Origin of the sequence: Candidatus Stygibacter australis, from assembly GCA_030765845.1 — a bacterium.
In the GTDB taxonomy this organism is placed as follows: Bacteria; Cloacimonadota; Cloacimonadia; order Cloacimonadales; family TCS61; genus Stygibacter; species Stygibacter australis.
Genome location: JAVCDJ010000042.1, coordinates 1 through 57671 on the forward strand (window position 1 = coordinate 1; position 57671 = coordinate 57671).

Consider the following 57671-nt stretch of genomic DNA (forward strand, 5'->3'; position numbering starts at 1 on the left):
CATGATATTGCAGAATATCCATCATTAATATATAATTGCAGCTTCTTTAATTCTGGAGATAAAATAATTTACTATGGGAATGATTCTGATACAGACATTCAGATAACAGATAACGATTTTAATATATCTACAATAATAGCGCGGTGCAGCTTTAATGATTGTACTTTTAGTTATATTAATGGCAGAAATGATTTCATATTTAATACTTTCAATCATATCAGAGGAATAGGGCTTTATAATAATCAGAATTTTTATGGTAATTATCTTGAAAATTGCACCTCATCATTTAATTCAATCCGGTGTGATACTTTAACAGCAGGAGTGTTCAGAAAAAACCATCTGGAACACATACATTTATCGGGTATTGATGAATATAAAGACATATCTGACAATAAATTCAACTTTTTTACTGATCTGGATTTTGATGTAAAGCCAGACAGCCGGTTTTATAATAACACCTCAGAAAACAGCGGCATGACAATAATGTGCAATTACGATACAGCGGGAACTCAGAATATTTATAATAATTTTATGTATGAATCGAGTATTTTTTATGAAGGTAATGGGAATTGTAATTTCTTTAATAATATAGCCTGTGGAACAGACTGTACTTTTGGTGGATGGCTTGACGAACCTGAAACTGAGTGTAACTGCTTCAATAATTATGTTGATAAATGGATAATTGCAGTTTCTTCTTATTTTGATGAAGTAGATATACAACATTATAATAATATCTACAATGATAGGGAAAATTATGTAGAAGAGCATTTTGAAAGAGAACCAAGTTACAAATTTAATAATAATTTCCTGACTTATAATATACCTTATTTAGTCACTGATTGCGGGGGTAATCTGGAGGATATGGATATTGCTCTGGCGGGAGTGATCATTGATACCTTGAACCACAGTTTTGTGCTATCAGACAGCAGTTTATGTATTGATGCGGGGTATGAAGGCACCACATTTTGCAATTGGGATTATAATTATAATTATAGTCCTTTTGATGGTGACGATGATGGAGTGGCAGTAGTTGATATTGGTCCGGTGGAGTATGGTTCATATTTCACGATCGGGTATGTGAAATGCACAGTGTCTGATCCGGAAGGCGTTCCTTTGGATATTATCCGGGGAGAAGTAGCAGGAGAATGCGTGGAATATACAGGACTGGATGGCAGCTTCGTGATGGCATTGCCGGAAGGGACATATACTTTGAATCTGACCAGTCCTTTTTATGAGAATGAAAGTTTATTTGTGGCAGTTAATGCCGCAGACACCAGTTTTGTAAACATGTCACTGGAAGCCACTTATCCGTTTGTAGAAGATAGTGTTGATGAATTACCGGAAGCTGAATTAATATCAAATGTGGTGGCATATCCAAATCCTTTTAATCCTGAGATTACTATTTCTTTTTCTACCACCGTCCTTCGCCAAGGCTACGGTACGGCAGGCGGAGGCACAGAGAACTTAGAGGTAAGTATATACAATATAAAAGGGCAGAGACTCCGTAAATTTAAAATTGAAAATGTAAAATGTAAAATAAACAAAGTTGTCTGGGATGGCACTGATGAAAGAGGGAATCAGGTTTCAACGGGAGTGTATTTATATCAGATAAGAGTTGGTGGATATAAACATGCCGGTAAAGTAATAATGCTGAAATAGAGGATGATATGATTGGGAAATGTAAAATTATAAAAATCGAAGGTGCTTTTGATGGCGACCATTTTGAGTTTTCCAATTGCAATTTTACAAACCTTAAGTCTTTTTCTATTTGTTCACTTGATTCCATAGAAGTGAATTTTGCTAATTGCAGCTTTGAAGATAATTACCGCAGTTTATATATTACCTATAGAAAAGAGATCAATGGTGCAGTAGTAGAGACATCCAATAATGTGAATGCCACTATAACGGAATGCACATTTTATGATAACTATAATGGTATTTTGATTGAAAGCGGTTCTGGTCCAGAAAACCTGAATTATTTGCAAGTGAACAGCAGTGATTTTGGTAAATTAGATGGTCAAACAGCTTCCGGGGGAAACAGCATTGGTATAATGGCAATAGGAGAAGAATCTGAAACTACCGTCAAAGGGTGCAATTTTTATGATAATGATTATGGTATATTTGCCAATAAGACCCTTTGCCAGGTAGGCGATGATCATGATGGGAATAATTTCCAGTACAACGAGAAACCGTTATATATGAGTACTATGGATGATACTGTTTCGATAATTACCTATAATACAATATCTAATAATGAAACTAATGGAATTTACTGCTATCTGGGTGATTTCGGTATAAATAACAACACGATAAGTGTAAATGAAGGACATGGAGTAGTAGCAATATCATCAGTGATCAGAAGATACAATTTTAATGACAATGATATAAACAATAATGGCAGCATAGAGATCTACGCTTCAGCAGAAAATATGAGACAACTGGAAAATGGAGGAAACATAATAGAAGATGACAGTTACGTGATCCCTCCTTCAGTTATTCCCTTAAGTATCTGGAAGTATTACTCGGATTTTGACAGATATATACTTGCTGCTGAATATGCAGACAGTCTGATGAACGTATTTGGAAATACAATACCAGACAGTACAGATTCGCTGAGATTCTATCCATCAGATACACTCTATGTATTTACCGAATCAAGAAATTCATCTTATAATGCAGGCATAGCTGCCTATAATAATGGAGAGTATAACACTGCTGTAGCCGAATTAAGTGAATATATCAGTGAGAATCCCTATATAAACAGGTCACATTCTGCTTTACCTTACTTATATTTTGCAGAAAGAAGAACTTCAGGGAACATGGCAGGTTACAGGCAATTCTCAGATACTTCTCTGCCATATACAACAGCCGACACACTGATGTACTGGCAAATGAAATTGCTTTATGCTGATTCATATCTGGCAGATCATGACTATTCAGAAGCAATAGAATCTTATCAGGAGATACTTGAAAACGAACCATCCTATGACGATTCGCTTCAGGCTGCCATCATGCAGGGGTATGCATATTTGAAGTTCACGCAGGAAGGCGAAAGAAATAGTAATATTGAATGCTTAATTCAGACATCAACCCTGGAGGACTATTGTGATTACCTGCTGCATTGTACTGATGAAGAAACAGGCAATGAAGAAGTGATTCCTGTAATATCTAGAGTGTTCAATTACCCCAATCCCTTCAATCCTGATACGAAGATATGTTTTCAGTTGAGAGAACCATCAGAGAGAGTCACAGTAACAGTATATAATATCAAAGGACAAAAGGTGTGGGAATATACTGAGTATGATCTGGAAAGGGGGAAACAAGAAGTGGTATGGACAGGAGTAAACCGAAGTGGCAGGCAGGTAGCATCAGGTGTTTATCTTTACCGAATCAAAGCTGACGGATGTAAACGGGCGAGTAAGATGTTATTATTGAAATAGCATTGAGTCAGAAGTGAGACGTGAGAAGATATTTCTTGCGTCTCACTTAAATATCGAGGTATATATGAAAAATATTCTTGTTCTTCTATTATTAGTATCGAGTATTGTTATTTTGCAGGCAACAGAGATATATGGCGTGATAGACGAAGATACAACAATAGGACCGGAAGGTAATCCCTGGTATGTGACTCACAATCTTACTGTAAATGAAGATGCTGCCTTGATTATACTTCCTGGAACGGAGATTTATATAACAGCAGTTAACTCTGATGATTTCTGGAATTTTGCAGAGACAGGCGGAGGAGAGGCGGATGCAAAGGTTATTACCATATATGGTTCAATAACAGCAGTAGGAACTGAGTCAGACAGTATATTATTCACCCGTTACCCGAATACACGAAATTATAGATGGGGCGGTATACGCATGAATAGTCAAAATCCCGAAGTATCACATTACCGGCATTGTATAGTAGAATATACGGCTTTTTACAGTGATGGTGCAAGTTACCCATCTGCCGGTATATCCTCTAATATTGGAATTGATATAACGGATTGCAGATTCAAAGACAATTATCGAAGTATAAGAATATATAGTCACGATATTGCAGAATATCCATCATTAATATATAATTGCAGCTTCTTTAATTCTGGAGATAAAATAATTTACTATGGGAATGATTCTGATACAGACATTCAGATAACAGATAACGATTATAATATTTCTTCAATTGTTGCGAGGTGCAGTTTTCATGATTGCACTTTTAGTTCAATAAGTGGCAGAAATGATTTTGTCTTTAATACATTCAATCATATCAGAAATATCGGTCTTTATAATAATCAGAATTTTTATGGAAATTATCTTGAGAACTGTACATCATCATTTAATTCAATACGTTGTGATACTTTAACGGCAGGAGTGTTCAGAAAAAACCATCTGGAACACATACATTTATCGGGTATTGATGAATATAAAGACATATCTGCCAATAAATTCAACTTTTTTACTGATCTGGATTTTGATGTAAAACCAGACAGCCGGTTTTATAATAATACATCAGAAAACAGCGGTATGACTATTTACTGCAATTACGATTCAGCGGGAACTCAGAATATTTATAATAATTTTATGTATGAATCTTCTATTAGTGGTGATATAACAATAGGTGATTATAATTATTTCAATAACATATTATTTGGAGATGATGTAGGGATAATATTTCATTTGGACAGTGGCGTATTTAATGGATATAATAATTACACAGATAAATGGTCATTATGTGCAATGTTAGAAGAAGGTGAAGATACAAATTATTATAATAATATCTTTAATGATGTTGCTGGTTTCATAGAAAATAATTCATATAGATATAATAGATATTTTTATAATAATTTCCTAACCTATAATATGCCTGATTTTATCACTGATTGCGGGGGTAATCTGGAGGATATGGATATTGCCCTGGCGGGAGTGCTCATTGATACCTTAAACCACACATTTGCTCTATCAGACAGCAGTTTATGTATTGATGCGGGGTATGAAGATACCACATTTTGCAATTGGGATTACAGTTATAATTATAGTCCATTTGATGGTGACGGTGATGGGATAGCGGTAGTAGATATAGGTCCGGTGGAGTATGGCTCATATTTCACGATCGGGTATGTGAAATGCACTGTGTCTGATTTACAAGGCGTCCCTTTGGATATTATCCGGGGAGAAGTAGCAGGAGAATGCGTTGAATATACAGGACTTGATGGCAGTTTTGTGATGGCATTACCGGGAGGGACATATAATCTTATATTGGACAGTCCCTTTTATCAGCAGGACAGTATATTTGTGGCAGTGAATGTGGCAGATACCAGCTATGTGAACATGTCCCTGGAAGCTACTTATCCTTTTGTTGGTTCTTATGAAGATGAATTGTCGGAAGTAGATGTTATATCAAATGTGCTGGCATATCCTAATCCCTTCAATCCTGAGACCAAGATTAGCTTTGAATTAAGCAGTCCTGCAGAAAATGTAACTGTGTCTATCTATAACATCAAAGGTCAGAAGGTCTGGGAGCAGGAATTGTTAGATATTGATAAAGGCAAGCAGGAAGTAATCTGGACTGGTCAGAATAGAAGTGGCAGACAAGTAGCTTCAGGAGTATACTTATATCGAGTTAAAGCAGGTAAGGAAAAGAAATCTGCTAAGATGCTATACCTGAAATAGAATTAAGAGATAAGTGAGACGTGAGATATTTTCTTGCGTCTCACTAAATTATGGAGTAAATATGAGATATTTATTTATTGTTGCATTATTAATTATAAGAATATCATGCATAGAAGCCACAGAAATTTATGGTATTTTAGATGAAGATACAATAATAGGACCAGATGGAAATCCATGGTATGTGACACATAATCTCATAGTGAATGAAGATGCAACTTTGACCATTTTACCCGGAACTGAAATATCTGTTACAGCCGCATACACTGATGATTACTATAATTTTGTAGCGGACAATAGTGGAGAAGCTGAAGCTAAAGTAATAACAATTTATGGTAAAATATTAGCTATCGGAACAGAAGCTGATAGTATATTTTTTACGAGAAATCCGGATTATCCTGATTATCGCTGGGGTGGAATTAGAATATTAAGTGAAAATCCAGAAAACAGTAAATTCAAGCACTGTGAAATTAAATACACAGCCTATGTTAATGATAATATTGGAGTATCATCTTATGGAATAAATTCACAACCTGGTATATCAATTCAATATTGTTATTTGCAAGATAATTATAGAGGAATAAGAATATTTGAATATGAAAACGAATTATATTATCCAACCAATATTTACAATTGTAGTTTTCTAGATACCAATGACAGGATTTTATTCCATGGCTATGATGAAGATTTAGCAATAAGACTATGCATAGAGAATGCTTCAAATATTACTCAGATATTTTCATGTGATTTTAATAGTGCCGGAATTGATTTACTTAGTGGAACTAATGATATAATTAATTGCACTTTTAGTAACATCACCCAACAATTTGGTTTTAGGATTTCCAACAATCATGATTTTTACGGCAATGAAGTAATCAATTTAACATCCTCATCATTAAATGATGTGGGCAGTTCCTGGACAGACAAGGGCGTATTCAGGAAAAACTATATTCATAGAGTAAATTGCGGATACGCAATGGAACTGGAGTTAACGGATTGTGAGGAAGTATCCGATAACCACTTCAGTGATCTTAATATCGATATGTATATGATGCCAGACAGCCGGTTTTATAATAATACATCAGAAAACAGCGGCATGACAATAATGTGCAATTTCGATTCAGCGGGAACTCAGAATATTTATAATAATTTTATGTATGAATCTTCTATTAGTGGTGATATAACAATAGGTGATTATAATTATTTTAATAACATATTATTTGGAGATGATGTAGGGATAATATTTCATTTGGACGGTGGCGTATTTAATGGATATAATAATTACACTGACAAGTGGTCATTATGTGCAATTTTATACGAAGGTGATGATACAAATTATTATAATAATATCTTTAATGATGTTGCTGGATTCATAGAAAATAACTTTTATAGATATAATAGAAATTTTTATAACAATTTCCTGACTTATAATATACCTGATTTTATCACTGATTGCGGGGGTAATCTGGAGGATATGGATATTGCTCTGGCGGGAGTGATCATTGATACCTTAAACCACACATTTGCTCTATCAGACAGCAGTTTATGTATTGATGCAGGGTATGAAGGCACCACATTTTGCAATTGGGATTATAATTATAATTATAGTCCTTTTGATGGAGATGGTGATGGAGTGGCAGTAGTGGATATTGGTCCGGTGGAGTATGGTTCATATTTCACGATCGGGTATGTGAAATGCACTGTGTCTGATCTGGATAGCGTCCCTTTGGATATTATCCGGGGAGAAGTAGCAGGAGAATGCGTGGAATATACTGGGTTAGACGGCAGCTTTGTGATGGGATTGCCGGAAGGGACATATACTTTGAATCTGACCAGTCCTTTTTATGAGAATGACAGTTTATTTGTGGCAGTGAATGTGGCAGATACCAGCTTTGTAAATATGTCACTGGAAGCTACTTATCCGTTTGTGGAAGCTGATGAAGATGAATTACTGGTAGTGGAGCTAATTTCTGATGTGGTGGCATATCCCAATCCCTTTAATCCGGAAGTTACAATTTCTTTTTCAACCACAGAGGGCACAGGGAACACAGAGATTTCAATATTTAATATCAAGGGGCAGCGTCTTCGCACATTCAAAATTCAAAATTCTTCATTCAAAATTAATCAGGTTGTCTGGGATGGTACTGATGAATATGGCAATAGAGCATCTACGGGAGTTTACCTGTTCAGGATAAAGGCAGGTAACAATGAGCAGGCAGGCAAGATACTGATGCTGAAGTGAAAAAAATATTGAGTTAAGATACGAATGTAGATTGACTTAAGATTTTTTTAAGGGCGGAGGTTGCAAAAAAGGTCGCTCTAAAGTCAATCTGATGAATACATCATCTTAACGTATAGCTTAGCTGGGTATATCATATTAAGAACGTAAAGACAGAAATAAGATTAAAATATGATTCATATTAGCCGATTTCTACGATTTTGTCCCTAAACTTGTAAAATCAGGGGAAATTCCCTTTATAACTGCAAAATTATTAATACAAATTATCATAACTCCTTTTATAATAGCGAGATCTGCAACATCTCAATTTCTTTCAACCTCTCAGATGGATTTGAGGAGGAACAACAAAGCACATAGTGACATTTTTATGTGAGATAGTGCTTTGTTGTTCTGGGTTATGGTTGTTCTATATGGGGGTTGGAAACAGGTGTTTTATGGAATAAAAATTGAAATAGTTCATTTTATTAAATCGAATAAAGGATAAAAGGAAGGCAGCTTTTGATTAAAAAGCTGCCTTATTTGTTATCAGAGGTAATTGAAAAATGAGATTCAATCACCTGGTATTATAAGAATAATTATTCTTGAATCACTTCCACATTAGCGCGGGGGATACTGATTTTCTTGCCATTATCGAGTTCAGCTTCGAGGATGCGGACCAGGGTTTCAGATTCCACTTTAGTTAGTTCTTCGGGCAGGGCAGTGATCTTACCGATCTCGCTGAAATTAGGCTGGCTGATGATGCGAATACTAGAGCTGATCTCTTAAGTAGATGACCCTGGTTCTTCCACCACAATGCCATCGATAAATGCTTTCACCTGAATGGGAATGCGTGGTTCACGCAGCAGCGTTTGAGCCACCAGGTTTTGCTCTTTAACCTAATCACTCTACGATAGGCTCTGGAGTTAATAAAAACATCTTATTTTCAAGATTATAAGCAATATTATAAAATGTAATGCTATTAAAAGGTGACCCCTTAATATGAATTTTCAAATCAGTAAAATGCTTATCATAACCAGGATACGTTTCAATATTTATTGAACTAATTGTAAAATTGGTATCTTCTTTCACTAATTTTTGTCGTAAATTATTCCATCTATCAGATAATCCGTCCCAACCCTTTCTGGCATTCCCACATTCTGGACAAATATATTGCTTATGAGCAGGAATACTATTTGATAAAAGGCATGTATAACAGAATACGCTCCCACAGATTTCACATTTAAAATACAAATTATTAATAAGATTTTTTGTCTCTTCGGGCAAAGGTTTACGGTTTAAAATTTGGGAATTTGGTATAGAGCCATAGAAACTATTGGCAATATCAGATTTTCTTTGACAAATTGAACATTCCACAGATGTGGAAAATTGTCCCTTTTTCTTTTCATTTAACAAATATTGCCATCTCTTTTTTTTATACTTTTGTAGTACATGTGGAACTATATATTGGCAAACATCAATAATTTGATCATCTTTACTTGTCATATCTGTTGTCTTACTGCAAAAAACATTTTTGTAATATTTTTCACATAGCTTCTCGATATCATTAGCGAAAAAAAACTCAGATGCTCTTAGCGCTCGTGATGAACTTGATAAAATTAATGCAATTCCCAATAAAATCATAACTATACCACCTATCAGGGATATAATACCATATGGAAGTATGGCATTGCCAAATACATCTGCACAACCATAGATAAATAAAATCGGACCAATAATGGTTATTGCAATTGCCAAACCTAGATTGCTGAGTGCTTTTGATTTTTTTATTTGTGTGATTATACTTCTAGCATCAGTCAAATCATGATGATCAAAAAAATCAATAGTTTCAGCAATTTCCTTTTTTAGTAACTTGTCTTCCATCTAACTCACCTCCTTGAGTTTTAATCACTATTTTTTAATTATGGCCAAGACAGTACAATCTGGAACTCGCCGACACATTGCGAATGTCTAAACATTCGCATTAGGCAACCCCACGTCTATTGCCATCCTGACAATACAGAAATAATCCCGGAAAGAAGCAGTATTTATAAAGCGAAAAAATATTTTTGCTTTAGAAAATTCTGAGTGACAAAGATCATCGATTGCAAGGGTTTACCACCCATCCATAAATTCTCAGCAAAGTAATTTTCTATTTATAATCTTTCATTTGGTAATATGTGCATTGAAACTATATTCATAATAACCACCTAATTAGTATGCCAAAAATACTATTCGAATATTTTATTTCCTCTCTTAATCTTCTTGTCAAGTAAATTGTGCTTTGCTGGAGAATCTCATTTTAATACTACACTGTCCAAGCTGATTCCTACAATAATTGACTTCTTCCACTTTCACATCTTCAAGAAAGATTACTCTGGGAAATGGAAGAAATGTGTTAAAGAAGTGGAAGTGGTGAATTAGCAGAAAGGGAGTCAGGGGAAATGTTTGTTAATAGCATATAATATAATGAGTGTAAAAGCAAAGGCAGCTTTTGAATACAAGCTGCCTTTTGGTTTATCTGCAGTAATTGAAAGTGAAAATTCAATTACCTGATCAAAAACAATTAATTATTCCTGTATCACTTCCACGTTGGCGCGCGGAATACTGATCTTCTTGCCATTATCGAGTTCTGCTTCCAGGATGCGGACAAGGGTTTCAGATTCCACTTTTGTGAGTTCTTCGGGCAGGGCAGTTATCTTACCGATTTCGCCAAAATTTGGTTGGCGGATGATACGGATACGAGAGCCAATCTCTAAGGTAGAAGATTTTGGTTCTTCCAGAACGAGATCTTTTTCGGAGAATACCAGAGGAATGATTATCTCTGGTCTCATCACTCCGGCTCTGATCTGGGTCATACCATGGCAGGAGGCTTCATGCCCATCAAATTTCTTAAGAAGAGAGAAGGTGTTTTCAGCCATTTTAATATTGCCAAAACCTTCAGTACAGATAATGGAAAGACCAATCTTCTCATTTCCCGTGATAGCAACACCAATATTATAACCGAGGAGTTTCTTAAGATCATTATCATCAATACCACCCGTGATGAGAGCACTAACGCCAACTTCCTGAGCCTTGATGATAGTATCATAATCCACCATGGCACCACAGACGCAAATTTTGCCTTTGCAGCTTTCATCCAAGTCTTTTTTATCAATAGTATCCTGAGGATTTTTTACCAGTACTTTGATCTGTCCATAGGTTTCACCACCAATACCAAAAATACCCTGCACGTAAGCAGAGCGGTTTTCGATGATCACACCTTCTTCTGGCACAACTTCCACTATAATGCCATCGATGAAGGCTTTCACCTGAACGGGAATACGTGGTTCACGCAGCAGCATCTGTCCAGTAAGATTAGAAATATTTTCAATTTCACCCGTAAGCGGTGATTTGATAGTAGTTTTAAACATACCCATAAAGCCGTTTGTCTGAGCAATAATATCACCTTTAGTGATATTATCACCTGCAGTAACTTTCAAGTAGTTTTTTACCTGGTCAGCAGGTACACCGAGTTGGTTTGCCAGGTTGAAAGGCATCACTTTACCGGGCAGCAGCGTTTGAGCCACCAGGTCTTGAGCTTTCACCTTATCACCTTTTTTGACCAGAACCTGTCCTTTAAGAGGAAGTATGCGTTCTTTACGCAGGGTTATGCTTTCTGTAACAGTTAAACCAGCGGAATAAGCTTGAGCCATTTTTTACCTCCTAATTTAAGATAGATTCGGGATAAGCATTCAGTTCCCGCATCCATTTTTTTAATAATCTAACGCGTTCTTCAGTATTTTCTGGAAGATCAAATGGTCTTCTTCCTCTGGTATCCAGCACAATACCCACAACGCCACCATGTAATTCAGTAGTAATTTCCTGATTTTTACCTTCGCCAAGATCAAGACCTTGAGATGGTTTGAGAACAGCTTTTGCCTTTTCTCCCACGCCACATTTCAATAATCTCAATTCACCAAATGGGATATCTTCCTTGAATGTGGAGCCGTCTGGAAGAGTGATCTCAGCAGAAAGTGCTGTTTTTCCATATTTGCCCCTACCCACAGGTGCCACGCAGGTACCCAGGTAAACGATACAATCCTTTTCAAAAACTTCTGTAGCTGCTTTTTCAGATATTTCAGCCAATACACCAAGATGAGGCATCATAAAGATACTATCCACAGCGAGACGAGTGATCCCTTCCGGCAGGAAAGCATCGATCATCATCATCACACCCTGATGCCTGCGGGGAGCATGAGAAAGCACTCCACCAGAGCCAACGAGCAGATCAAGGGACATCATGTTTACAATAGTTTCACCAGAAGTACTTTGTGAGAATGCTTCATCAATACCACGCTGACGTTGAGCGCCCTTAAGAGAGACGGCGAATTCCTTGTGCTGGATGAAGGCATATTTAAGTGCTTCTTTGGCAATAGCCTGTTCCAGAACAAGTTCTTCCAGTTTTTGAGGAATAGTTGTAGGACGGATCATTTTATTTTTGATCATATTCCGAACTTCGGATTCATCAATATCAAAAGGAACCCAGCGCATAATATTTTTGATACCGGCAGTAGCCAGCACATTTGAGATACTATAGCTCAGACCCAGATTGGCAGAAACGGTTCTATTAAAGATGTTCTCATCAGTGAATACGGAAAATACATCAGTAGTAGCGCCACCAATATCGACCCCTACAACCTCGATTTTATAGTTACGGGCAATAGTTTGCATAATATTTCCCACAGCAGCGGGAGTAGGCATGATCGGGATATTCTCCAGTTTCCCATTGACGGGACCAATCGTCCATTCCATCAATTTGTTATAGCCGGGAGCCTGTTTCATAACGTGCTCCATAAAAAGGTCATGGATCTTATCTCTTGCGGGACTCAGATTTTCGCGTTCCATAGTGGGGCGTAAATTGTCAGTAATGATCAGGTCCACCTTTTGTTCCAGAATTTCACGTATAATGCCCCTGGCATCAGTATTACCGGCATAGATAACCGGGAGTTTATAACTGGAACCCAAACGCGGTTTAGGATCAGCAGCTCCCACCAACTCCGCCATTTCAGCAGGATGCTTTAGGGTACCCGTATCAATTCCGCCTGCCATGAGAATCATATCGGGCCGTAATTGCCTTATACACTCAATTTTCTCATAATTAGCTCGCCCGTCGTCAATAGCGATCGTATCCATAACAATGGCACCGGCACCCAAAGCAGCACGCTCAGCACTTTCTGCGGACATTTTCTTGACTGCTCCTGTAACCAACATCTGCAGTCCCCCACCGGCTGATGAAGTAGACACATAAGCATCAGCTCCATTATCACCTTCCCTGGGTACAATCAAAGTTTCTCCATTCGTAAGCAGTATATTGGGATTATCATACTTCAATCTGGCAAGTTCCTGCAATTCAGTTACTGCATTGATCACACCTCTAGTAACATCGTTGAGAGGTGCCTCCACAGTAGTGGGAGCTTCACCACGTACAGTTTGCCGGTATTCTCCGTCAATATACTCAATCAGTATTGCTTTTGTGGTCGTACTACCGCAATCAGTAGCAATAATACGCCTTAACTCTTGAGCCATATATTCCTCCGTTTATTTCTTAAATATTTTATTGAAAAATTCTTTTTGTTTCTCTTTTCTTACTTTTCTCTTAATCTGTTTAATTTTTCTTTCTTCCCGCCAGATTTCCGTATCAACCTCATCAATGCGCTCCAGCAGAATTTTAATATATTCATCATTTTCCATCATGGCAGCAAATTCCTGATATTGGCGGGGATTGAAAAAAAGTTCTGCAAAAGGCATGATCATATACATGATCTGGCTGCCAATGAAATTAAGGGGGCGCAATGATTCAATGGTCATCAAAGCAGCGGGGGACAGCCTGCGTTCAGCGATAAAGTGAGCAGCTTTATCAATGAGTACTAAAGCCCTTTCGCGGCTGATATCAAGTATGAGTCCGCTTGATTTTTGTTCCAATATCTACCACCTTAATACATTATTTTCAATCAAGTAAAGATTTGTGATGGTCTTGCTATTGTCAAGACAAAGACTTGTCTAACTCCATGCTTTTTTAATATATGGGCTATGCTGTTACAGGTGGCTCCAGTAGTAAATACATCATCCAGCAAAAGTATGGTTTTATTTTTAAGAGACTGGTAATTTGAGATTGTGAAGGCATTTTTTACATTTTTAAGCCGTTCAGATCTCCCTAAGCTGGTTTGTGTTCTGGTATAACGATTTCTGGTAATGATATCTTCATGATACTCCAGACCTGAAAATTTTGCCAGCCAGCGTCCGATTTCAGCACTTTGATTAAAGCCTCTTTCGCGAAATTTCACTTTATGAAGAGGTACCGGGATTAGGATATCAGGCTTTGGCCACTGCCAGTGATTTTCCAGATAGAGACTGGCATAGGCAGCCAGAACGGGAGCAACTTTGCGGAAACGGTAGTATTTTAATCCATGGATCAATCTTCTGGTGCGGTCATCAAAGAGAAAAACTGAACGGGCAGCATTAAAGAGAAATTTTGTTTTAGTGCAGTGAGGACAGCCAGATGGTAGAATTGGGTTACCGCATTTGGGGCAGATATCATCAGAGAGGACCACCAGATGTTCAAGGCAGGCAGGGCATAAATAGCGATTGATCTCCCACAATTTTTGTTTTCTTTCGTCTTCAAAATCTCCTGCTGGCTGATACTCGATCCTGTCTCCGCAACAAAAGCAGATTTCAGGGAAAATAAGATCAAACAAAGCTTTCAGGAACATGGTTAGTTATATCTCTAATTCTGATCTATAGTCTGGGTTTCTTCCTTTTCATTTTCAGCAATCTGATCAAGCTCTTTTCTGAGTTTCTTTTGATAATAAAATCCCACTCCCAAATAGAAAAGTAGAATGGCAACTGCCAGCCATTTGATTATTTCCATAGGAATCCAGAAATTATAAATGAGGAAAGAGATTATTATCAATATTACCAACGGCATACGTGCTTTCAATTTTTCCTTGCGGATTTCATAAATGACCTGTTTTTGTTTTTCGTTCATTATTTAAATACCCTTTTGTAGATAAATTCTACATTTTTCAGATAACGGCCATAGCTGAAGATATCTTTGATCTCCTTATCGCTCAAATATTCCTTTATCTGTTCATCAACCATTACCAGATCAATAAATTGTTCTCCGGTTTTCCAGCTTTGCATGGCATTTTTCTGTACTATAGCATAAGATTCTTCGCGTGAAATACCAGTTTTTGCCAGTTCCAGGAGTAAAACCTGAGAAAATACCAGTCCATTAGTGAGCTTAAGATTCTTCATCATATTTTCAGGATAAACAAGCAGGTTTTCGATAAGCGTGATCATTTTATTGAGCATATAATTAACCATTATAGTGGCATCAGGTAAAATAATGCGCTCCACGGAAGAATGGCTGATATCACGTTCATGCCAGAGTGTATTATTTTCCATAGCTGTGTGGGCATAGGAACGTAATAACCGCGACATACCAGTCATTTGCTCTGTTGTGATAGGATTTCTTTTATGGGGCATTGCTGAAGAACCTTTTTGTCCACTGCTGAAATTTTCTTCCACTTCTCTCACTTCAGTACGCTGCAAATGCCTGATCTCTACCGATATTTTTTCAATTGTGGAACCTATGGCTGCCAGAGCGTAAAGAAATTCAGCAATTCTATCCCGCTGGATCACCTGAGTGGATACATTTACCGGTGTCAGATCAAGATATTCGCAGGTAAGCAGCTCTATTTCAGGTGAAAGATGGGCATAATTTCCCACAGCACCGGAAATCTGTCCCACTGAAATACTTTCAATGGCAGTTTCCAGTCTGCGCAGGTTACGCTGCATTTCATCATACCAGAGAGCAAATTTAAGACCGAAAGAGGTGGGCTCAGCATGAATACCATGTGATCTGCCAATGCAAAGCGTGTTTTGATATTCTTCTGCTCTCAATTTCAATTCTTCTGAAAGTTTCATTAAGTCCCGCTCAATGATGCCGCCAGCTTGAAGCAGTTGCAGAGATGTGGCAGTATCCAGCACATCAGAAGAGGTCATGCCATAATGTATCCAGCGTGAAGAAGGTCCCACATATTCTGCCACGCATGTGAGGAAAGCGATCACATCATGCTTGGTAACCTTTTCTATCTCATCAATTCGTTCCTCGTTAAAATCTGCATTTTCCAGGATATTTTCCAGATCTTCATCGGGGATAATACCGGTCTCATTCATAGCACGGCAGGCAGCCAGTTCCACATCCAGCATACACTGATAACGATTTTTCAATTCCCATATCCTGCTCATTTCCGGTCTTGAATAGCGCTCTATCATAATATACTCCTATTCATTATTGATAAATTTATCAATTTCTATCATAATTGATATTTTATTTTGATAATATATCTCTATTGCTTCAGGATGCAAAGAGAATTCCCGCTTAATTTTCAATTTAATCTGACTGTCTTTTAATATTATATCTTCCAGTTGCATATTTCTGTTGAATTTCAGAGTCCGATCTGCAGTTTCATATTTTCGGGTTCTGATGATTTCCACCAGGTTCTCTCTTATCCCCTGCTCTTCAAAAAAACCGTCCTGGAAAACAGTTAAACCAGTGATCATTGTTTTTATCTGAGCTAATTGCATAGGGTCTTCTATGGAAGGGATATTTATATTGATGCTGTCTGCAATTGTCAAACTAGCAAAAGGCTGGGGTGAAAATCCAAAAAGCCCAGTGTCATATAAAGTCATCTTAAGCATAGTGGAATCTTTGATTATTGTTACATCTTTGATCAGATTAAATTCCGCTATATATAGCTTAATGATACCATCAATTCTGAAATCCTGCCAAAGTTCAATTTCTGAGAAAAGCTTCTGTTTCTGTGCATTAGTATCTACATTGAATATGGAACAACTGCAAAACAGGAGTATTAATATACCCAGAAGTATTATTGACTTGTAACGCATTTCCTGTCCGGTTTATGAAATAGAATGCCAGCCAGACCTGCCAGGATCATAAATGTACTTAAAATTTGTCCCATAGTTGTGAATCCCCAAATATAACCAAGCTGTTCATCAGGAATCCTGATAAATTCAATGAGAAAACGGAAAATCCCATATCCCAGCAGCCAACTCCAGAAAACCAGTCCATTTCTACGGGATTTTACTAATATAGTCTGCGTAATAATAATGAGAATTACCCCTTCAAAAAGCATCTCATATAGCTGGGTGGGATGCCGAGGCTGATCACCACCTCCAGGAAAGATAATTCCCCAGGGCAGGTCAGTAACCTTGCCATACAATTCACCATTAATAAAATTTCCCAGCCTGCCTAGAGCAAGCCCTATAGTGCCAATGGGAGCAGTAGCATCTGCCACCTGCCAGAAACTTACAGCATGCTTTTTGCAAAATCTCCAGCCTACAAAGATAACTCCTAAAGCTCCACCATGGAAGCTCATACCACCTTCCCAGACAGCCAGGAGCTTGAGTGGATTTTCCAGATAGAATCCCAGATTATAAAATAAAATATAACCCAGCCTGCCACCAATGATCACACCCAGGCAGAGATTAAAAATGAATGTTTCGTAATCTTCTGACTTAAGATTTATATTTCGATATTTTAAATTCTTTTTCAGCAGTATATATCCTAAGACAAAACTGAGTAGATAAAAGAAACCGTACCAGCGGATTTGTACCATCCCTAAATCTAAGATCACAGGATTAATATTGTGTATCATGCAATTTATTTCCCTAATTCTTTCAATCGGTCATATACTTTATTAGCAGCATCCTCAGCAGTTAATCCTTCCAGTTTTTCCACTTCTTTTTCCAGTTTGGGTGAAAATATCTTCACTACCTGAGTGGGAGAACCATTCAAGCCAATTTCCTTTTCATCTAATGCCAGATCATCGGCATTCCAGATAGTTAGTTCTGCTTTCTTCGCCTGCCGTTTTCCCCGTAAGGATGGCAATCTGGGAATATTCAGGTCTTTTACAACCGAAAACACTGCTGGCAGAGGTGACTTGACCACATCGAAACCCTCTTCCATTAATCTGTGAAGAGTAACGCTTTCTTCTGAAATCTCTTTAATCTCTTTCACAAAGCATACCTGAGGCAGATCAAGAAAAGCAGCAACTCCAGGTCCTACCTGTCCCGTGTCACCATCAATCGCCTGCTGGCCAAAAAAGATAAGATCGAAGTCACCAATCTTTTTTATTGCCTCAGAAAGTGTGTGTGAAGTTGCCCAGCTATCAGCACCGGCAAATTTACGGTCACTCAGAAGAATGATTTCATCCACACCTAATGCCACAGCATCTCTTAATGCCTTTTCCACCTGGGGAGGACCCATACTGAGAGCAGTAACTTTTCCGCCAAATTTCTCCTTGATTCTCACTGCTGCTTCAATAGCATACAGATCAAATGGATTGATAATACTCTCCACTCCCTCTCGGATCAAAGTATTAGTTACTGGATCAATCCTGATCTCTGTAGTATCTGGTACCTGCTTTATACATACTATACAGTTCATAATTTAACTCCTGTGATAAAATTCTCTGACCTTGCTGATAACATAATCCTGCTGCTCTCTGCTCAGCTCAGAATAAATAGGTAGAGAAATCACCTGCTCAGTGACGGCTTCACTCACTGGAAAATCACCTTTCTTATGGTTAAGATAAGCAAAGCACTCCTGCAGATGCAATGATTTGGGATAATAAATATTGCAGCCCACATCATTCTTACGCAAAAATTCCATAAGCTCATCCCGACGTTCAGCTTTTAGTGTATACTGATTGAAAATAGATTCAGCATCTGGATGAATATATGGCAGCTCAATGCCTTTGATATCAGCCATATTCTCATAATAATATTGCGCATTTTCCTGGCGTTCTTTTGTCCATTTTTCCAGATAGGGCAATTTCACCAGTAATACTGCTGCCTGCAAAGTATCTAACCTGCTATTCAATCCCACCCATTTATGAATATATTTAGGATGTTCACCATGGGTACGCAGCATAGTAATTATTTCTGCCAGTTCATCATCATCAGTAATGCACATACCGGCATCTCCCATTGCTCCCAGGTTTTTACTGGGGAAAAATGACAGGGTCGCTATATCACCAAAATAACCAGCCGGTTTACCCTGAAATTTTGCTCCAATAGCCTGAGCAGTATCTTCAATTATCTTCAAATCATATTTATCTGCTATCTTTTTAATCTTATCCATTTCACAGGTTTGACCAAATAGATGAACCGGAATAATTGCCCGGGTTTTATCTGTGATCGCTGCTTCTATCTTTTCGGGATCAATATTAAAAGTTCTGGGATCAATATCTACAAATACCGGTTTACCATCAACCCGATGAATTGAACCGGCAGTGGCAAAAAAGGTAAATGGAGTAGTTATTACTTCATCTTCAGGTTGAATATCAATCGCCTTAAGTGCCAGCACCAGAGCATCTGTGCCAGAAGCACAGCCAATCGCTCTATTAACCTGACAATATTGGGCAATAGCAGCTTCAATCTCAGCAACTTCTGGTCCCAGGATATATCTGTGACTGGCAAAAACCTTTTCAACAGCTATTTTTATCTCATCCAGTATATCATCATACTGTGCATTAAGATCTAAAAGAGGAACTTTCATTTTACACCTGTTTATTTTTCAAAATAATCTATAATTCTGGTTAATATATTTTTGAGATCATGTTTTGTCTGATAATCAATCAGATTCTTAATCTTTGTAAGGTCAGGAACTCTGCGTCTCATATCCTCAAAACCTTCTTCATAAGCATCTTCATAATTAATGTATTCTATCTTGGATTTACTGTGCGTCATTTCTTTGATAATGTGCGCCAGTTCCTCAATTGATATACTCTCATCATTGCCAATATTATAAATTTCTCCCTCAGCTTCCTTGGTATCCATCAAGGTTATCATTCCTTCCGTAACATCATCCACATCGCAGAAACAGCGACTTTGTTTTCCATCGCCAAATATTGTGATCGGGTGGTTAAGAAGTGCGCTTTTCACGAACTTGGGTATTACCATCCCATATTGACCGGTCTGTCTGGGTCCCACTGTATTAAAGCAGCGAACTATCACGATCGGCAGTCTTTTTTCACGAAAATATGCCAGTGCCAGAAATTCATCTATTGCCTTAGATGAAGAATAACTCCATCTGGATATATGAGTAGAACCTAAAAAGCGGTCAGCATTTTCTTTGAAAGGAATCTGATCACTCTTTCCATAAATCTCTGAGGTGGAAGCAATCAATAATTTCCGTTTGTATTCATTGGCGAATTCCAGCACATTGTCCGTACCCGTGATATTCACCTTCAATGACTGAAGCGGATTATCGATGATATACTTCACTCCCACGGCTGCTGCCATATGGTATATTTGATCATTTTCTTCGATCAATTTCTTTAAAACCTTTCGGTTCAAGATAGAATCAATCGTGTATGAAAACCGCTGATTCTTCAAAAATGGTTTAATATTAGAAAACTTACCAGTTGATAAATTATCAATCACTGATACTTCATGTCCTCGCTTTAATAGCTTTTCCACCAAATGTGAACCGATAAAACCAGACCCGCCGGTTATTAATATCTTCATATTTTCTCCTGATCAGATTAATTTGTATATATATTGATAACGGCAAGTACTACTGTTGCCAGTTGTGCCATTATGCTCAAAGCTTCTTTAGATATCTCCCACAATTCTTTTTCATCTTTTTCCGGAACAAAAATCTTATCTCCCTGCTCTATAGCCTGCTCTTTATCCTTCTTCAGCCAGGCACCTGATTCTGCCAATATCAAACGGGTTTGACTTTTCTTCGCCCGATTTGTATAACCTCCAGCCAAAGCAATATAATATTCATAATTCTTTCCGGATTCCCATTTATATGCTCCCGGATAGAGCACAGCACCACTTACTTCCACTGTTGTTATTGACTCCGGTATATAGATATAATCATTATCCTGAAGATAAATTCCCTCCCCACTGCCTTCTGATTGCCACTGCTGAGTAAAATCTACTACGATTTTTCCTGACAGTTCTCGATTCTTAAATTTTAAATATTCTATTTCCATTCTACTTAGTTCCAGTAAACTCCTATCCATCAACCGTTTATATTCCGGATCATAGATTATGGTCGTGTCACGCTCGGAAATCCGCTGTAAATAAGCATATTTAAGACTACCCAGGCGGTTCGCTCCACCGGCTTTCTTCAATATCTCATACAATGCAGTTTTGCCAGGTTCTATGGCATATTCTCCGGGATGAATGGCCTTACCTGCTACTTCTACACTGAATTTGCTTTCATAATCCTGCATACTGCGAATATAGAGCCTGTCTCCACTTTGCAGCAGCATATTTTCTCTGCTGCTTTCATCAGCAAATATCACTGCTGGAGAAAAAGTAAACTCAGTAATATCTCCTGTTTGATAATCCAGTCGCACCAGACTGGCACTATCTAACCTTGCAGATTCATTCAAACCCAGTGCCAACGCGATCAGATCTGAAATTCTGTCTCCTGAAGCCAGTTCAAAATCTCCTTCAGCATTTACCGCTCCAGTAATACTCAGATTTTTCGTAGCTGCGGGAATATAGATCAGGTCTTCATCTTTTAATTGAGGATTATTTATCAGGTCTCCCAAAGTAAAATATTTCTCCAGATCAATATTGATCACTTCATCTTTCCTGCGCAGTTCAATGTGACGCAAAGAATATTCTTTCTTCACTTCAAGTTCACTTTCCTGCTCTGGCAGCTTCTGCTTTGCCAAAAGTGAATTCATCTCAATATTACTTTCTTCTGATAATTGAATTGCTTCTGATAATCGGCTACCCGCTTCCAGAGTATATACTCCCGGGTTTCCCACAGCACCCACAATGGATACCTTGATCATCATTTTTGCTGAAAAATCAGTGGGAAGCTGGGCACTTAAACTAAATATTATAATTAGTATTAATATAATACTGCCTTTATTTTTCATATTTACCTGTCTTTATCCTTTATGACAAAATTTTCTGCTTTACCACGGACACGTGGTTGAGATCATGCAATCTCAAATGCATAACTGCTATTTAATATCTTTTTTTAACATTCTGTTTAACATCGATCTGATGTCAAAATTACAGGGATAGAAACTATTAACCCCATATCTTGTCAAACACTTTAAAACTAATCTTTTACAGAATATCATCTTAACAGATTATCAGACTATTTGACTTCCGAAAACTCAGCTAAAGAAACTAACTATTTCTGAAGCAACATCCAGCACGTTTTTGTTACTTTTACTCAAATCAAAAGTTATCTTAAGATCATGTATCGTCTCAAACTTGACTGGATAGTTCACCTTGCTTATCAACCTGGTAAGCAACTCTCTTCCGGGCAGATTATTTGCCGGAAATTCCAGCTCAATCATATTGCTTTTTATCTTGCATTTCTTTAAGCGGGTTTGCGAAACCTTCCAGCGAAGCAGATAAAAATCCAATGCTCTTTGCACTACCTCGGGTACCTCACCAAACCTGTCCCTCAATTCACCTGGTAATTCTTCAAATTCTTCTTTGGAGTTGAAAGCATTTATTCTCCGGTAAATATCCAGACGCACCTGCTCATCTTCGATATATTCCTTGGGCAGATAAAAATCTTCTGTAACAGAAATATCTTGCTTTTCCTCTAATTCTTCTTCTTCCCATTCGATCTTCCCTTTTCCCTGTGAAATACTCTCAACCGCGTTTTCCAGTAATCGATTATAATAATTAAAGCCTATAGAATTGATCGCTCCGCTTTGCTTAGTACCCAGCATTGCCCCTGCACCTCTGATCTCCAGATCCTTCATTGCTATCTGATAACCACTACCCAGAGATTCATATTCTGTAAGGGTTTCCAGTCTTTTCCGCGCAATATCTGTCATCCTGCTGGGAATGATCAAATAGGCATAAGCCCGGCGATTGCTCCTGCCCACTCTACCACGTATCTGATAAAGCTGTGCCAGTCCGAAAGTATCCGCCCGATTCACGATTATGGTATTTACGTTGGGAATATCAAGCCCTGATTCAATGATCGTCGATGCCAATAGAACATCAAATTTATGCTCCGAAAAATCAAGCATTATAGCTTCTAGCTGCTTTTCCGGCATCTGCCCATGGCCTATCCCAAAACTTACATGAGGCAAAAGATTTCGCAGTTTCTCTGCCATGCTGTCAATTGTCTGCACTCGATTATGGACAAAAAATATCTGACCACCACGATCTATCTCACGGTTTAAGGCATCTTTGATAACTTCCTCATCAAAGGGAACCACCACTGTCCTAATGGGAAGCCGTGCTTTGGGAGATGTGCGAATTAATGACATCTCTTTCAGCTTACTGAGTGACATGCTCAAAGTTCGCGGGATTGGTGTGGCACTCATATAAAGCGTATCCACATCTGATTTTAATTGACGCAGCTTTTCCTTATGCCGTACTCCAAATCTGTGCTCTTCATCGATTATCAAAAGACCCAGTTTTTTGAATCTGATATCCTTCGAAAGTAACCTGTGCGTCCCGATCACGATATCTATTTTACCCTCATAAATATCAACCAGATCCTTGCCTATCATAGCTTTACTGCGAAATCTGCTTAACATGGTTATTCGCATGGGATACTGTGCCAGTCTTTCCTTGAAAGTATTATAATGCTGTTCCACCAGCAGGGTTGTAGGTGCCAGAATTGCCACCTGATATCCGCTCATCACTGCTTTAAATGAAGCACGTATTGCCACTTCCGTCTTACCGTATCCCACATCTCCACACAGAAGACGCTCCATAGGTTTATCTTTTTCCATATCTCGCTTGATCTCATTCGTGGACTGCAATTGATCCGGCGTGATCTCATAGATAAATGAATCCTCCATTTCCTGCTGCCAGACGCTGTCTTTATCAAAACTGATGCCCTTTCTGACCTGCCTTTCTGCATAAAGCTGGATAAGATCTTCTGCCAGTAGCTCAATATGCTTCTTTGCCCGTTTCTTTGCCAGCTCCCACATCTTGCCACCCAGTTTATGGATAGTGGGTGTGGAGCCTTCTTCTCCTACGAACTTGGATACCCGGTTCAATTGAAATGTAGGCACATATACAACATCATTTTCAGCATAGCCGATCGTCAGGCAATCAATGGTCGATCCCCCAGAGGGCATCTTGCGTAATCCTTTATATATCCCTACCCCATAATCAATATGAACTATATAATCCCCTGGCTTTAAGGCTTCATAATCCACCAGAGCCTGCTCTCGATTGAATCTTGCACTTCTGGTGCGCTGTCGGTAACGCGCAAATATCTCATGATCGGTATATATCGCCAGCCTGGCATCAGGCAGGATAAATCCCTTCTGAAATACCCCTATCTGAAAATGAAGCTTGCCTTCCAGATTATCAAGAAGATCACTCATCCGCTTGCTCTGGCTTTTATTATCACTTTGAATTATTATCCGGTAACCTTCATCAAGTTTCTCAATTAATTCCTGCTCCAGACTTTCCAGATTTCCCTGCTGACTTATTTGGCTGGATACAGGCACTTCCACCTGGATATTTATCCGCTTGAATTCCTGATAACTGTTACTTAAAAAATAGTGTGAAAACCTTTGGAATAATCGCTGAATATAGCTTCTGCTGTAAAACAGATCCTCAGGCTCAGGCAATTCATCCTGATGTTTTTTTTCCCTGGCCTTCAAATATAACTGCTGAGTTTCATCCTGGATCTCACGATATGTTGCACTGAAAAACTGATATTCGTCCCAGAAAAATATGGTTGATTCCTCAGAAAAATAATCAGCAAATCCACTCGTTTTCTTTAGTAAAAGACTTATGTCCTGCTCAATCCCCTCATAAAACCCTTGCTCGTGGATCCGTTCCCAAAGCCTGTCACTGGCACTGATATCATGAAGTGAAAATTCCCGTGAAGGGATCAGAGTTATTTCTTCTATCTCCTTACCAATTGAGCGCTGGCTGCTAATACTGAAATATCGCATGGATTCTATCTCATTACCAAAATATTCTATCCTGACCGGATTGGGTAAATTAGGACTGAATATATCAATGATACCTCCCCGGCGTGCTAATTGCCCCACTTTGGTCACCTGAAATTCATTTTTATATCCCATTCCCACCAGCTCGGATATTAAATGATCAGGATTTTTGGTCTCCAATATCTTCAACTTTATCACATAACGAGAAAATACTTCTGCCGGCACGATCTTACGCAATAATGACCGGATTGATACCGTATAAATTGCCGGAGCAGCAGTAAATGCTCTGCTTAAGGTGCGAATACGCTCAGCCCGGATTGTATAATGCGGAGAGCGTTGCTCGTAAGCAAGCGTTTCGTAATCAGGCAGCATATACACATTTTCTTTTCCTGCTAATAGTTGCAGATCATCCATAAAATCTTCTGCAAGTTTGTCATCTGCGCACACTAATATGATATTTTTGCCTGTCTCAAAATACGCTCTGCTAAGTAGCAGTGCTTTCACTGTCCGGTTCAAATGATGAAACAGATTGCCTCGCACATCTTCCTGCAGGATACTCCCAAAATTCCTAAAAAAGGCTGATTTATCCAGATCATGCTTGATCAGATCATAATATTGCATTAACTTCTCCTGATTTTTAACTAAGCACCAATAGCCGGTAAATCTCCCTGACAGGGACTCACCGGTAACCTGTTACAAAAACTTCTTCCCTAGTCATTTGTGTCAACCTTACTCACTAAATTCCAAGTTTCTACCTTTTACCCCTTGCATTGATCTGGTATTAAGGAAAAACAACAAAGCACGTAGTGACATTAAAATGTGAGTACGTGCTTTGTTGTTCTGGCTACTGACCAGGATATATGTGAAAGTTATATATCACAATGATTTAGAGAGAATGTTGCATTTTTGGTGGGTGACAGAAAATTGTTTCCTTTACATTTTTAACTATATTTGAGTTCTTAGTGGTTGAGAATATATTGTAGAGGAAATTAGCGTGGCAGAAAAACAGGATATCAGAATAAAGGAATTTAAGAATCGCAAGGCAGCACATAATTATTACTTTGTGCAGGAAATCGAAGCTGGAATAGTACTAATGGGAACAGAGATCAAGTCTTTGCGGGAAGGCAAACTAAGTTTTAAGGATTGCTATGCTGCAATTGATGATGGAGAGGTGTGGCTGTATAATCTGCACATCAGTCCCTATTCACATGGAGGATACGCTAATCATGACCCGGAACGCAAACGTAAGCTGCTGCTTAACCGTAGAGAGATAAATAAACTGCGAACAAAAATAGATGAACTGGGGATGACCTTGATACCTAAGAACCTGTATATAAACGGCATGGGAAAAGTAAAACTCACCTTGTGTCTGGCGAAAGGAAAAAGACTCTACGATAAGCGTGAAGTGATGCAGGAAAAGACCATTAAACGTGAAAATGAACGCACCATGAAGAATCTTAAACTCTGACGTATTCCCTATTCAATATTTATCTCATATAGATCATCAAGATATAGGATAGTATTTGAGTTTCCATAATAATAATTTGTACTGTCCTGCATAACTACCCGGAAAGTATAATAAAATATGTCCTCAGGCTCTTCAGCTATTTCCAGAGAATATTGCAGACGCTTATATATTGAATCACCTGGACTAATATTTTCAGCTTCAGAAATCGGAATTTGAATACCCTGATAACTTTTTGTGTAATATGCAGCTATAACGTCCTGTTCATTGTTATTATAAATCCTTAAGCAGGCATAATTGGGATCACAATATACATTGGTAGTTTCACCACCATTGATCGTGACCTCTGTGCTCGGGACAGTTGTTTGCTGTTCTTCATTATAAATAGCAAAAGTTTCACCATCGATTTCCAGAAGATAGGTTTTTGAGGGAGTGTTTATAAAATCAGAACCGGCATCAAGAGAAACTGATTTAGAATTTGGTTGAGTGACATCTGAGCTGCCTTCAATAGTGTAATCATTACCTTTGACATTAAAATATATCTCATGACCGGTGCGGTTAATCACCTTTAATTTTCCATCACTGGAACAGGCAAACAGCAGACTCGAAACAGCCAGCAACACTATTAATTTATACATAATAACCTCCAGAAAAAATATCCCTGTCCAAAGACAGGGATATAATATCAACCTGAGATAGCTTAGTATCCCAGATATGTTTTATTTCCAAATTTAGCTACACCCTGCAGTTCATCTTCGATGCGCAGTAATCTATTATACTTGGCAATTCTTTCTGAACGGCAAAGCGAACCAGTTTTTATCTGTCCGGCATTAACGGCAACAGCCAGGTCAGCAATGAAATCATCACTGGTTTCACCGCTTCTGTGTGAAATTACCACATTATACTTATTCTCACGGGCAAGTTCAATAGCATCAAGAGTTTCCGTTAAAGTACCAATCTGATTAAGCTTGATCAGGATTGCATTTGCTGCCTCAGCATGAATACCTTTACTAAGTCTTTCGGTATTAGTTACAAACAGATCATCACCCACTATCTGGATTTTGTCACCAAGCCTTTTATTCAATTCTTTCCAGCCTTCCCAGTCGTCCTGAGCTAAGCCATCCTCTATAGAAATGATCTCTGGGAATTCTTTCACAAGCTTCACATAGTAATTGACCATTTGCTTTGATGTTTTCTTTGGCTTTCCTCTTTCTCCAGATAACTCATAAAGCCCAGTTTTATCATCATAAAATTCAGATGCAGCAGGATCCATTGTGAAAAATACATCTTTTCCTGGTTTGTAACCAGCTTTTTCTACAGCTTCTCTCATAAGCAACAGTGGTTCTCTATTAGATTTCAAATTAGGAGCAAACCCGCCTTCATCACCTACACCAGTGGAAAGAGGTGGTTTTTTTGATCTAAGAATTTCTTTTAAAGCCACGAATATCTCAGAATTCATTTGGATAGCCTCAGCAAAACTCTTTGCTCCATAGGGTGCTATCATATATTCCTGCATATCCACATTGTTATCTGCATGAGATCCACCATTGATCACATTTGACATGGGACAAGGCAGCATTTTGGCATTTGTGCCGCCAATATACTGATAAAGTGGTATTTCAAGTTCTTCTGCTGCAGCACGTGCACATGCCAGTGACGCGCCTAAAATAGCATTAGCTCCCAGATTGCTTTTGTTTGGTGTACCATCAAGCTCGATCATCATATGATCTATCAAAGCCTGTTCTGTTACATCAAAACCAATCAATTCTGGAGCTATCTTATTATTCACATTATCTACCGCTTTTAATACACCAAATCCGTTGTATCTTTTCATATCATCATCTCTTAATTCGAGAGCTTCATAAATACCCTTGGAAGCTCCACTGGGTACTGCTGCTCTGCCAACGATACCCGTATCAAGAAATACCTCTACTTCGATAGTTGGTTTGCCTCTGGAATCGAGAATTTCTCTTCCAAATACGCCAATAATTTCTGACATCAATTTCTCCTTAAAATAATTTGGGGATTTTTTCCCCTGATAGTTTATGTTACTGTTTTATTGAAAAGTTGTTTTATAGTTTCCAGTGAACCTAGAATAGCTGATGATTCATAAGGAACCACAACCGTCTTATCGTTCTTCTGGACTATGTTATTAAAAGCACTAATATACTTCATAGCCAACATATACTGAGCCGGGTCTGTCTTTGTGGTTTGGACAATGTTCATGATCTTTTGGATAGCTTCGGCTTCTGCCTGGGCAACCAAAATTTTTGATTGTGCTTCACCTTGAGCGCGGGCGATTTTGGCTTCTTTATCACCTTCAGCTATCAGAACCTGTGATCTTTTTTCACCTTCGGCTTCCAGAATACGTGCTCTTCTATTTCTTTCTGCCCGCATCTGTTTTTCCATGGCATTCCGAATGTCATCGGGCGGATTAATATCCTGCAATTCCACGCGATTAACCTTTACACCCCATTTATCAGTTGCTTCATCTAAGATAATGCGAAGTTTGGTATTAATAGTATCACGAGAGGTGAGTGTTTTATCCAGTTCCAGTTCACCAATCACGTTACGTAAAGTAGTTTGAGTGAGTTTTTCGATAGCATCTGGCAGGTTGTGCACTTCGTATAATGCTTTGTATGGATCAGTGATCTGGAAATAGAGAACGGCATTAATTTCTATAGTCACATTATCAGCAGTGATCACATTTTGACGTGGGAAATCATAGACAGTTTCGCGCAGATCAATTCTGCTTTCATATTTTGTTACCACAAAATTTCTGCCTTTAAGGTCAGTGCGCACATAGCGCCAGTTAATGTTTCTTGATTTATCGATAATGGGCCAGATAATATGCAATCCAGGGCCTAAAGAGCGGCTGTATTTACCTAATCTTTCCAGAACCATCACTTCAGCCTGCTTCACAACTACTATTCCCTTTGCAAGAAAGAAAATTACGAATACAGCAATAATTATTAGTAAAACTGTCATGCTTCCTCCTCAAAAATTTTAACTATTAGTTTATTACCATCAATATTTTTAACCACTATTTTTTGGTTAACTTCGATCATTGTTTCATCCTGGCTGATTGCCGACCATGTTTCGCCACCGATTTTCACATACCCTTTTCCTGCTTCTGGTATCTGTTCAGTCACAAATCCTTTCTTTCCCATCAGAGCATCTACATTTGTAGGAATTGTTTCTTTTGTCAGCTTCACACTTAGCTTTCTGAGATTTAGAAATAGAATAATTGAGATCACAATAAAAACAACCAGCTGCGCCCACAAGGGAATATGCGTGAGAGTGATTAATCCTGTGATTATTGCTCCCAGTCCAAAACTCAGGAATAAGAACCCGGGAGTGAATATTTCTATGATCATGCATATCACTCCAATGGCTATCCAGATCATCCAAGGGTCTGTAAAATTCATAATTCCTCCTTAAAATAATAAATATACTATTCTTTGGTCACTTTCTGTTTAATAATATTACCATTCTCGTCTTTGTAGATCTTTTTCACCTTCTTAGGTCTCCGATAGTAATACTTGCTTTTATAAGAATTTCCACCATAACTGTAGCCACCTGATGACGAACGGGATGTTTTTATTCCCAGCATCCGCATCAGTTTAAATATCATCAGGAAAAAATAATTCCCTATTATCAAAAGTAATATTGAGATAATCAAAAATATTAAAAAATAAATAAGGAAATTCTTTACCATATTCATTCTTCTACTTCTGAGAGTAACCTGCTGCGATGCATCCTGATAAATTGTAGCAACATAAACAAGTTTATTGTTAACCAGATTCTTGAAGATTTTCTGCTGGTTTCTTAAGCTATCTATCTCTAACTGAATATTTGTGAGATTTTCATTGTATTTACTGATCCTGTCTTCTGTAAGCAGCACTGCATTATCTATCTTGTTTTCCAGGGTGCGTTTAACTCTTTCCTTGTTCTCTATGTGATCTTCAATATTGATTTTAAATTTCTCCGGGTCAGCAGTTTCCAGAAATTCTTGATTAAGCTTCTCCAAACCCCGCAATTTTGTCATCACCTGATCAGAAAGAGAATCCGGAAAATCAAATACTGACACATAGTAGTTTCTTGTATCATTGGCATATAAAGGGTTTATATCATAATCTGCATATATCTTCTGGAGAGAGTTATTAAAATTTTTTAGATTCGATGTGGTATAGTTTAACTGGATTTTTGTATCATTCCCAGCATTTTTGAAAGCTTTTTCAGCCCTTTCATCATCAATTTTACTAATAGAAATCCTGGTCTCGAAGATATTTTGAATACCAGATAATTTGGCTGCAAAATATACCGTAACTGCTATTATAACAATAACTACTATATATTTAGAGCTCTTTCTTAGTCTGAACATTATTATTTTCCCGCCTTTTTTAGCAATTCACCGGCATGATCCAAAGCAAGATTTGAATCTGAACCGGAAAGCATCCGTGCTATCTCTGGCACTTTATTTTTATTGTCCAGTTTTTTCACTGTAATATGGGAAATATTCTGCTCAGACTGCTTTTCAATCAGGAAATGCGCGTCAGAAAATGCCGCTATCTGTGCCAGATGTGTAATACAGATAACCTGATGATGATGGGCAATTGTATTTATATATTCACCGGTATATTCTGCTGTTTTACCACCAATCCCTGTATCTATTTCATCAAAAATAATTGATTTGGAGAATAAATACTCAGCAAGCAGCTTTTTTACTGCTAATAGAAATCTTGATAACTCACCGCCAGAGGCAGCTATTTTCAGTGGTTGCAGGTCAATTCCCAGGTTTGCTGTAAAATATATCTCCACCAGATCCTTGCCTGTTGAATTCAGACTATGAAAATAATCTTCCTTTTCCTTAGTCAAATCTTTAAATCTCAATTCAACTTTACCATCTGGAATTGCCAGAAGAGCGATATTTTCCTGCAGAAGTCTGGCAAATTGCCTTGCTGTCTTTTTCCGTTTCTCTGATAATTTTTCAGCACTTTTCTTTAATGATTCCAGGCTGATAGACAGTTCCTTCTTAAGATTGCTGATCTTATCCTGGTCCGAGCTATAGTTCTCGATGAATTCTTTGATCTCATTTCTGTAACCTAATATATCTTCCAGAGAACGATTATATTTCATTTTAAGTGAATTTAAAAAATCAAGTCTCTGGGTAACATCTTCCAATCTTTGAGGTTCAAGGTCAATACTGCTTTTCAATTCCAGAAGCTCGTCATTTACTGCTTCCAGATTTGCCAGACAGTCACGTAGAATTGAGCTGGAATTCTTGATATTCACACTATCTTTTTCATAAGAAATTAATCTGGAGAGGAAATAATTTATCTTGTCAAACAGTGATTTTTCATCTTCAAAACAATCCTGGGTATAGCTTTCCTGCAATTCCAGTAATTCCTCTGAATGAACCAGCAGATTTAATTCTTCCCCTAACTTTACATCCTCGTCTGCCAGGATATCTGCATTTTCTATCTCTTCCTGTTGATATGAATAAAGATCAAATTTATCTCTGTTTTCTTTTTCCTGATTGATCAGTTTTTGATATTGTTTCAGGTTAGATGCATGTATCTGGAATTTGTTCTGAAAGTCAGATATTTCATTTTCATGCCTGCCGAAAGCGTCTAATATTTCCAATTGATAATCATTATTGAATAACTTCTGTTGATCTCGCTGGCTGTGAAAATCAATCAGAGCATCTTTGAATTTTCTAACTACTGCATTGGTTGATCTTATCCCATTTAAATATGTTTTTGCTTTTAAAGCGGGACTGATAATTTTAGTGAAAAATATTTCTCCTTCTTCACAATCCAGTTCATATTCATTGATAAGACTCATTAATAAATGATTATTTTTTTTAACAGTTAAGCAAATCACAATTTCTGCAGGTCTATCTTCCTGAAACACCATCCCTGCTCTGAGATTTCCACCTAAAACTGTGTTAATTGCTTCTACTATTACAGATTTTCCTGCTCCCGTCTCTCCAGAAAATATATTCAATCCTGATGTTAACTCAATTTCAAGCTCTTTCACAAGAATATAATTGGATATTCTGATTGATTTCAGCATTATCTTTTTCCCATATGCATTTTTGTTCTTAGTGTCTTGAAAAATGTCCGATTGGAGAACTTGATAAAATCGACTTTCTGCTGAGCTGAGGTAATTGTTATCCTGTCTCCAGCATATAACTGAGCTCGATTTTGACCATCCAGCTGCAGCAAGCTCGTTTCAGACTCTTCATTAATCACAAATGAAATATTGCTGCTGGCGGGAAATACTATCGGTCGCACAGTAAGTACATGAGGAGTAATAGGAACCACCACAATTGCATTCATAACCGGAGATATTATAGGACCTCCAGCAGAAAGGGAATATGCTGTGGAACCAGTAGGAGAAGCTGCAATTATCCCGTCACATCGGGTGGAAAACACATATCGTCTGTCATCATAAACTTTGAGATTAATTAGCTTTGGCTTGTCTCCTTTGGAAATCACAGCATCATTAAGCGCCAGATCATTGATTATCTTTTTATCTTTGCCTTTGATCGTAATTTTCAGCATCATTCTGGAGAGAATTTTATATTTTCCTTTTTTGAGCTCTTTAATAGATTTTTCCAGCTCCTCTATAGAAATTTCAGATAGAAATCCCAGATGACCAAGATTGATCCCCATAATTGGAACCCGATATAATAAAGCATATTTCACAGCTCTTAATATGGTTCCATCTCCACCAAACACCAGAATGCAATCGATTTCATTTTTTTGAGCAAGCAATGGAAAATACTTCTCATATTCCTTTTGCTCTTCCAGAATATAAAAATTAAGGGTATTATTCTCTTTGATTTCCTGAAGCTTCTGGCAGGTATTATCAAATTTATCATCATACAAATTAAAATAGAGCAGAAAATTATTCATAATTAACTCCGGTAAATGAATCCATTATTCTCAAATAAGAATTATACCTCTCCTGATCATATTCGCCCTCTTCGACAGCATTTTTTACTGCACAATCAATTTCATGGGTATGCGTACAATTCTGAAATTTACATTTCTCTCCGATCTCTGCCATCCCTGGAAAGACGTATTTTATCTCATCTTTGGATTCCTCATGCAAAGTTAATGTTTTAATGCCAGGTGTGTCAATCAGATTCCCTCCAAATTTCCATTTGAATATCTTGCTGCGGGTAGTGGTGTGAGTGCCTTTGCCTGTTATTTCGCTGGTGGTAGATACTTTCAGATTTAATCCTGGCTGCAAAATATTGATCAATGAAGATTTTCCCACTCCTGAATGCCCCACGAACACACTGTCTTTATCTTTCAAGACTGATCTCAATTCTTCCTTCCCAACACCTTCCAGGGCTGAGCAAAATATCAGTTCAATCCCCTGTTTCAGGTAAAATTCTGCCTCCGCTTTGATTTCTGCCAGATCCTCTGCCAGATCAATCTTATTTATACATATTACTGGTGTGATTGATTCCAGGCGCGCAGCACATATCAACCTGTCAACAATCCCAAAATTTAACTCAGGATTATGACATGAGGTCATGATGATCACATTATCAATATTAGCAGCTATTAAGATCTCTTTCTGGAAATTATCTTCTGTATACCTTATCAGAGTATTTTTGCGTTCACAAATTTCTTCTATCCTGTTTTCTCCGGAAATATCAACCTTCACCCAGTCCCCTACTGCAACAATATTCCTTGAATTTAGTCTCAAATGTTTCAGTCTCCCGCTGATTGGACAGATAAGTCGGTTATTTTTCCATTCCACCAAACATTTATAATTTGAAAATATTTCAATAACTCTTCCAGTTTCCAGGTTAAGATCAGATTTCTGGCTTTTAATTCCCTTCTTAAAAAGCTTCTTTTCTGCTTTCCTCTCATGGATCACTTCTTCATCAATAAAATCATCCAAATCAGATATTTCTGTATTAGTGATGCTGATATCCTGTCTTTTGAATTTCTTTCTATCTCTTTTCTTCATATATACTTTTCTCAAGAGTATCAGAAAGCTTTTCCAGATCGACTCTGGTATTGAAGCAGGGTCCCTCTGGACGAATATTGAGAATTCCATAAACCGGCAAAGGAAATACATCCTGAATACCGCTTACAAGGTCACGATCACAAGCCACAGCTACGATAAATTTCGGCTTGAATTTGAGAACTATTCTCCTGGCTAAAGTTCCTCCATTTGCTATTGCAATAGAAACTTTATATTTTTCAGCAATATAGATCAAATCCCCAATATCACATTTCCCGCATCTTCTGCAATTAAATATATCATTGCTTAAACGGATTTTGCATTCATTATTCTGCAGACAATGAGGTAGCAGGATCAGTATTTCATTAGGACGAAATCGCTGCTTGATCGCTTTTATGAAACTATTATTAACATGAATATAAGATTCTCTTATTTTCTCACGGCTGAATCCAGTCAAACTCCCTAAAAATAGCGTGATTGGATACATTATTATGTTATAAAGATTTACAGCAAATTTTGCTATCAAAAAATTCTTCTCAAAAATACTTGTGAGCATCACGCTGCCTGTTCCTATCATCAGAACTATAAAAAATAGTCTCAATAAGGTCAGAGATATTGGTCTTAGTATCTCATAAATATCTTCCAGACGTGGAGCAATGAACCACCAGAGCATAGTTGTGAGTCCCATTAATAGAAAAAGTGAACTTAGAGATAATATCAAAAATAGATATTTCTTTCTACTATTCACTTCCATTAGTTTCTCCAAATCTTTCCCCATTCTCTATTCTGGCACCCAAATTGAAATCATAAGCGTACATTATTTTTTTTCCGGCCGGCTGTAGATATTTAATTAATAAATCCTCATCTCCAGTTGCCACTAATATTCCACTGCTTTTTATCACTTCAATTATTGTTCCGGGAGTAATATTACTTTTCTTACCAGTTAGTCTGGTAGAAATTATTTTTAACTGTTTATTTCTGAATTCTGTTGATGCCCCTGGTTTCTCTGCTAAAGCTCTAACCTGATTATAGATATATCTTGCCTTTTCAGCCCAGTTTATGTGAAAATCTTCCTTATTCAGTTTCCAGCAAATAGTTGCTTTACTCTCATCCTGAATCCTCTTTTTCACTTCTCCATTTTCAAACTGGTGAATTAGTTTTATCAGGTCTTCAGCACCTGCAATTGCTAACTTTTCAAGCAATTTTGTGTAATTATCCTCTTCCTTGATAGTATATATGGACTGATATAACATAGGACCAGCATCCATTTTTGCCACAAGCCTAAATATTGTCACTCCGGTTTCCTGATCACCAGTCCATAAACTGGCATTTACTGGACTTGCTCCCCGCCAGAGTGGTAATAATGATGGATGAATATTAATTGCTCCCAGTTTTGGGAGTTTTCTAAGAGTTCTGCCAATATATCCACCATAAGCAGCAGTAATTATCAGATCAGGATTCAATTCTTTGATAAATTCCAATGTTTCCTGATCATTGATATTCTCTGGCTGAATCACCGGGATACTCAGTTCCAATGCTCTCTGTTTGATCACTGGAGCTGTTAACCTTCTTTTTCTTCCCTGTGGTTTGTCTGGCTGAGTAACGCATAATAATGGTTTATAACCTTTCTCTGTTAATTGCTGTAATGCAGGAACAGCAAACTGAGGGGTGCCCATGAAAATTATCTTATTGATCTTCATGCTGTTTTTGTTTTATATTTACTCCCTCTTCATTAGTTGTGCTTTTTAATTCTTTGATTTTCCTGGCAAATCTTACTCGCTGCAGGGGAGGTATCTTATCAATAAAAAGAATTCCATCCAGATGATCATTTTCATGCTGCAGGCTGCGAGCAAAAAAACCTTCTGCTTCATATCGTACTGGTTCAAAATTCTCATTCAATCCTTCTATCACTACTCTCTCAGCTCTGGTTACCTTACCCCATATCTCCGGCAGACTCAAGCATCCCTCTTCTTCTTCTTCTTCACCACTGAACTCCACGAAATGTGGATTGATTAGAACCAGAGGATTTTTTTGATGACCTTCTCGATACCAGTAAGGATCTACTACAAATATACGCAGTGATCTTCCCACTTGAGGTGCTGCAAGACCCACTCCATCATCTTCATACATCGTCAGCGTCAGATCTTTGATGAACTTCCTGATTTCATCTGTTAATTCTGCTACTTCATCTGCCTTCCGACGCAATACCTTATCACCAATTATCCTGATTGGTAATACTTCAGAATCAACTAACTGCATTTTTTTCCTTATCACCTGCTATCACACCGGCAATGGCACTTTTTTGTATTTCAATTTTTGTATTGGTAGCATCATCAATTTTGAGAACTACAATATTTTTCTCTTTTTTGATATTAACTACTTTGCCATATATACCACCTGTTGTGATCACTTTATCCTGGATCTTCAGCTCATTTAGCATATGCTCCGTCTCTTTTTGACGTTTTCTTTGTGGTCTGATTATTAAAAACCATAAGATCACAAACATGAAAATAAAGGGTATGAACTGCATAAACGGGTTCCCCTGAGCAGCTTCTCCTGTTCCGGATGTTGCTGCTGAAGTTGCCATCAGTAAATTTAAAATCATTTTTTCTCCTTTTTTATAATATAAATATTATTATTAGTCTTGCTATTAAATTTGAATAAACACCTGCCATTAGATCATCAGCCATCACTCCAGCACCCCCTGGCAGCTTCTGAAGCATATTTACAGGTTCAATCTTAAATATATCAAATATCCTGAATAAAACAAATATTATTAATCCTGTTATAATGCCTTTTGGCAAAAACGCCACTCCCAGCATATAACCCAGGAATTCATCCATTACTATTTTTCCATTGTCATGTCCCAGATATCGCTCTGCCCTTGTGATAATTGGCACTGATATTATGGATATTAATAATAATACTCCCAGAAAAATAAAATTAGATTCAGTACCTTTAAAAATACTATCCGGTAAAAACAGATATACGATAAATGCAAGTAAAGTTCCCATTGTTCCAGGCATTTTGGGAAAATAACCGCAACCCAGACAAGTGGAATATGCTACAGAAAACTTTATCTTCATTACAAATAGATCTCTATATAAATAGTCTTCTTCAAATTCTCTATCATCTTATTATACAGTTCCAATTGTTTTTTCCCAAAAACCTGGTCTTTTAATTGATCATAGAGTTCTTCATAAGTATATGGTCTGGCTTCCACTTTTGCCAGTTTTCCAAAGATATATAGATTATCTCCTTCCTCTATCACATCTGTGATTTCTCCATAATCAAGGCTCTGTAAATATGAACTGAATAATTCAGGATAATTTTCTGGAGGATATTCTCCAATAATTCCTCCATTAGCTGCTGAAGAATCGTCCTGGGAATACTCTCGTGCTAATGTAGTGAAATCCTCTCCATTTATTATCCTCTCATGAATATCATCTGCTAGTGTTCGTATCCTTGTCTTATCTTCTGGTGAAGCCTCCAGAGTCTTCAGGATATGACTTATCTTTATTTGATCATCCTTCTTTTCCTGCATCAGGATCAAATGATAACCAAACTGGGTTTCTACCAGATCACTGATTTCACCTACCTCAAGTTTAAAGGCAGCATCTTCAAATGGTTTCACCATCAAGCCACGTTCTATCCAACCTAAATCTCCTCCACTGGGTGCGCTGGAACAATCACTATATTCCTTGGCGAGTTCTGCAAAATCCGCTCCCTTATTCAATTTATTCTTGATATCATATATTTCACGCTTTAATTCCTCTTTAGTTTCTTTACTTGGCTCCATTTTTAGTAATATCATTCCTAATCTATCAGTTTCTTTCCTGATGGGAATATCTGCCAGATTCTCTTGATAAAATTCTTCTATCTCGGCATCAGTTACATGTATTTGGCTCGTAATTTCCTTTGATATCACATTTTCCCTTAATTTCTGCTCTCTGATCAGATCCTCATAATAATCTTTTAGTTCCGTAATTGTTAATCCTGTCTCCGCTTTTAACTGTTGTCGAAATTCCAGCTCATTTTCAAACTGTAACTTCAATGACTCCAATTCCTGCTCTGCCATTTTTTTAATTGTATATTCATCGATTTCTATATCACTTTCTTTGGCTTTTATCAATATTAATTCAGATTCTATCATCTCATCCAAAATTGATTCAAGAGTAAAATTCTCTTCCGACATCCCCGAAGCTATCATCTGCTGATATCTCTTATCCAGTTCTGATTGCAGGATCACTTCTCTGCCTACTTTTGCCACTATTCTTTCTACTGTCTCTCCCTGGATCATAAAACATAGTGATAATAATATCAATAAAAATATGCTGATCTTTCTCATAATTCGCTGTCTCCATTACCTAAATAGTTAATTTCTATATCAAAATTCATCCTGATCTCTTTCATTAGCTCCTCATATTTTTTGTCTTTTTTCTCTTGCAATAGTCGCTCACGTAAACTATCCTGAAGCTCTGCATAGTTCTTTTCAATCGTTGCCTCCTGCTTCTCATACCACCTCAGTAAATAGAATTTATTCTCTATATTCACTGATTTCCACCGGTATTGCTCCAAATCATCCAATGTATTCCAGATAATCTCATTTACGTCTCCTTTGGAAGTAAATCCCATATATCCACCACCAGTGCCTTCTCTGGTTTCTGAATACTTCTCAGCTACGTCTTTGAACTTCTTTCCTTCTTTTAATTCTGCCACAGCGGATTGAAATATTGAATCTGATGATATCACTATCCGCTGATATTTATATTCTTTTACTTTTTTAAGATATTCTCGCTTATGAAGCTGATAATAACTAAATAATTCTTCCTCTGTTATCTTGATCGCATTCATTTGACTGGCTATCACCGTATTTGCCTTGATCTTTTTTACCGCACTTTCTATCCTACCTCTGATAACCAGTTGCTCTGATAATTTTTCATTATCACATTTTTGTGCTAATGCGGTCAAATTAACCCATTTTTGGATATGTTCCTCTTTAGCATCCCAGTTCATATTTTCCCAGGTTGCATCATCAAAAGAAGCTCTAAAATCCTCATAACTTAATGTTTCATTATTTACTTTTGCCAGGTATTCTTCTTCTTCTTTCGCTTCCCTGGTACATCCCATCAAAAGCAATACCACGGCTAATAATACCAGTATTTTCATTTATGGCTCCAATGGTAAACTGAAATATATCTCCAGATAAGGTCCTTTGCTCACATCCTCTGCTGAACTATAAAATTTCACGTAAGAAAAATCTCGATTCTCACGCAATGATCTAATCACTAATCCAATACCTTCATTATCATCATGATCTGTAGTTATTGCCTGAATTTCTGATGTTACATCAATCTTAAATATCTTGTCTTCTCCAATAGTATCCAGACTATCCTGTGTGGTTACTACTCCTGATATCAGATTATAATCATCTTTATACATCGGAATTTCATTATCAACCGCTGGTACTTCAGAGATTAATAATGCAGGTTGAGTATAGATATAGCTGTTGCTTCCGAAATAATCTTCTTTGGCATGAAGCACAAGATATGCTTTGTTTATCGTCATATTGTTGTATTGATAACTATCTATAATAGTATTACTTAGCGTATCAGCAAAATCTGAACTATCCAGTGATATCTCCATATACATTTTCACGGGACTGATATTACGCAGCATTAATTCGTCCTCATTAACTTCATAATATTCCAGAGCTGTATTATCATCAAGTTGGCTGTAAAGCGTTGCATCATTGATTGTGATGCTTTCCCAATCTACATATTCTGAATCCTCAATAGCAAGCTTATAACTGAATCTCAAACGAGGCTGTATATTACTGTCACTGGTTTTAGAAAAATATTCAATAAAATCTCTTCTTTCTGTATCTGGATTTTGACGCTTAAAATATAACCCGTAATTAGAAGCTAAACTATCTACTTCATATACGTCTTCATTCAAAGTATAAAAAAGCTCCATCGGTAATAAAATATCCAGAGTGTCATAAGCACTATATTCTCCAGAAAATTCATATACACCATATTCCTCTGTAAAGGGATCTACCCAGTCAGAAGTGTCTGTGCAGGTTTTATATGTTATTTCATCTTCATCCCAAAGCTGATTGATCCTGCCATATTCATAAGTATTAGTTTCACTATTAGTCTGTTTGCTGATAACCAGGCTTAATTTTATCTCGTTATCAGTTATTTCTGCCAGTGTATCTGGTAAATCGCCCACATGCAATAAAAGCATTGTATCGTATTGTTCTCTATTTCCAATAGTCAATACTGAAGAATTAACATAATTATTTACACTGTCTTCAAAACTGTAAACATTACTGATATTTTCTGTGCCGATTTCGATGTACTGTGGTTCTCCCACTGGATTATATCCTACTGGATTATCTTTTTTGACTGTACACCCTGTAAGTAATACTGCTGTCATAATTATCATGATTCCCCAGATTCTCTTCATATTTACTCCTATTAATATATTATAATATCTACAGTAGTAGTAGTAGATATTGTGGATTAGTGGAAAAATACCTTTTTGATCCGGCTAATCCGCTTCATATCCACTATTTCACCACATTATTTATTTGTGGATATTAAGTGGTTATCTCTATCATTTTATCCACCGTTATCCACATTTTTTTATCTGAATACCATTTTTTAGACTTATCAACATTTATCAACATATATTATTGTGGATATGTGAATAACTTTAAAAAACTAATTTCTCATCTCGTCCATCAATTGCTCTACCTGCTGTTTAACTTCCACATTATCAGTCATTTGCGTCTTAATTGACTTGATGGCATGGATCACAGTAGTATGGTCTTTTAAGCGATAATAATTTGCTATTTCTTTCAATGATAATGATGGAATAAACAGATTTGATAAATACATCGCTATCTGACGCGGAAAAGCCACTTCACGCTTGCGGGTTTTCATGAATAATACATCATTCCTGAGATTGTAAATATTGCATACACGCTTTCGCACCAGGTCTAATGTTACCCGTGAGCTGCCATTTGTAAACATATCTCCTAATATGTTTTTGATCAGATCAATGCTGATCTCTTCAGTCTTGATCCCCTTATACCCTATCCAGGCTTGTATTTTCACCAGTGATCCTTCCAGTGCCCGTACATTGGAAGATATATTCTCAGCTATATATTGTAATACACTTTCATTTAGGTTGATATTATCACGCTCTGCTTTCTTCTTTAAGATTGCTACTCGAGTCTCAAAATCTGGTTGCTTAAGATCCGTGAGTAAACCCCATTCAAATCGGGAAATAAGTCGTTGCTCTAATTCAGGTATATCTCGTGGTAAGCGATCACTGGTTAAAATTATCTGCTTGCCATTCTCATATAAAGCATTAAAAGTATGAAAAAATTCTTCCTGAGTTCCTTCCCGCTTGGACAAAAACTGGATGTCATCGATCAGAAGTACATCAAAATAGCGATACTTGTTGCGGAACTTATCCATTTTATTGCTTCTGATACCCTCTATCATATTATTTGTAAATTGCTCTGTTGTGATATAAAAAACCTTCTTATCCTCATGAAGATCCATCACCATGTGTCCGATTGCCTGCATTAAATGTGTTTTCCCCATCCCGGAATTACCATAGATAAATAATGGATTATATGTAGTTCCCGGAGATTCTGCTACAGCCTCTGCTGCTGAACAGGCAAATCGATTATTCGCTCCTATCACAAAATCCTTGAATTTATAATTTTTATTTAATTGAGGATAATTATCATCATTAGACGTCTGTTTTGACACCACCTGCACAAGCTCTGGATTTTCCATCTCCGCATAACTGGCATTATTGATGAATTTCACTCCATATTTCTGATCAAATAATGTATTGCAGATCTCCGTTATTATTGTACTATAATTCTTATTCAAATATTGTGCTATAAATTGCGTCGGAACATGCACAGTGATTTTACTGTCATCAAAATTTAATAATTTTGTTTCTTGAAACCACGTCCGGTAAGTTTGCTCATTTACATGTTCCTGTAATACCCCTAAAACTTGACTCCAAACATTTTCTCTTCTTTGCATTTTTGACTTCGTCCTCTTATTTATCCACATATAATTTTATATAAATATATTCATAACCGCATATATTCCAAGCAGATATATTATTATAGATACTTATCCACCCTCTTCCTGATTTTGTGTGGATAACTTTTCCATTCTCCCTACTCAAACGTCAATTTGAGTATTTTTTTTTTCGTGTCAAGTGAAGAAAAATTTATTACTTTTGAATAGTTTCATCCATAACAAGGTTAGCAATTATCATTAATATAATGAGTTATAACTCTTGATCACCGTTGACTGCCACCCTTGATAAATGCTTTAACTATTCTTGTATATTACTTTATAACTTATTTTTCTGTGAAATTCATCTTCTTTCACTTAGCAATATTTTAAGTTTTATAATGCTCTGCTTAAATTTAATATTTTTACACGATTAACCTATGTACAATCATCATATTTCTGATTGTTAAGGAAAGGTTAATTTTTTTTTTAAATTCCTCAATTTTTCCTCTCTTCAATGATCTAATACTTTATCACTTATTTACTGAAAATTTATATTTATTTGTATTTATATATTTTTTCAAACTATATAATAATCATATCTAACCAGTCAACTAAATTGCATGCTTAAAACTATTAATAATATTAAGTTGAGATTGATATAAAACATTCTCAACTCATCAGTTTTTATCCTGTTTCCATTCCAGTCTCAAAAGAAAAAGTTCCTTATCATCTCTTTTTACATTATGCTCAAAGATCAGGTTTTCCTTTTGATATGTAACTATAGTCAGATCATCTCCAAAATTTGCTTCCAAGGCAAATTGCTGCTCAATCCTGTGAAGCCGGTGATCATTATAAAATTCCAGAGAATAGCTATTCAGGCACCACTGCGGATAGCAGGAATTATTTACGTGGTAATTTACATCAATATCAGTCAGGTTTACCCGTGTTTCTGCTATTGAATCTGCTTCGCAGGCAGCTTTCATCTTTTCTTTTATCTTCTCAGGAAAAAGTATCGGCATATCAATATTATAATTGTTTTGATAATATTTTGATGTCCGCACCGGTCGTCTTGTTAATAGATCTATCACCAGCCAGGAGGTGGATACCTTTCCCAGTATTTCCTCTCCTATGTATATCTCAAATTCCCGATAACAAAATAGCTTATCCGCTTGTGAGGGCCACGTTTTGATCGATATAGTATCTCCCCAGGATGCCCATTTGTCCATTTCTATATATTGCTTATATAATACCCAGGTCAGATTATTCTCTTTCATTTTCTCATAGCCCAGTTCCATATCCTCAGAATTCAGCCAGGCTGTCTCCTGCAAAAATCTGGTTAATACTGGAAGACTTAGTTTGCCCTTCAGATCACAATCATAAGAATGGATCTTATACTCATCTATCCGCCCAAATTTCATAAACACCTCATCTTTTTCTATTAAGGTCTAATTTTCATAAATAACCAAATAAGTCAATAATCTAAAATTGTATCTGCCTAAAAATATATCTTGACTTATATTTAGAACAGGAAAAGTATTTTTTTATCTAATTTCTGGAGGAATAAATGAAATACATAGGGCTTATATATATTACTTTCATATTAACATTATCTTTATCGGCTGATTGGTCAATTGATCAGAGAGTATTTAACGAAGATGGTTCAATTGATTATTTTGGGCATTCTGTCTCAATTTCCGAAGATTTTGCTATAGTTGGCTCATACTCAAATGAAGCTTATTTATACCAAAAAACTGATGATCAATGGATCCAGGAACAGATCATCACCCCTTCAGACAGTACAATGTTCTTTGGCTCATCTGTTTTCATAAATGGAGATTACATGATCATTGCTGATGATCAGGGTTATAGTAATTCCTCCGGTTCAGCATATATTTATCACTATGACGGAGAAAACTGGCTGGAAATGGATATAATAACTGCCTTAGGTTCACCAATATGTGACCAGTATGGCAATTCCGCAGGTATTTCGCAGGATGGTGAATACGCTGTTGTGGGTGCTCCTAATGATGACGAAAATGCTGAATCTGCCGGCGCTGCCTATCTTTATCAACGCTCAGAATCTGAATGGATACTACTATCTAAAATAATAGCTGATGATGGAGAATTAGGCGAGTCCTTTGGCTGGTCAACTTATATTACCTATAATTTCCTCTTTATTTCTGCTTCGCATGATGATGATAATGGTGATGATTCCGGTTCCATCTATATTTATGAAAATAATGGTACCCAATGGTTATTTCACTCCAAACTGATCGCCTCCCATGATACCTCATCAGATAAGTTTGGCTATTCAATTTCTGTAAGCGATAATTTATTAATTGCTGGAACTTACTGTTATGATCAGGGCGAAGCCTTCATCTTTAATTATGATGGCTCAGCCTGGAATGAAGAAGCTATATTAACTGCCAGTGATGGCTTCTATTATGATCACTTTGGTTGCTCAGTTTCAATTTCTGGTGATTATGCCGTTATTGGTGCCTGTGATCGTCCAGATGTTGCCTGTTCAGCTTCTGCCTACTTCTTCAACAGACAGAATGCAGAATGGGTTGAGCAAAATAAGATCATCAATGAAAACTGGGGTGGTTTCGGCTGTGCAGTTTCACTCTCTGGAACTAATGCCATAGTTGGCTCAGAATATGATTATACTACAGAAGATTACATAGGTGCTGCTTATCTAATTTCTTATAATGCCACTTCATCAAACCCGGAATCTATCACTGATCCGATCTGCAATATGATCAATAATTTCCCCAATCCCTTCAATCCCTCCACCACGATATCTTTCTCACTACAAAATGATGCCAATATAGATATCACCATCTTCAACCTTAAAGGACAAATAATCAAAACCTTAGCCCACGAAAACTTTTCAAAAGGCAGCCACTCCCTCTTCTGGAACGGCAAAGATAACTCAGAAACCCCGGTCAGCTCAGGCATCTATTTCTACAAACTAAATATCAATGGCAATACTTCCCTAACAAAAAAAGGCCTCCTGCTGAAATAGTAGTATATATTTGATTGGATGACCAGCAATTTGGTGGTAGTTATTGGTTACTAAGGGTGAACTAGTAGCGTAGTCAGGATTGAATTATGGTGATATTCAGAAATTCACTATGTCCTCTAAGTCCGCTATGTTCATAAAAAAACAGTTTTCCCAGGTCATTCAAAACCCCTGCCCCGATGTTTTCCTGAAGTACCGGAATAAACCTATTATTTCAGCAAGAGTATCTTACTTGTAGCCGTCTGCTTACCTGCCTTGATCCGGCAGAAATATACACCTGTCGCACAAGAGATATTTTGTGAATCTTTCCCATCCCAGACAACAGAATTTATTTTACTTTTTACATTTTCAATTTTCCATTCGCGAATGCGTTGCCCTTTTGTATTGTATATGCTAATCTCTGTGTTCTCTGTGCCCTCTGTGGTAAAAAAAGAAATTGTCGTCTGCGGATTGAAAGGGTTTGGGTAACAACTGATGGAAATAGATGCGGGAGCAAGTTCAATAACATCTGAACCATCATCATAGGGTTCAATATAAGTTCGCAGCATCATGTTGCCATCAGTGATTTCTTCCCAGATATGCTCTTGTCCGGTTGTCATCCAGCTATTTCCAGCAGTATCGGTATCTTTGCCTATCGCAGCCAGGCATGCCATCTCAAAAATTGAAATGAAGAAACATTCACTCGTGGAGTCTGGAATAGAAATATAGGGAATCTCAATCATATTCCAACCTACATGCAGGTTATCCGGTGTTACATTGAATTGACCTAACATTTCGCCTGGAAGCCCGGTACTGCCCTCCAGAATTCTGAATACTAATTGACCAGAATTAAGAGTTTCAATATATATATTTAGATGCGTTAAAATTCTTATATAATTACATGGTGGTGTGAATTTTACTGCCATATACTGGGCAATTCCCACGTTTAATCCTGCTTCGCATGATCCGTCATCATAAGCCAGTTCCATCATTTCATCATCAAATATATAAGCTCTCGCCTCATTGCTGAAAGCTCCATCTAAGCTATCATATATAGCCGTGACCACATAATAATTCCAGGACGCAGCAACAGGATCTTCATCAAGAAAATATGGGGTATCTATCACCTCACAAAACCCAATATTCTGATAATTCATCCCACTTTCAGTTGATCTCCAGACAGTATACCCGTTAATTTCACGTTCACGACTGCCTGCAGTGAATCGGGGTAAAAGGCGGTCTCCACCATCTACATAGGCATGAATATTCCAGTTGTAATTCAAACCTAAACCAGCCATTGATTGCCATGCACCAGGAGATAAGGCAACCCAGTCACCCTTTTCAACGATAGCAGGTCCGGCATCCACACCACAACAAAACTGACCAGCAGTTTGAGTAACTTCATAACCAAGCCAGTATTCTGTTTCACTTTCAATAGTTACTGGAGTATCAAGATCAATAATAACCCAGTCCATACCAGTAGCAGTAAATGTCTGTGAAAGAATTTCTATAGCAGCATTTGGACCTGACCATACATGAAGGATCATGCTTGAAGGTAAATCATTAATATATAATTCAACCTGAGTGATCTCTCCACCAACATAAGGCATCATATCGACTGGATCAAAGCTTGCAGCAGTGTACATAGTTCCACCAATAGAGAGACCAATAGCGTCATCATTAACACCATTATCCCATTGAATCCAACCTTCACTTCCTCCTTCACTGAGGGCATCCCAGCTTAATTCCACCTGATTCTCATCATTTGTCACTGCGATCAGGTTTCTTGGTGCTGGTCCAGAATACATTTCCTGCTGGACAATAAAATCATCTATTCTAAATCCACCGGGAACAACTTCATCAGAAGCATTTGAATGCAGTCCAAAGCGTAACTTCACGTTTCGTCCGGCATAATCAGATATATTGCTGTATTGAGTACTCCAATGCTCAGTAAAGGGCAGCCAGGTTTCTGTATTTCCTGTGAAAACATGGGGTCCCGGATATGAGATCATGAACCAGGTAGACCAGTTCCCTGAAGTTAACTGGAAACTTTTTTCCACAACTAAATAGTCACATTCTGGAAACGTACTGTCATCATCAATCATCACCTTTACATCTACATCCCAGAAGAAATTTCCACCAGCAGGCAAATAGAATTCCGGAGTAGCGATATAATTATCCATCCCCGGCAGGTAAGTATCGGTTTCATCATCAAAACAGCCCATGGCATGAGTGGGACTGGGAGCTTCGCTGTCTTCATAAATATGCCAGAGATTTCCTGTACTGGTTACGCCATATCCGGCAACCATTTCACTATCTCCGGAAGCTCCATCTCCATTGGATTCAAAAATCCCCGTAGAAGTATCAATTGCTATGTCATCAAGCCTGAATCCGAACATACTGGCATCATCTCCCGTATTATAGGCTGGATCTGAGGCAAAGGCAAAACGTATTTTCACACTTTCTCCCGCATAAGCTGCTAAGCTAAACACTGCTTCTGTCCAGTTTACCCACTCCGTAGTGCTGCCCCAGCCGGGAATGCCTTGACCTTCACCAAATTCATAACCATATGAATAAAAACTTTCTGCATTATATTCCGGTGTACCAGACAGAACTGACCAGCTTTCTCCTCCATCGGTTGAGATTCGGATATTCGCGCCATCCCAGGCATCATAAGGAGGGTCTCCCCCAACATCTTCACAGCATAAGCTGAACCAGAAATGCAATTCCGGATTTTCATCTGCCAGCACTAATTCTGGGGTATCTAAAACCAGATAGCGACTATCAGTATAACCACCCAGCTCTTCGTCACCCATCCACCAGGAATTGCCCTCATAAGCTCCGGTCGTACTTAAATGCCAGTATTCTATCCAGTCCGATATTCCGGTCTCATCAAAAGTCTCCCAGTCTTCTGCTCCGTTCTCAAAATCTTCACTAATAATCGTAATAAAATCCCGCGATACATTATACTTACTATGCAGCTGATTTCTTTTTGCCAATTCCAATTCAGTTCCCATCCCGGCAAAAAGAATAACTGAAAGAATTATTACCAGTATTACAACATAAATTTTCATAATAACCTCTCTAAATAGCACAAATACTAACTTTTTTTATCCAAAGCAAGATATCATTATTCTTTGATCTTTTGTCAAATTAATTTTTGCTTGATCCTTCTCAATGTAGGTCAATCGTCCCTGATTGACTGATTTAAAACGAACTTAATCAAGGACGATTAAGCTACAAACAGCACAATTCTCCCCCAGCTAGCAGAAGTTTTGAACGGTACTCCGGGCAAGACTTCTGGCGATCAGTTACTGCCCCCAGCTTGATCCTTCTCAACGTAGGTCAATCATCCCCGACTGACTGATTTAAAACGAACTTAATCAAGGACGATTAAGCTACATAAGAAATTGAAGAAGTCCAGAAAATTTGGAAAGCGTCACAATGATCAGGCAGAATTGCAATATACTACAACATTACATTTTTTCGTGCCATTTCGCGGCATTAGTGGTTGATAAATTTCTTTCTTTTTTTTTGAACCACGAAAACCACGAACTGACACGAAAATAGGAAAAAGCAGGTTAATTATTTTCTAAACTCGATTTCCTCAGGTTATAAAGATGTTGACGGTAATCAGTAATTTTTGGTTTTTTTCAAGTAGATCGTTCAGTGATCAGTAAGCATCTTAAAAATATTTTTAACAGCAAAAAATTAAACAAAGAATCAGTATGTGCAAAAATTGCACATACTGCAACTGACAATAAGGTATATACTTCTGAGTTTTATAATCTTGATGCCATTATTGCTGTTGGTTACCGGGTAAACTCACATGAAGTTACAAAATTTCGCAAATGGGCTACCCAGATTTTACGTAGTTACATTATAAAAGGGTTTGCTCTTGATGATGAATTACTAAAAAACGGCAGAAATTTCGGTAAATATTATAAACCAAAATATTTTACATCGTAGATGTTATCTATTTGTAGCAATAATGATGACACTATTATCCACCTTTTGCAATAGACTTACAATAAATTATGGAATCAATAAGAAGTATCGAAAATAATACACCAAAAAAGCACTAAGGACTCATCAAAAGTCCTTAGTGCTGAATAGATTAACTATTACTTTTTGCCGGTTTTATTCGCTTTCAGGAGGTATTATGTAATAATCACCATCGATTTCTACAATAACCCATCCATCATCAGTGACAGCTATAAATATATAATTTGTATCTTCCAGACTTTCAAGTGAAAGTACTCCGACACATTGAGCTACCAGATCTTTTATTTCCTGTTCAGTTTTATTACTTGACGGGTTATTATCCACAGATATTATTGGTGCAGCGATGGCAGATAACGTGATAATAAGGGCTATGAATACAGTTATGAGTTTTTTCATCTTGATCTCCTTAAACTAAATTTTCTTCTCTCTATATATATAGTCCAGAGAAAAGGCAAAGTGTGACAACACCACGCCAAAAAAATTATATTTTTGTCATTTTTTTTAAAAAAGGTGGATTTTATGGATTTTAGTGATTCTTTTGTTCAGCAGCAATATCAGGCTGCATATAACTTTGCTTTATATAAGCTGGGCAACAGTGGTCATGCAGAAGATGTAGCGGCACAAACAGTTAACTTATTTGTTTTAAAGAGTGGTACTATTAGTCCTGATAAATTTAGTTCCTGGATCCGTTCGACTTGCCTTAATTATTGTCGAAAATATTATGATAATAAAAAAAGAGACAATTTTTTACAAAAGGGGCTTCGTGACAACCTGGTAGATTTTTTTGGAGTGGAGCATGATAGTGATTTAACTTCGAGTTTCCGGAAATCGATGGAAGATCTGGATGAGTTGGAAACGCGTTCATTAGTACTTTATTTTAATTGCGGCCAGAACATCAAGAAGATGTCGGAGGTGACTGGTGAAAGCCATGCCAGTCTCAGGAAACGAATATCCCGCATTAAGATGAAATTAAAAGCCGAGACCTATAAGAATCTAGGTTATATAGCAACTAAGAAAATAGTAGTACCTAAATTACATGAAGCTATCATCCAGTTTGTGCGCCGGCTTAAAAAAAATATTGATGAAAATACCATAGATAAGATGTTTTATTACTTTTCGGAATCCAACACGCAGAATTATCAACCGAATTTTGATATTGATAAGATCAAAGACTATGAAGTTATCCTGTGTGATGGCAAATATAAGATCTATCTTTTTTATCTTGATTCACAGCAGCAGATGAATAATATCACATTTTCTTTTTTCCTGAATGAAAAAAATCAGTTGAAAATCTCCGGGCTGCCTAAACAGCAGAGGAAAATAGCAAAATTGGCAAAAAACTCAGAGGCTGCCAGGGAATTATCATCACTTATGAAAAGTTTTCCAGAAGATCGTCAGGGATTGATAAAGATACCTCCTGAGATAATGATGAAATTAACGGAAAAAGTTGGATAGATTATTCTCCAGTCTCTTTTAATCTAACAAGTTACTTTAATAATATAATAATACTGTTTATCAATTACATGCTTAAACTTTGCCTGGTTATATCCAGATTCTGTATGGCTTGATAAAAATGAGATATTGTGATTGTCATATCGGCTGAATACTGGTAAATAAAACAGATATAAATCATAACGTTATACCATATATAAATCTGTAACTACCAATGAAAATTCACAAATATTAATTAGTAAAAAAACCAGTTGACAATTATAAAAATAATATAAATATTGACTTAGGTAAGATATTTAATCAGTTGAAAGATAAAAATTAGCAATTAAATGAAGGAGTGAACATGATTGAGATAATTACTATAAGTTCTTATGCGGAATTTGAAGGAAATATCAGTTCAGAGAATTTAATAGATTTTTTATATCAGCATCTGGATAATTTTGGAGATAGTAAAGAGGCTATTTCAGAATGTCTTGATTATGCGATGAGTGATGAGGAAGCCAGAGGCGGATATGTGCTTCTGGTAATAGATGCTGAGAGGATAGTTGGAGCAGTGATCATGATCAGAACGGGAATGAAGTATTATATACCGGAATATTTTCTGGTTTATATTGCCGTCCATCATGATTTTCGAAATCAAGGTCTTGGAGGGAAACTCGTATCCAGAGTATTTGAGCTGACAGAAGGGGATATTGCTCTTCACGTGGAATATGAGAATCCAGCTAAGCGGTTATATGAGCGAGTGGGATTTAAATCCAAGTATGCAGAGATGCGTTATCATAAGGAAGAATGATGGCAGAGCTACACATAAATACTAAAAAAATCCTTGATAATATCAGTAAACTTGATGATTATTTGAAAGAGAATGATATCAAGTGGACACTGGTTTCTAAGATAATGAGTGGTAACAGAGAAGTATTGGATGTGATCCTTAATAGTCCTGTGATCAAGAATTGTCATTCCATAGGCGATTCACGGCTTTCCAGTTTGAAAACAATCAAGTCCATACGACCAGATATTATAACAATGTATATCAAGCTTCCATCTATACTCAGTGCACATACAGTAGTTAAATATGCAGATATTTCTCTGAATTCCTCATATCACACCATAGAGGCATTGAACCGGGAAGCAGTAGCCCAAAATAAAATTCATCGGGTGATAGTAATGGTGGAAATGGGTGAATTGCGGGAAGGAGTGATCCGGGATAAACTCTTGAAATTCTATGAAAGCGTATTTGATCTTTGCAATATAGAGATAATAGGCTTGGGGACTAATCTGGGATGCATGTATGGCGTGGAGCCCACTTATGATAAGCTGATCCAGTTATCGCTTTATAAGCAACTGCTGGAGATCAAATTTGACAGAAAGCTGGAGTTGATCTCTGGTGGTAGTTCGATCACATTACCTTTGATCCGTAAAAAGCGGATTCCCGCTAATTTAAATCATTTAAGAATAGGAGAAGCAGCTTTCATGGGCAAATCTCCCTTAGATAACCGTAAATTCCGCAATCTTTCTACGAATGCCTTTGAGTTTAAAGCCAATATAATTGAAATGGCGCTAAAGGAAGGTGTTCCTGATGGAATAATTGGTGATGGTAATGTGGGACATGCAGAAGGTATTGAGGAAACAGATAATATAGTGGAACAATATCGCATGATCCTTGATTTTGGTTTAGTAGATGTGGATACTACTCACTTGACGATCAAAGATACAAAGCTATCATTTTCTGGAACTACTTCCGATATGACGGTACTTAATTTCAATAAATCAGAGAAATCCATGAGGAATACTTACAAAGATGGGAAGAAAGTGGCTTTTAAACCGGATTATATGGCAGTTGCCAGATTGATGAATTCAGGGTTTATCACAAAGGTAGTAAAATAGAGCTTTCTGAAAACCCCAAATAATAAGGGTGCAGATTACTCTGCACCCTTTATTTATTTCAATCAGTTAAAGATCAGACATTAAAATACATAGCCATTTCCACAGGATTAGGTCTTGAGGTGACTTGATAGATTTCTTTTTTCTTTTCCACGATCCAGCTTTTAATAAGTTCTTTATTGAACACATCCCCAGCTAAAAGATAATCATGATCTTCTTCCAGAGCGATAAGGGCTTCAGAAAGGCTGGCAGGAACACTGCATAATTTTTTCTGCTGTTCTTCATTCCAGTTGAACACGTTATCATCAAAGGGTCCAAAACAATTTTCTGGAGTAGGCATTATCTTATTGATGATCCCGTCTAATCCCGCCATGATCAGGGCGCTGGTAGCCAGATAAGGATTGCAGGAAGCATCTCCGGTTCTGAATTCTATTCGCTTAGTATCTTCTGTTGTGGTATATTTGGGGATACGGATCGCTGCGGAACGATTTGCCAGTCCAAAGAATAACTTTGTGGGTGCTTCAAAACCCGGGAGAAGCCTTTTATAAGAATTTGTGCTGGCATTTGTGAAAGCAGTGAGTGATCTGCCGTGTTTGAGAATTCCACCAATAAAATAGAGAGCTGTATCGGAAAGATCAGCATAATTACCCTCTTTATAAAAGAGATTTTTTCCATCTTTGCGCAGCTGGATATGGAAGTGCAATCCATTACCTGCTTCATGATATAAAGGCTTTGCCATCAACGTGGCAACAAGACCATTTCTAAGAGCAACTTCGCGGATAATATCCTTGATAAAGAGCATTTTATTGGTAACTGTATTAAATTCGATCATCTCTGTTTCAATTTCCTGCTGAGATGCCAGACCCACTTCATGATGATGATAGCGGACAGGGCAACCAATAGCTTCAATCAAATTGACCATTTCCTGACGGATATCAGCATATTTATCAAAGGGAGTATCCATGTGATAACCTTTACGGAGATCGCTGGCAGTGCCGTCATTATCTTCATAATCAGAAGGCAGATGGCGTTTGGTTTCTGCTGAAGTGAATTCAAATCCGGCAGCATAATCTTCATTATAGTAATACGCTTCATCAAAGAGATAAAATTCAAATTCAGGTATCCAGTATGATTCATCAGCAATACCAGTGGATTTCATATATTGCACGGTGCGTTTGGCAACACTGCGGGGATCTTTTTTCACCCCGATTCGGGTGTCTGCATCGCAGATATATGCCAGTATACGCAATTGGCGGTGTTCACTGAATGGATCAATAACAGCAGTGTCAAGGTCTGGAATCAGAACCATATCACCAGCTTCCACAACTTTCATGCCAGGAATACTTGAGCCGTCAAAAGGAATTCCTTCCTGCATGATCATTTCCAGACTTCTGGCTGGAAAGGTGATATGATAACCGCTACCTTTTAAATCCGTGTATTTGAGATCAATCGCTGTTATCTGGTGTTTCTCAATCAATTGCAAAACTTCTTTAAGGTCCATAGTTTACTTCTCCTAATATATTATATAATTATCTTAATAGTAAGTTGATAAAGAAGCTCAAAGGAACTTCAATAATTGATCTGATCAATCCCAGACGCAAAATATAATCAGCGGCAAATATTATCATCAGGATCATTGCACCTTGACGTTCTTTTGCTGTATATCTAGCATATTGCTGATCAGTGAGAAACCCACCTAAAATCTTAGAACCATCCAAGGGTGGGAGAGGTATCAGATTAAAAAGTCCCAGGGCAAGATTTATCAGGATTGCATAATATAAAGCGAAAAACACAGTTTGATTGAAACCGGCCATCAGCTTCTCAGCAGGAATAATGCCTTGCAATATATGAAAAAAGATAGATAATATGATCGCAATTAAAAAATTGGAAATTGGACCCGCTGCTGCCGTGATAGCAGTATCACGCTTATAATTCTTGAAATTATAAGGATTGATCGGAACGGGCTTTGCCCAGCCGATGTGGGCGATAAAAAGCATCAGCAATCCTATGGGATCGATATGAGAGATGGGGTTCAGAGTAAGTCTGCCGGCTCGTTTGGCAGTGTCATCACCCAGATAATAAGCAGTTATGCCATGGCTGAATTCGTGTATTGTCAATGAAAACAGCAGAATTGGTATTTGATATAGTAAACCTGTGATAGTGTTCATGAATTCCTCACTTTAGATTGTGATCTTGATAAATCTCCGCTTTCCTACTTTGATAATTACTGGTTTCGTAAGCTCCAGATCAAAGTCTTTTATTTTTTCATTATCTATTGATATTGCGTTTTGTTTGATCAGTCTTTTTACTTCTCCATTGCTGGCGCATAATCCGGCATCAACCAGTACTTCAGTAATTTTTGCTGGTGGGGTTATCTGATATTCTGGCATTTCATCAGGGATTTTTTTCTTACTAAATACGGTATTGAAATGTTCTTCTGCTTCCAGAGCCTGATCTTTGCCATGATACATGCCCACAATTTCCCGGGCAAGGCGCTGCTTGATCAATTTGGGATTTGTCTTTCCTGCTTTCAGTTCTTTTTCTACCTCAGCAACTTCATCTGGTCCCAGAGGAGAAGCATAATTAAAGTAATTGATGATCAGTTCATCAGGGATAGACATCACTTTACCATATTTATCCTGAGGTGTGTCATATACTGCAATATAATTTTCCAGAGATTTCCCCATTTTATTAACGCCATCAGTACCCATAAGTATGGGGGAAAGTATGGCGATTTGCTGTTCCTGACCAAAATAGCGTTGCATGTCTCTACCGCATAAGATATTAAATTTCTGCTCAGTTGCTCCCAGCTCTACATCAGCATTGATGGCAACAGAATCGTAACTTTGCAGGATAGGATACATGATTTCATGCATACCCAGAGTTAACCCTTCTTCATATCTGCGCCGGAAAGTGTCGTGTGCCATGAATTGAGCCAGGGTCCACTTTCCCATCAGCTTCAATACGTCACTCATGCTCATATTACCAAACCATTCGGTCTGCCAGCGTACTTCAGTTTTATTTTTATCCAGAACAGTGTAAAGCTGATCCATGTATTTTTCAGCATTCTTTTTCACATCATCAGCGGTGAGGGGAGGACGAGAATCATCTCTGCCGGTGGGATCACCAATCTGAGCAGTAAAATCACCAATAATGATCACGCCAGTATGACCCATATCCTGAAAATTACGCATCTTGCGGATAGGAACCAGATGTCCGATATGAACATCAGAGCCAGTGGGATCAATACCATATTTTATACGTAATGGTTTTCCTGTTTTAGCTGATTTTTCCAGTTTCTTCAATAACTCTTCTTCAGGGATGATTTCTTCAACTCCCTGACGAATTAATTTCATCTCCTCGGCAAATTTCATCTTCTTTCCTTCAATTTTTTATAGAGGGTCAAAATTGCTCTATCAATATACTTGTCAATTATGTTAGCTAATGCAGTTAATTTTTTTATACTTATACCAGATTAATATAGTCCTGCAGAGGGTGATCAAAGATATTCAGTCGAAACTCTTGGGATAGTATTTCGGAAACAGAACGGTAGAATAATGCGGGAGTGTTATTAACCAGGTAATAAAATCTTCCATCCTCTTCATATATGGGATTTTCCAGATCAGTAAAATGTGTTCCGGCAAAGGTGATACCAGGATCTCCAGCAGCGTCTATCAGCAGGCATCCGGGTTTAAGCTGACGTTGATCTTCAAGGGTTAATACTGGCTGTGAGGGGTCATCAAGCTTGATGCCTGAAACTATGATGTCCCAGATGCCAAGTGAATATTTGAAGTCTTTTAAGGTTCTACGGTAGAACATTCTCACTTTTGCTCCTAACTGCGATGCAAATTTAAATGAACCTTGAGCCACATTGCCAGTACCCAGGACGGCAATGCGGGTTTGGGGACTGATCAGTATCCCGTGTGACATAGTGGCATGATAGATGGCAGCATAACCTGCCATCAAAGAATTTTCCCAACTGAAATAATCCTGAACCCATTTAACCGGTAATATCTTATCCCGGTGAAAGAGCCTTGTTTTGATGTCAGTATCTAATATAAAAAGATCTTTTTCCAGAAATAGAGTATCATAAAAATGCTTTCCAGCTGATTGAGGTTGTATCCAGCCAATGAAAACCTGGCGGTCTCGGACGTGTTCATAATCTTCTTTTTCAATTGGTTTCAAACTGAAAATACCGTCACAGGTTGCAAATATCTCTTCTCTCTGGCGCATTCTGGCACCACGATTGATATATTCCACATCTTCAATTCCTAAAGAATCTCCGTATCCCCTCTCAAAATAGAGTTCGTCTACTATTCCACCAAGATCCTGTGGTAAAAGAACAACCCTTTTTTCTCCGGGTGTTTTAGGTTTAATAAATCCGACTTTCATATCCTATACTCCCTGAAATTAATATTTTCTTCTGTTAGTTTTTTTGTCAATTCAATCTCTTAATAAAAAGTTGTTGTCAGGAAAACTAATTCTTTATTCGTGGATAAATTCTATATTAGGAGAACAAAATAATGGATCTTATTCCAAAGCTTGAGAAGAGTATATTATTTCTGCAGGGCTTTCAGCAGCATCTATAAGTGGGTTTATCCGCAGCCATGAAAGTGGAGAACCTTTGCCCTATGCAAATGTTGTGCTGATAGACAAAAAAACCGGAACTCAATCAATGCTAAAATGATATTTTGTGATCCCGATAAATGAACCGGGAGAATACAAGCTGCTGTTCAATCAGATATCCTATAAACCACAGACAATAGAATTAAATTTCACTGATCTGATGGAGAGTAAGATAATCAATATTGATCTAGTGCGTGAAGCTGTTGAGATAGAAGGCGGTATCGGCTATTTTGGTTCAGTAGCAGGAGAAGATTTCTATACAAAAGTAACTAAATAGCATGGTATTAACAGAAAAGTAGGACGTGCACCGCTAACGGTACTCCGGAAGTGG

Annotated in this window: 49 protein-coding genes; 11 read left to right on the forward strand and 38 right to left on the reverse strand. The window is 37.4% G+C overall.

Annotation, left to right across the window (positions count from 1 at the left end; genetic code table 11):
* The 4 genes from RAO94_02670 to RAO94_02685 form a co-directional block, all read left to right on the forward strand.
* The coding region (locus tag RAO94_02670) for a T9SS type A sorting domain-containing protein (protein ID MDP8321236.1) at positions 1 to 1659 on the forward strand (1659 nt) is incomplete at its 5' end.
* An 8-nt stretch (positions 1660 to 1667) separates the two neighbouring features.
* Positions 1668 to 3440, forward strand: coding sequence for a FlgD immunoglobulin-like domain containing protein (locus RAO94_02675; GenBank protein ID MDP8321237.1), 1773 nt, complete (start codon positions 1668 to 1670; stop codon positions 3438 to 3440).
* A 64-nt stretch (positions 3441 to 3504) separates the two neighbouring features.
* A complete protein-coding gene (locus RAO94_02680) occupies positions 3505 to 5655 on the forward strand; it encodes a FlgD immunoglobulin-like domain containing protein (protein ID MDP8321238.1) in 2151 nt (716 codons plus the stop codon).
* Positions 5656 to 5716: 61 nt separating this feature from the next.
* Positions 5717 to 7894 carry a T9SS type A sorting domain-containing protein gene (locus RAO94_02685; protein MDP8321239.1) on the forward strand — a complete coding sequence of 726 codons (2178 nt, stop codon included), beginning with the start codon at positions 5717 to 5719 and terminating at the stop codon, positions 7892 to 7894.
* An 876-nt stretch (positions 7895 to 8770) separates the two neighbouring features.
* Here the strand turns inward: RAO94_02685 and RAO94_02690 are convergent.
* From RAO94_02690 to mfd, 14 genes are all read right to left on the reverse strand, one after another.
* Positions 8771 to 9751 carry a hypothetical protein gene (locus RAO94_02690; GenBank protein ID MDP8321240.1) on the reverse strand — a complete coding sequence of 327 codons (981 nt, stop codon included), beginning with the start codon at positions 9749 to 9751 and terminating at the stop codon, positions 8771 to 8773.
* A 686-nt stretch (positions 9752 to 10437) separates the two neighbouring features.
* A complete protein-coding gene (locus RAO94_02695; protein ID MDP8321241.1) occupies positions 10438 to 11562 on the reverse strand; it encodes a hypothetical protein in 1125 nt (374 codons plus the stop codon).
* Positions 11563 to 11572: 10 nt separating this feature from the next.
* On the reverse strand, positions 11573 to 13435 hold the full coding sequence (locus RAO94_02700) for a glutamate mutase L (protein ID MDP8321242.1): 1863 nt from the start codon (positions 13433 to 13435) through the stop codon (positions 11573 to 11575).
* A 12-nt stretch (positions 13436 to 13447) separates the two neighbouring features.
* Entirely contained in the window at positions 13448 to 13831 is a 384-nt protein-coding gene (locus RAO94_02705) for a hypothetical protein (GenBank protein ID MDP8321243.1), read from the reverse strand.
* Positions 13832 to 13860: 29 nt separating this feature from the next.
* Positions 13861 to 14619 carry a ComF family protein gene (locus RAO94_02710; protein ID MDP8321244.1) on the reverse strand — a complete coding sequence of 253 codons (759 nt, stop codon included), beginning with the start codon at positions 14617 to 14619 and terminating at the stop codon, positions 13861 to 13863.
* A 14-nt stretch (positions 14620 to 14633) separates the two neighbouring features.
* Entirely contained in the window at positions 14634 to 14894 is a 261-nt protein-coding gene (locus tag RAO94_02715; GenBank protein ID MDP8321245.1) for a hypothetical protein, read from the reverse strand.
* On the reverse strand, positions 14894 to 16186 hold the full coding sequence (purB, locus tag RAO94_02720; GenBank protein ID MDP8321246.1) for an adenylosuccinate lyase: 1293 nt from the start codon (positions 16184 to 16186) through the stop codon (positions 14894 to 14896). Before purB ends, RAO94_02715 begins: the two co-directional genes overlap by 1 nt.
* A 9-nt stretch (positions 16187 to 16195) precedes the next feature.
* Positions 16196 to 16819: a hypothetical protein gene (locus tag RAO94_02725; protein MDP8321247.1), complete on the reverse strand. Its 624-nt coding sequence runs from the start codon at positions 16817 to 16819 to the stop codon at positions 16196 to 16198.
* Positions 16801 to 17589, reverse strand: coding sequence for a prolipoprotein diacylglyceryl transferase (gene lgt, locus RAO94_02730; GenBank protein MDP8321248.1), 789 nt, complete (start codon positions 17587 to 17589; stop codon positions 16801 to 16803). The genes RAO94_02725 and lgt overlap by 19 nt, the downstream gene beginning before the upstream one ends.
* A 5-nt stretch (positions 17590 to 17594) precedes the next feature.
* A complete protein-coding gene (locus tag RAO94_02735; protein MDP8321249.1) occupies positions 17595 to 18380 on the reverse strand; it encodes an electron transfer flavoprotein subunit beta/FixA family protein in 786 nt (261 codons plus the stop codon).
* Between the two features lie 3 nt (positions 18381 to 18383).
* On the reverse strand, positions 18384 to 19493 hold the full coding sequence (locus tag RAO94_02740) for a DegT/DnrJ/EryC1/StrS family aminotransferase (protein MDP8321250.1): 1110 nt from the start codon (positions 19491 to 19493) through the stop codon (positions 18384 to 18386).
* A gap of 11 nt (positions 19494 to 19504) precedes the next feature.
* On the reverse strand, positions 19505 to 20464 hold the full coding sequence (locus tag RAO94_02745; GenBank protein ID MDP8321251.1) for a GDP-mannose 4,6-dehydratase: 960 nt from the start codon (positions 20462 to 20464) through the stop codon (positions 19505 to 19507).
* Between the two features lie 17 nt (positions 20465 to 20481).
* Positions 20482 to 21843, reverse strand: coding sequence for an SLBB domain-containing protein (locus RAO94_02750; GenBank protein MDP8321252.1), 1362 nt, complete (start codon positions 21841 to 21843; stop codon positions 20482 to 20484).
* Positions 21844 to 22089: 246 nt separating this feature from the next.
* The gene (gene mfd, locus RAO94_02755; protein MDP8321253.1) at positions 22090 to 25479 is read right to left on the reverse strand and encodes a transcription-repair coupling factor; all 3390 of its coding nucleotides are present in this window, start codon (positions 25477 to 25479) and stop codon (positions 22090 to 22092) included.
* Positions 25480 to 25852: 373 nt separating this feature from the next.
* On the opposite strand from mfd, the gene smpB reads away from it, so the two are divergent.
* Positions 25853 to 26326: an SsrA-binding protein SmpB gene (gene smpB / locus RAO94_02760; GenBank protein MDP8321254.1), complete on the forward strand. Its 474-nt coding sequence runs from the start codon at positions 25853 to 25855 to the stop codon at positions 26324 to 26326.
* Positions 26327 to 26334: 8 nt separating this feature from the next.
* On the opposite strand, the gene RAO94_02765 is transcribed toward smpB, so the two are convergent.
* From RAO94_02765 to RAO94_02850, 18 genes are all read right to left on the reverse strand, one after another.
* Positions 26335 to 26961, reverse strand: a complete 627-nt coding sequence (locus RAO94_02765) for a hypothetical protein (GenBank protein ID MDP8321255.1) — start codon at positions 26959 to 26961, stop codon at positions 26335 to 26337.
* A gap of 62 nt (positions 26962 to 27023) precedes the next feature.
* Complete coding sequence (eno, locus tag RAO94_02770; protein MDP8321256.1) at positions 27024 to 28322, reverse strand: phosphopyruvate hydratase; 1299 nt, start codon at positions 28320 to 28322, stop codon at positions 27024 to 27026.
* 44 nt (positions 28323 to 28366) lie between these two features.
* On the reverse strand, positions 28367 to 29311 hold the full coding sequence (locus RAO94_02775; protein MDP8321257.1) for an SPFH domain-containing protein: 945 nt from the start codon (positions 29309 to 29311) through the stop codon (positions 28367 to 28369).
* Positions 29308 to 29751: an NfeD family protein gene (locus tag RAO94_02780; GenBank protein ID MDP8321258.1), complete on the reverse strand. Its 444-nt coding sequence runs from the start codon at positions 29749 to 29751 to the stop codon at positions 29308 to 29310. Before RAO94_02780 ends, RAO94_02775 begins: the two co-directional genes overlap by 4 nt.
* A gap of 26 nt (positions 29752 to 29777) precedes the next feature.
* On the reverse strand, positions 29778 to 30707 hold the full coding sequence (locus RAO94_02785) for a hypothetical protein (GenBank protein MDP8321259.1): 930 nt from the start codon (positions 30705 to 30707) through the stop codon (positions 29778 to 29780).
* A gap of 2 nt (positions 30708 to 30709) precedes the next feature.
* Positions 30710 to 32401 carry a DNA repair protein RecN gene (recN, locus tag RAO94_02790; GenBank protein ID MDP8321260.1) on the reverse strand — a complete coding sequence of 564 codons (1692 nt, stop codon included), beginning with the start codon at positions 32399 to 32401 and terminating at the stop codon, positions 30710 to 30712.
* Positions 32401 to 33246 (reverse strand): NAD(+)/NADH kinase, encoded by an 846-nt coding sequence (locus RAO94_02795; GenBank protein MDP8321261.1) that lies wholly within the window; start codon positions 33244 to 33246, stop codon positions 32401 to 32403. The genes recN and RAO94_02795 overlap by 1 nt, the downstream gene beginning before the upstream one ends.
* Complete coding sequence (gene rsgA / locus RAO94_02800; protein MDP8321262.1) at positions 33239 to 34318, reverse strand: ribosome small subunit-dependent GTPase A; 1080 nt, start codon at positions 34316 to 34318, stop codon at positions 33239 to 33241. The genes RAO94_02795 and rsgA overlap by 8 nt, the downstream gene beginning before the upstream one ends.
* A complete protein-coding gene (locus RAO94_02805) occupies positions 34302 to 35069 on the reverse strand; it encodes a DUF116 domain-containing protein (GenBank protein MDP8321263.1) in 768 nt (255 codons plus the stop codon). The genes rsgA and RAO94_02805 overlap by 17 nt, the downstream gene beginning before the upstream one ends.
* The gene (gene fmt / locus RAO94_02810; GenBank protein ID MDP8321264.1) at positions 35056 to 36015 is read right to left on the reverse strand and encodes a methionyl-tRNA formyltransferase; all 960 of its coding nucleotides are present in this window, start codon (positions 36013 to 36015) and stop codon (positions 35056 to 35058) included. Before fmt ends, RAO94_02805 begins: the two co-directional genes overlap by 14 nt.
* A complete protein-coding gene (gene def / locus RAO94_02815; protein MDP8321265.1) occupies positions 36002 to 36574 on the reverse strand; it encodes a peptide deformylase in 573 nt (190 codons plus the stop codon). Before def ends, fmt begins: the two co-directional genes overlap by 14 nt.
* Positions 36561 to 36920, reverse strand: a complete 360-nt coding sequence (yajC, locus tag RAO94_02820) for a preprotein translocase subunit YajC (protein MDP8321266.1) — start codon at positions 36918 to 36920, stop codon at positions 36561 to 36563. The genes def and yajC overlap by 14 nt, the downstream gene beginning before the upstream one ends.
* A 13-nt stretch (positions 36921 to 36933) precedes the next feature.
* Positions 36934 to 37401, reverse strand: a complete 468-nt coding sequence (locus tag RAO94_02825; protein MDP8321267.1) for a phosphatidylglycerophosphatase A — start codon at positions 37399 to 37401, stop codon at positions 36934 to 36936.
* Entirely contained in the window at positions 37401 to 38663 is a 1263-nt protein-coding gene (locus RAO94_02830) for a peptidylprolyl isomerase (protein MDP8321268.1), read from the reverse strand. Before RAO94_02830 ends, RAO94_02825 begins: the two co-directional genes overlap by 1 nt.
* The gene (locus RAO94_02835; protein ID MDP8321269.1) at positions 38660 to 39484 is read right to left on the reverse strand and encodes a peptidylprolyl isomerase; all 825 of its coding nucleotides are present in this window, start codon (positions 39482 to 39484) and stop codon (positions 38660 to 38662) included. Before RAO94_02835 ends, RAO94_02830 begins: the two co-directional genes overlap by 4 nt.
* Positions 39485 to 40786: a hypothetical protein gene (locus tag RAO94_02840; protein ID MDP8321270.1), complete on the reverse strand. Its 1302-nt coding sequence runs from the start codon at positions 40784 to 40786 to the stop codon at positions 39485 to 39487.
* A gap of 257 nt (positions 40787 to 41043) precedes the next feature.
* Positions 41044 to 42390: a chromosomal replication initiator protein DnaA gene (gene dnaA, locus RAO94_02845; protein MDP8321271.1), complete on the reverse strand. Its 1347-nt coding sequence runs from the start codon at positions 42388 to 42390 to the stop codon at positions 41044 to 41046.
* 659 nt (positions 42391 to 43049) lie between these two features.
* The gene (locus RAO94_02850; protein ID MDP8321272.1) at positions 43050 to 43790 is read right to left on the reverse strand and encodes a thioesterase; all 741 of its coding nucleotides are present in this window, start codon (positions 43788 to 43790) and stop codon (positions 43050 to 43052) included.
* 146 nt (positions 43791 to 43936) lie between these two features.
* Between RAO94_02850 and RAO94_02855 the strand changes: the two genes are divergently transcribed.
* Positions 43937 to 45397, forward strand: coding sequence for a FlgD immunoglobulin-like domain containing protein (locus RAO94_02855; protein ID MDP8321273.1), 1461 nt, complete (start codon positions 43937 to 43939; stop codon positions 45395 to 45397).
* A 206-nt stretch (positions 45398 to 45603) separates the two neighbouring features.
* Here the strand turns inward: RAO94_02855 and RAO94_02860 are convergent, their stop codons facing one another.
* Positions 45604 to 48447 carry a T9SS type A sorting domain-containing protein gene (locus tag RAO94_02860; protein MDP8321274.1) on the reverse strand — a complete coding sequence of 948 codons (2844 nt, stop codon included), beginning with the start codon at positions 48445 to 48447 and terminating at the stop codon, positions 45604 to 45606.
* A gap of 595 nt (positions 48448 to 49042) precedes the next feature.
* On the opposite strand from RAO94_02860, the gene rhuM reads away from it, so the two are divergent.
* The gene (rhuM, locus tag RAO94_02865; protein MDP8321275.1) at positions 49043 to 49342 is read left to right on the forward strand and encodes a RhuM family protein; all 300 of its coding nucleotides are present in this window, start codon (positions 49043 to 49045) and stop codon (positions 49340 to 49342) included.
* Between the two features lie 171 nt (positions 49343 to 49513).
* Here the strand turns inward: rhuM and RAO94_02870 are convergent, their stop codons facing one another.
* Positions 49514 to 49774, reverse strand: a complete 261-nt coding sequence (locus tag RAO94_02870) for a hypothetical protein (GenBank protein ID MDP8321276.1) — start codon at positions 49772 to 49774, stop codon at positions 49514 to 49516.
* A gap of 123 nt (positions 49775 to 49897) precedes the next feature.
* On the opposite strand from RAO94_02870, the gene RAO94_02875 reads away from it, so the two are divergent.
* From RAO94_02875 to RAO94_02885, 3 genes are all read left to right on the forward strand, one after another.
* Entirely contained in the window at positions 49898 to 50833 is a 936-nt protein-coding gene (locus RAO94_02875; GenBank protein MDP8321277.1) for a sigma-70 family RNA polymerase sigma factor, read from the forward strand.
* 340 nt (positions 50834 to 51173) lie between these two features.
* Positions 51174 to 51623, forward strand: coding sequence for a GNAT family N-acetyltransferase (locus RAO94_02880; protein ID MDP8321278.1), 450 nt, complete (start codon positions 51174 to 51176; stop codon positions 51621 to 51623).
* A complete protein-coding gene (locus RAO94_02885; GenBank protein MDP8321279.1) occupies positions 51620 to 52717 on the forward strand; it encodes an alanine racemase in 1098 nt (365 codons plus the stop codon). Before RAO94_02880 ends, RAO94_02885 begins: the two co-directional genes overlap by 4 nt.
* Before the next feature lie 73 nt (positions 52718 to 52790).
* Here the strand turns inward: RAO94_02885 and glnA are convergent, their stop codons facing one another.
* The 4 genes from glnA to RAO94_02905 all read right to left on the reverse strand — a co-directional run bounded on the left by glnA (position 52791) and on the right by RAO94_02905 (position 57106).
* Positions 52791 to 54215 (reverse strand): type I glutamate--ammonia ligase, encoded by a 1425-nt coding sequence (glnA, locus tag RAO94_02890; protein ID MDP8321280.1) that lies wholly within the window; start codon positions 54213 to 54215, stop codon positions 52791 to 52793.
* Positions 54216 to 54243: 28 nt separating this feature from the next.
* The gene (locus tag RAO94_02895) at positions 54244 to 54882 is read right to left on the reverse strand and encodes a site-2 protease family protein (protein MDP8321281.1); all 639 of its coding nucleotides are present in this window, start codon (positions 54880 to 54882) and stop codon (positions 54244 to 54246) included.
* Positions 54883 to 54894: 12 nt separating this feature from the next.
* The gene (tyrS, locus tag RAO94_02900) at positions 54895 to 56088 is read right to left on the reverse strand and encodes a tyrosine--tRNA ligase (GenBank protein ID MDP8321282.1); all 1194 of its coding nucleotides are present in this window, start codon (positions 56086 to 56088) and stop codon (positions 54895 to 54897) included.
* Positions 56089 to 56179: 91 nt separating this feature from the next.
* Positions 56180 to 57106, reverse strand: a complete 927-nt coding sequence (locus RAO94_02905) for a hypothetical protein (protein MDP8321283.1) — start codon at positions 57104 to 57106, stop codon at positions 56180 to 56182.
* A gap of 301 nt (positions 57107 to 57407) precedes the next feature.
* On the opposite strand from RAO94_02905, the gene RAO94_02910 reads away from it, so the two are divergent.
* Complete coding sequence (locus tag RAO94_02910) at positions 57408 to 57617, forward strand: hypothetical protein (protein MDP8321284.1); 210 nt, start codon at positions 57408 to 57410, stop codon at positions 57615 to 57617.
* Positions 57618 to 57671 lie beyond the last annotated feature (54 nt).

What these genes read in the sequence shown, in the direction of transcription:
- RAO94_02700 (MDP8321242.1), bottom strand. Translation starts at nt 13,435, where the DNA reads ATGGCTCAAGAGTTAAGGCGTATTATTGCTACTGATTGCGGTAGTACG.
- RAO94_02795 (MDP8321261.1), bottom strand. Translation starts at nt 33,246, where the DNA reads ATGAATAATTTTCTGCTCTATTTTAATTTGTATGATGATAAATTTGAT.
- dnaA (MDP8321271.1), bottom strand. Translation starts at nt 42,390, where the DNA reads ATGCAAAGAAGAGAAAATGTTTGGAGTCAAGTTTTAGGGGTATTACAG.
- recN (MDP8321260.1), bottom strand. Translation starts at nt 32,401, where the DNA reads ATGCTGAAATCAATCAGAATATCCAATTATATTCTTGTGAAAGAGCTT.
- RAO94_02675 (MDP8321237.1), top strand. Translation starts at nt 1,668, where the DNA reads ATGATTGGGAAATGTAAAATTATAAAAATCGAAGGTGCTTTTGATGGC.
- RAO94_02695 (MDP8321241.1), bottom strand. Translation starts at nt 11,562, where the DNA reads ATGGCTCAAGCTTATTCCGCTGGTTTAACTGTTACAGAAAGCATAACC.
- RAO94_02745 (MDP8321251.1), bottom strand. Translation starts at nt 20,464, where the DNA reads ATGAAGATATTAATAACCGGCGGGTCTGGTTTTATCGGTTCACATTTG.
- RAO94_02690 (MDP8321240.1), bottom strand. Translation starts at nt 9,751, where the DNA reads ATGGAAGACAAGTTACTAAAAAAGGAAATTGCTGAAACTATTGATTTT.
- RAO94_02685 (MDP8321239.1), top strand. Translation starts at nt 5,717, where the DNA reads ATGAGATATTTATTTATTGTTGCATTATTAATTATAAGAATATCATGC.
- RAO94_02850 (MDP8321272.1), bottom strand. Translation starts at nt 43,790, where the DNA reads ATGAAATTTGGGCGGATAGATGAGTATAAGATCCATTCTTATGATTGT.
- RAO94_02680 (MDP8321238.1), top strand. Translation starts at nt 3,505, where the DNA reads ATGAAAAATATTCTTGTTCTTCTATTATTAGTATCGAGTATTGTTATT.
- RAO94_02735 (MDP8321249.1), bottom strand. Translation starts at nt 18,380, where the DNA reads ATGAACTGTATAGTATGTATAAAGCAGGTACCAGATACTACAGAGATC.
- RAO94_02860 (MDP8321274.1), bottom strand. Translation starts at nt 48,447, where the DNA reads ATGAAAATTTATGTTGTAATACTGGTAATAATTCTTTCAGTTATTCTT.
- RAO94_02855 (MDP8321273.1), top strand. Translation starts at nt 43,937, where the DNA reads ATGAAATACATAGGGCTTATATATATTACTTTCATATTAACATTATCT.
- RAO94_02765 (MDP8321255.1), bottom strand. Translation starts at nt 26,961, where the DNA reads ATGTATAAATTAATAGTGTTGCTGGCTGTTTCGAGTCTGCTGTTTGCC.
- RAO94_02835 (MDP8321269.1), bottom strand. Translation starts at nt 39,484, where the DNA reads ATGAAAATACTGGTATTATTAGCCGTGGTATTGCTTTTGATGGGATGT.
- glnA (MDP8321280.1), bottom strand. Translation starts at nt 54,215, where the DNA reads ATGGACCTTAAAGAAGTTTTGCAATTGATTGAGAAACACCAGATAACA.
- RAO94_02825 (MDP8321267.1), bottom strand. Translation starts at nt 37,401, where the DNA reads ATGAAGATAAAGTTTTCTGTAGCATATTCCACTTGTCTGGGTTGCGGT.
- RAO94_02830 (MDP8321268.1), bottom strand. Translation starts at nt 38,663, where the DNA reads ATGAGAAAGATCAGCATATTTTTATTGATATTATTATCACTATGTTTT.
- RAO94_02750 (MDP8321252.1), bottom strand. Translation starts at nt 21,843, where the DNA reads ATGAAAAATAAAGGCAGTATTATATTAATACTAATTATAATATTTAGT.
- def (MDP8321265.1), bottom strand. Translation starts at nt 36,574, where the DNA reads ATGCAGTTAGTTGATTCTGAAGTATTACCAATCAGGATAATTGGTGAT.
- fmt (MDP8321264.1), bottom strand. Translation starts at nt 36,015, where the DNA reads ATGAAGATCAATAAGATAATTTTCATGGGCACCCCTCAGTTTGCTGTT.
- eno (MDP8321256.1), bottom strand. Translation starts at nt 28,322, where the DNA reads ATGTCAGAAATTATTGGCGTATTTGGAAGAGAAATTCTCGATTCCAGA.
- RAO94_02715 (MDP8321245.1), bottom strand. Translation starts at nt 14,894, where the DNA reads ATGAACGAAAAACAAAAACAGGTCATTTATGAAATCCGCAAGGAAAAA.
- RAO94_02740 (MDP8321250.1), bottom strand. Translation starts at nt 19,493, where the DNA reads ATGAAAGTTCCTCTTTTAGATCTTAATGCACAGTATGATGATATACTG.
- RAO94_02785 (MDP8321259.1), bottom strand. Translation starts at nt 30,707, where the DNA reads ATGTTCAGACTAAGAAAGAGCTCTAAATATATAGTAGTTATTGTTATA.
- lgt (MDP8321248.1), bottom strand. Translation starts at nt 17,589, where the DNA reads ATGATACACAATATTAATCCTGTGATCTTAGATTTAGGGATGGTACAA.
- rsgA (MDP8321262.1), bottom strand. Translation starts at nt 34,318, where the DNA reads ATGAAGAAAAGAGATAGAAAGAAATTCAAAAGACAGGATATCAGCATC.
- RAO94_02780 (MDP8321258.1), bottom strand. Translation starts at nt 29,751, where the DNA reads ATGAATTTTACAGACCCTTGGATGATCTGGATAGCCATTGGAGTGATA.
- RAO94_02875 (MDP8321277.1), top strand. Translation starts at nt 49,898, where the DNA reads ATGGATTTTAGTGATTCTTTTGTTCAGCAGCAATATCAGGCTGCATAT.
- RAO94_02710 (MDP8321244.1), bottom strand. Translation starts at nt 14,619, where the DNA reads ATGTTCCTGAAAGCTTTGTTTGATCTTATTTTCCCTGAAATCTGCTTT.
- tyrS (MDP8321282.1), bottom strand. Translation starts at nt 56,088, where the DNA reads ATGAAATTTGCCGAGGAGATGAAATTAATTCGTCAGGGAGTTGAAGAA.
- yajC (MDP8321266.1), bottom strand. Translation starts at nt 36,920, where the DNA reads ATGATTTTAAATTTACTGATGGCAACTTCAGCAGCAACATCCGGAACA.
- RAO94_02805 (MDP8321263.1), bottom strand. Translation starts at nt 35,069, where the DNA reads ATGGAAGTGAATAGTAGAAAGAAATATCTATTTTTGATATTATCTCTA.
- mfd (MDP8321253.1), bottom strand. Translation starts at nt 25,479, where the DNA reads ATGCAATATTATGATCTGATCAAGCATGATCTGGATAAATCAGCCTTT.
- RAO94_02885 (MDP8321279.1), top strand. Translation starts at nt 51,620, where the DNA reads ATGATGGCAGAGCTACACATAAATACTAAAAAAATCCTTGATAATATC.
- RAO94_02870 (MDP8321276.1), bottom strand. Translation starts at nt 49,774, where the DNA reads ATGAAAAAACTCATAACTGTATTCATAGCCCTTATTATCACGTTATCT.
- RAO94_02725 (MDP8321247.1), bottom strand. Translation starts at nt 16,819, where the DNA reads ATGCGTTACAAGTCAATAATACTTCTGGGTATATTAATACTCCTGTTT.
- RAO94_02775 (MDP8321257.1), bottom strand. Translation starts at nt 29,311, where the DNA reads ATGACAGTTTTACTAATAATTATTGCTGTATTCGTAATTTTCTTTCTT.
- purB (MDP8321246.1), bottom strand. Translation starts at nt 16,186, where the DNA reads ATGATAGAGCGCTATTCAAGACCGGAAATGAGCAGGATATGGGAATTG.
- RAO94_02905 (MDP8321283.1), bottom strand. Translation starts at nt 57,106, where the DNA reads ATGAAAGTCGGATTTATTAAACCTAAAACACCCGGAGAAAAAAGGGTT.
- RAO94_02880 (MDP8321278.1), top strand. Translation starts at nt 51,174, where the DNA reads ATGATTGAGATAATTACTATAAGTTCTTATGCGGAATTTGAAGGAAAT.
- RAO94_02895 (MDP8321281.1), bottom strand. Translation starts at nt 54,882, where the DNA reads ATGAACACTATCACAGGTTTACTATATCAAATACCAATTCTGCTGTTT.
- RAO94_02840 (MDP8321270.1), bottom strand. Translation starts at nt 40,786, where the DNA reads ATGAAGAGAATCTGGGGAATCATGATAATTATGACAGCAGTATTACTT.